General features: G+C 43.8%; 39 protein-coding genes and 1 tRNA gene (1 of these 40 running past the window's edge). 20 read left to right on the forward strand and 20 right to left on the reverse strand.

Annotated elements, in window-relative coordinates:
* From RDO37_RS00380 to RDO37_RS00440, 13 genes are all read right to left on the reverse strand, one after another.
* On the reverse strand, positions 1-495 hold a 495-nt coding region (locus tag RDO37_RS00380), incomplete at its 3' end, for an ABC transporter substrate-binding protein (protein ID WP_308497726.1).
* Between the two features lie 887 nt (positions 496-1382).
* The gene (locus RDO37_RS00385; protein WP_308497727.1) at positions 1383-2933 is read right to left on the reverse strand and encodes an ABC transporter substrate-binding protein; all 1551 of its coding nucleotides are present in this window, start codon (positions 2931-2933) and stop codon (positions 1383-1385) included.
* An 839-nt stretch (positions 2934-3772) separates the two neighbouring features.
* Positions 3773-4987, reverse strand: a complete 1215-nt coding sequence (gene ispC / locus RDO37_RS00390) for a 1-deoxy-D-xylulose-5-phosphate reductoisomerase (RefSeq protein WP_308497728.1) — start codon at positions 4985-4987, stop codon at positions 3773-3775.
* A complete protein-coding gene (locus RDO37_RS00395) occupies positions 4974-5846 on the reverse strand; it encodes a phosphatidate cytidylyltransferase (protein ID WP_308497729.1) in 873 nt (290 codons plus the stop codon). Before RDO37_RS00395 ends, ispC begins: the two co-directional genes overlap by 14 nt.
* A gap of 710 nt (positions 5847-6556) precedes the next feature.
* Positions 6557-7300, reverse strand: coding sequence for a polyprenyl diphosphate synthase (uppS, locus tag RDO37_RS00400; RefSeq protein ID WP_273326921.1), 744 nt, complete (start codon positions 7298-7300; stop codon positions 6557-6559).
* A gap of 10 nt (positions 7301-7310) precedes the next feature.
* Positions 7311-7868 carry a ribosome recycling factor gene (gene frr, locus RDO37_RS00405; protein ID WP_027939231.1) on the reverse strand — a complete coding sequence of 186 codons (558 nt, stop codon included), beginning with the start codon at positions 7866-7868 and terminating at the stop codon, positions 7311-7313.
* Between the two features lie 13 nt (positions 7869-7881).
* Complete coding sequence (gene pyrH, locus RDO37_RS00410; protein WP_273326920.1) at positions 7882-8601, reverse strand: UMP kinase; 720 nt, start codon at positions 8599-8601, stop codon at positions 7882-7884.
* Between the two features lie 14 nt (positions 8602-8615).
* Positions 8616-9500 (reverse strand): translation elongation factor Ts, encoded by an 885-nt coding sequence (tsf, locus tag RDO37_RS00415; protein ID WP_303074062.1) that lies wholly within the window; start codon positions 9498-9500, stop codon positions 8616-8618.
* 240 nt (positions 9501-9740) lie between these two features.
* Complete coding sequence (gene rpsB / locus RDO37_RS00420) at positions 9741-10487, reverse strand: 30S ribosomal protein S2 (protein ID WP_027939228.1); 747 nt, start codon at positions 10485-10487, stop codon at positions 9741-9743.
* Between the two features lie 1333 nt (positions 10488-11820).
* Complete coding sequence (locus RDO37_RS00425) at positions 11821-13929, reverse strand: LTA synthase family protein (RefSeq protein ID WP_308497730.1); 2109 nt, start codon at positions 13927-13929, stop codon at positions 11821-11823.
* Between the two features lie 256 nt (positions 13930-14185).
* Positions 14186-15814, reverse strand: coding sequence for a HAMP domain-containing methyl-accepting chemotaxis protein (locus RDO37_RS00430; RefSeq protein WP_308497731.1), 1629 nt, complete (start codon positions 15812-15814; stop codon positions 14186-14188).
* A gap of 691 nt (positions 15815-16505) precedes the next feature.
* A complete protein-coding gene (locus tag RDO37_RS00435) occupies positions 16506-17345 on the reverse strand; it encodes a transporter substrate-binding domain-containing protein (protein ID WP_308497732.1) in 840 nt (279 codons plus the stop codon).
* A 1977-nt stretch (positions 17346-19322) separates the two neighbouring features.
* Positions 19323-19490 carry a transporter substrate-binding domain-containing protein gene (locus RDO37_RS00440; protein WP_308497733.1) on the reverse strand — a complete coding sequence of 56 codons (168 nt, stop codon included), beginning with the start codon at positions 19488-19490 and terminating at the stop codon, positions 19323-19325.
* A 709-nt stretch (positions 19491-20199) separates the two neighbouring features.
* On the opposite strand from RDO37_RS00440, the gene map reads away from it, so the two are divergent.
* From map to RDO37_RS00525, 17 genes are all read left to right on the forward strand, one after another.
* Positions 20200-21003, forward strand: a complete 804-nt coding sequence (map, locus tag RDO37_RS00445) for a type I methionyl aminopeptidase (protein WP_308497734.1) — start codon at positions 20200-20202, stop codon at positions 21001-21003.
* A gap of 1105 nt (positions 21004-22108) precedes the next feature.
* The gene (locus RDO37_RS00450) at positions 22109-22720 is read left to right on the forward strand and encodes a fumarylacetoacetate hydrolase family protein (protein ID WP_281709833.1); all 612 of its coding nucleotides are present in this window, start codon (positions 22109-22111) and stop codon (positions 22718-22720) included.
* Positions 22721-22733: 13 nt separating this feature from the next.
* Positions 22734-23507 (forward strand): fumarylacetoacetate hydrolase family protein, encoded by a 774-nt coding sequence (locus RDO37_RS00455; RefSeq protein WP_308497735.1) that lies wholly within the window; start codon positions 22734-22736, stop codon positions 23505-23507.
* Positions 23507-24970: a 5-carboxymethyl-2-hydroxymuconate semialdehyde dehydrogenase gene (gene hpaE, locus RDO37_RS00460; protein ID WP_308497736.1), complete on the forward strand. Its 1464-nt coding sequence runs from the start codon at positions 23507-23509 to the stop codon at positions 24968-24970. The genes RDO37_RS00455 and hpaE overlap by 1 nt, the downstream gene beginning before the upstream one ends.
* A 465-nt stretch (positions 24971-25435) precedes the next feature.
* Positions 25436-26317 carry a 3,4-dihydroxyphenylacetate 2,3-dioxygenase gene (hpaD, locus tag RDO37_RS00465; protein ID WP_308497737.1) on the forward strand — a complete coding sequence of 294 codons (882 nt, stop codon included), beginning with the start codon at positions 25436-25438 and terminating at the stop codon, positions 26315-26317.
* A gap of 9 nt (positions 26318-26326) precedes the next feature.
* Positions 26327-26722: a hypothetical protein gene (locus RDO37_RS00470; protein WP_027939219.1), complete on the forward strand. Its 396-nt coding sequence runs from the start codon at positions 26327-26329 to the stop codon at positions 26720-26722.
* Positions 26723-27064: 342 nt separating this feature from the next.
* Positions 27065-28270 (forward strand): Bcr/CflA family multidrug efflux MFS transporter, encoded by a 1206-nt coding sequence (locus RDO37_RS00475; protein WP_308497738.1) that lies wholly within the window; start codon positions 27065-27067, stop codon positions 28268-28270.
* A 288-nt stretch (positions 28271-28558) separates the two neighbouring features.
* Positions 28559-30025, forward strand: a complete 1467-nt coding sequence (locus tag RDO37_RS00480) for an NAD-dependent succinate-semialdehyde dehydrogenase (protein WP_308497739.1) — start codon at positions 28559-28561, stop codon at positions 30023-30025.
* Positions 30026-30034: 9 nt separating this feature from the next.
* Entirely contained in the window at positions 30035-30841 is an 807-nt protein-coding gene (gene hpaH / locus RDO37_RS00485; RefSeq protein WP_027939216.1) for a 2-oxo-hept-4-ene-1,7-dioate hydratase, read from the forward strand.
* 499 nt (positions 30842-31340) lie between these two features.
* On the forward strand, positions 31341-32141 hold the full coding sequence (gene hpaI, locus RDO37_RS00490) for a 4-hydroxy-2-oxoheptanedioate aldolase (protein WP_308497740.1): 801 nt from the start codon (positions 31341-31343) through the stop codon (positions 32139-32141).
* Between the two features lie 441 nt (positions 32142-32582).
* Entirely contained in the window at positions 32583-33944 is a 1362-nt protein-coding gene (gene hpaX, locus RDO37_RS00495; RefSeq protein ID WP_308497741.1) for a 4-hydroxyphenylacetate permease, read from the forward strand.
* A gap of 953 nt (positions 33945-34897) precedes the next feature.
* Positions 34898-35950 (forward strand): helix-turn-helix domain-containing protein, encoded by a 1053-nt coding sequence (locus RDO37_RS00500; RefSeq protein WP_308497742.1) that lies wholly within the window; start codon positions 34898-34900, stop codon positions 35948-35950.
* Positions 35951-36828: 878 nt separating this feature from the next.
* Positions 36829-38391, forward strand: coding sequence for a 4-hydroxyphenylacetate 3-monooxygenase, oxygenase component (hpaB, locus tag RDO37_RS00505; protein ID WP_027939213.1), 1563 nt, complete (start codon positions 36829-36831; stop codon positions 38389-38391).
* A 13-nt stretch (positions 38392-38404) separates the two neighbouring features.
* Entirely contained in the window at positions 38405-38905 is a 501-nt protein-coding gene (gene hpaC, locus RDO37_RS00510; protein ID WP_281709501.1) for a 4-hydroxyphenylacetate 3-monooxygenase, reductase component, read from the forward strand.
* Between the two features lie 855 nt (positions 38906-39760).
* Positions 39761-42409 (forward strand): [protein-PII] uridylyltransferase, encoded by a 2649-nt coding sequence (glnD, locus tag RDO37_RS00515; protein WP_308497743.1) that lies wholly within the window; start codon positions 39761-39763, stop codon positions 42407-42409.
* Positions 42410-43047: 638 nt separating this feature from the next.
* Complete coding sequence (dapD, locus tag RDO37_RS00520; protein WP_027939211.1) at positions 43048-43884, forward strand: 2,3,4,5-tetrahydropyridine-2,6-dicarboxylate N-succinyltransferase; 837 nt, start codon at positions 43048-43050, stop codon at positions 43882-43884.
* Positions 43885-45149: 1265 nt separating this feature from the next.
* Entirely contained in the window at positions 45150-45620 is a 471-nt protein-coding gene (locus tag RDO37_RS00525; RefSeq protein WP_027939210.1) for a hypothetical protein, read from the forward strand.
* A 495-nt stretch (positions 45621-46115) separates the two neighbouring features.
* Here RDO37_RS00525 and RDO37_RS00530 read toward each other — a convergent pair.
* From RDO37_RS00530 to mltG, 6 genes are all read right to left on the reverse strand, one after another.
* Positions 46116-46202 (reverse strand) — tRNA-Leu (locus RDO37_RS00530).
* Between the two features lie 284 nt (positions 46203-46486).
* The gene (lptG, locus tag RDO37_RS00535; protein WP_308497744.1) at positions 46487-47557 is read right to left on the reverse strand and encodes an LPS export ABC transporter permease LptG; all 1071 of its coding nucleotides are present in this window, start codon (positions 47555-47557) and stop codon (positions 46487-46489) included.
* Between the two features lie 2 nt (positions 47558-47559).
* Complete coding sequence (gene lptF / locus RDO37_RS00540) at positions 47560-48720, reverse strand: LPS export ABC transporter permease LptF (protein WP_308497745.1); 1161 nt, start codon at positions 48718-48720, stop codon at positions 47560-47562.
* 206 nt (positions 48721-48926) lie between these two features.
* Positions 48927-50084 (reverse strand): hypothetical protein, encoded by a 1158-nt coding sequence (locus RDO37_RS00545; RefSeq protein WP_308497746.1) that lies wholly within the window; start codon positions 50082-50084, stop codon positions 48927-48929.
* A gap of 65 nt (positions 50085-50149) precedes the next feature.
* Positions 50150-50821 (reverse strand): dTMP kinase, encoded by a 672-nt coding sequence (gene tmk, locus RDO37_RS00550; RefSeq protein WP_308497747.1) that lies wholly within the window; start codon positions 50819-50821, stop codon positions 50150-50152.
* A 309-nt stretch (positions 50822-51130) separates the two neighbouring features.
* On the reverse strand, positions 51131-52420 hold the full coding sequence (gene mltG / locus RDO37_RS00555; protein WP_308497748.1) for an endolytic transglycosylase MltG: 1290 nt from the start codon (positions 52418-52420) through the stop codon (positions 51131-51133).
* A 919-nt stretch (positions 52421-53339) separates the two neighbouring features.
* On the opposite strand from mltG, the gene RDO37_RS00560 reads away from it, so the two are divergent.
* The 3 genes from RDO37_RS00560 to RDO37_RS00570 all read left to right on the forward strand — a co-directional run bounded on the left by RDO37_RS00560 (position 53340) and on the right by RDO37_RS00570 (position 57158).
* Positions 53340-56204 carry a valine--tRNA ligase gene (locus tag RDO37_RS00560; protein ID WP_308497786.1) on the forward strand — a complete coding sequence of 955 codons (2865 nt, stop codon included), beginning with the start codon at positions 53340-53342 and terminating at the stop codon, positions 56202-56204.
* A gap of 298 nt (positions 56205-56502) precedes the next feature.
* The gene (locus tag RDO37_RS00565) at positions 56503-56778 is read left to right on the forward strand and encodes a hypothetical protein (protein WP_303074713.1); all 276 of its coding nucleotides are present in this window, start codon (positions 56503-56505) and stop codon (positions 56776-56778) included.
* 104 nt (positions 56779-56882) lie between these two features.
* The gene (locus RDO37_RS00570) at positions 56883-57158 is read left to right on the forward strand and encodes a hypothetical protein (RefSeq protein ID WP_308497749.1); all 276 of its coding nucleotides are present in this window, start codon (positions 56883-56885) and stop codon (positions 57156-57158) included.
* Positions 57159-57317: 159 nt separating this feature from the next.
* Here RDO37_RS00570 and RDO37_RS00575 read toward each other — a convergent pair whose 3' ends face one another.
* Positions 57318-57671 carry the 3' portion of a hypothetical protein gene (locus RDO37_RS00575; RefSeq protein ID WP_273325660.1) on the reverse strand. 45 nt of this gene lie beyond the right edge of the window, so the window shows 354 of its 399 coding nt (coding positions 46-399); its start codon lies off the right edge, out of view — the gene reads right to left on this strand; it ends in the stop codon at positions 57318-57320.

The following is a 57671-nucleotide window of genomic DNA, read 5'->3' on the forward strand; positions in this document are numbered from 1 at the left end:
ATTTAAGAATGGAGTTAATGGCTTTTTGAGAGTGATTCGTAAGGTGTACTCGTCAACTACCTCAGTCTTTGCAATGCCGTCTAATACGAGAGGGGCATAAGACATCTTCTCAACGCGGTTCTCAGGGCTCTGACGATCAAAGTTAAACTTTACAGCCTCAGCATTAAATGGGGTACCGTCATGGAACTTAACGCCCTTGCGTAAGTTAAAAGTGTAAACAAGACCATCATCTGAAATAGTCCAGCTTTCAGCTAAAGCAGGCTCAACCTCTACAGTTCCTTTCTTAAAACGCAGTAATGACTCGTAGATGTTGATATTCATATTAGCTGAATCCATATCGTCAGCTAAAGCTGGATCGATACCTAATGGTTCAGTTGAGGTAGCAAAGAAAATGTTATCCTGCGGAGCGCGGGAAATTGGAGCTGCAGATACTGCGCCGGCGGTAACTGAAACCGCTACTGCTGCGGCGAGCAGGGACTTGAGTAATGCCTTCATATTAATAGCAATCCTAAATGACTCATGATCAAATAAGCAATTAGTGTTAGCTTTAGCAATCGATCATGGTAGTTAATCTCTCTGCCGCCTAATACTCTCTGAAAAGCTGTGCATGATTCTGGTCGGCAGGACGGAACACCGTCTTTTGTCAGGACGGAAATCCGTCTTACTGTGCATACATTCTTATTTAAGGCTTTATCACAAGCAAGACACTCACAATATTAGTGCATCATATATTTTAAATGCACCACAATAAAACATTTAACAAACAAACTCATGATTTTGTACGTTTTAAAATAAGTACACCTAGCAGCGTCACCCAATTCAAAGCTTACCTCTCATTGTATAGCCACGTATGTATCGCATATATAAGCGCTTGCTAACTTAAGAGATCACGCAATTAATCTAGAGTTGCTACCACCAATATGAGCTAGCCTAACTAACGCTAAAAGAACACCCCTACTCAAATTTATGTAGCAAGCTACCTACATTAAGCCCTGATAAACATTAAAAAACATAAATTTTGCCATCAAACAGTGCACGGTTTCACACTCACCTCACCCAACAGCTCAGTGCTATAGCTAAGTGGACTCACTTAACGACCATGCATCTTTTAACTGTTAATTGCCACTAGATCATTTGACTTTTGATGTAGGCCGCTGCTTTATCTATGTAGCGATAAATGCAAAAAGTCCACAAATTCCTAGGCAACATATACCCTGCTCCTCAAATGCCCAGGCTCACATCTACCATGCTCCACAAATGCCTAGGCTCACATATGCCCAGCTCCACAAAAGCAAAAGCCCCGCACAAGGTAGCTTTACCTGGCGGGGCTTTTTGAAGTTCTACTCTAAAGTGTTCTGAGTTTAGTTAGCTTTTAGAGAGCACTACTCTTTTTTAACATAACGGAAGTAGATAACACTTAAGGTGTTTAAAGGACCGCTGATGTTTGGACGGTAAGCAAGTAAATCCTTTGGATGAGATAAAGGCAGCACACCTACGTCTTCAGCAAGAATGCGATCTGCCTGCTTGTACATCTCAACACGCTTTGGACCTTCTGGAGTACGTGCAGCCTCTACAACGAGCTTACGGAACTCATCGTTCTTCCACAGACCGTTATTAGCAACTGGGTCATCGTTAGCGAAGATGTTGATGAAGTTATCAGGATCGCCGTTATCACCAGCCCAACCTAAGAAGCTTAAGTCCCAGCTGTCGGTTAAGAGCTTGCCACGATAAGTGTTGTAGTCGTAAACGATGATATCAGCCTTAACGCCTACCTGAGCTAAGTATGACTGAATAGCCTCAGCTAATACCTGACCACCTGCAGTGTTAGATGGACGTGCATTTGAGTAGGTCATGATCTTGAGTGACTTGATGCCCTTTTGCTCAAAGAACTTCTTGGCTGCCTCAGGATCGTACTGTACTGGCTTGGTGTTTGGATCATAGCCATCCATGAAAGAAGGGAACCAAGTTGGAGCATACAGTGAGTAGCCCTGATAGAGAGACTCAACTAATGAAGGAACGTCGATTGCCTGTGCAATAGCCTTACGAACCTCACGATCCGCACACATAAAACCATCACGTGTGTTGAAGAGCATGTAGTTGGTGGATGGGCCTTCTTCAGCGTAGATCTTACCGCCGTTCTTCTCGATCTCAGGAATTACGTTAGGATCGATAGCGGTGATAATGTCAACCTCACCGTTCTTTAAAGCAACTACACGAGCAGAAGTATCCTTCATAACGCGGTAGATAACGTTCTGAATTGATGGCTTCTCACCCCAGTAGTCTTCATTGGTGGTTAAGATAATCTGCTGACCACGATCCCAAGCAAATAACTTGTATGGACCGGTACCAACTGGCTTATCCATAACGCTGTTGTTACCAGCCTTAAGAGCAGTTGGGGATACGATAGGAGCAGCAAACACCATTGCCATGTTACGCAGGAATGGAGTTGATGGGTTCTTTAACTTAACTGCAACAGTGTACTCATCTACTACAGTAGTGGACTCAACGTCGCCAAACACAAATGGAGCATAGGACATCTTTGGAACAAGATTCTCTGGGCTCTGGCGATCGAAGTTGAACTTAACAGCTTCTGCGTTAAATGGAGTGCCATCGTGGAACTTAACACCCTGACGGAGCTTGAAGGTGTAAGTTAAGCCATCTTCTGAGATAGTCCAGCTTTCAGCTAATGAAGGCTCAACTTCAGTGCTAGCAGGCTTAAAGCGCAGTAATGACTCGTAGATGTTGCACAGGATATTGCCTGAATCATTATCATCTACTAATGCTGGATCTAAACCAGCAGGCTCGGTACCAGTAGCGAAGAAGATGTTGTCTTGTGGCTTGCGTGACATGGCTGCATCAGCGCTGACAGCTGAGAAGCTGAACATCAGAGCCATAGCAGAGGCCAGCAAGGTCTTGCGTGAAATAAACTTCATAGCAAAATCCTAAATCCAAATAACACATAAACCGTGGTCTATAACCACTAAGAGATACTTGCGATCTTGTCGATCGCAGCGATCTTTGGCAGTAAAGTTTTACCACCGTAAAAAAAACATTGTGACTTGCCAATCTAAATAGCATTGCATGGCAACACCACTCGTATCGAGCATGGATAAAATCAACATGCTAGTTATAGATAATACGCAGAGGAGAAGTTAATCCCACTCTAAAAGTGCGCCAGATTGCAAATCAATAGCAAGCCATTTTCGTGGACGTAAATACAAAAAGCAAGCCAAATTAAAGGCAAATGAGATACTCTACATAAAATTGATTAAAAGCATAAACATCAAAGCCATCATAGCTAATTAATAGCAACTATATGCCTTACACCAGCCCAAAAACGCCATAACAAGCAATAACAAATTTGCCATGACCTACTCTTTTTTGCCATAAGAGCACTCTGTTTTAGCTTGCTAACAGAACGATCGCGCAACCTCTCTTTTCTTTGATTTAAGAGCCACAAGGGAAAGCTGCACCAAGTACAAAACAATCGCAAGGAAATGCGGACCTTGGTAAGGTAACCGTCAATGAATGAAAGATGCGCATGGGAAGTTAAGCGCAAAGGAAACGCGCATCTTGGTAAGGCAATCGCAAAGGAATGATCCCTTGGTAAGGCAATCGCAAAGGAATGATCCCTTGGTAAGGCAATCGCAAAGGAATGATCCCTTGGTAAGGATGTAATTGTGGCCATGGTCAGGGCCAATGAAAAAGCCAGCATAAGCTGGCTTTCAAAGTGACAGGCATCTAGCCTCAAGGGCGTGAATTTTAGGCTAGATTATTTGTTGATGAAAGCGTTGGCGATCGCTCTTGCCTTACTATCAATTGCCATGATCTCTTCAAGCTCGTAAGCATCAGTTCCTGAAATGCTTGAAAGAACATGATCAACTGTATGCGCAATAGCCTTGAAACTAATACGCTTAGCTAAGAAAGCAGCTACAGCAACCTCATTAGCTGCATTTAATGCAGTGGTCATTGCCTGACCTTGCTTAGATGCCTCGATGCCCATGAACAGACATGGATAGCGCTCTTTTTCAGGCTGCTTGAAAGTGAGCTGACTTATCTTAGTAAAGTCTATTGATTGAACAGAGGTAGTCATGCGGTTTGGATAAGCCATAGCAAGACCGATTGGGGTCTTCATATCCGGCTGACCAAGCTGCGCAAGTACTGCACCATCCTCATAGGAAACCATGGAGTGGATTACTGACTGAGGGTGAATAATGACCTTTACCTGATCGCTTGAGGCGTTAAACAGATAACGTGCCTCAATGTACTCTAAAGCCTTATTCATCATCGTGGCAGAGTCTACTGAGATCTTAGGCCCCATAGACCATACTGGGTGATTAACGGCTTTTTCAGGAGTTACATTATCTAGCTCAGCAAGATCGCAATTTAAAAATGGACCACCTGATCCTGTAAGCAAGATCTCTTTAACGCCTACACTTGCAAGATCGCAAGTACCCATTCTAGATTGCTCTGATGGTGGCAGGCACTGGAAGATAGCTGAGTGCTCACTATCAACTGGCAGTACTTGAGATCCATGCTTGGCAGCCATATCAAAGAACAGCTGGCCACTCATGACCAAGGCTTCTTTATTGGCAAGACAAATACGACAACCTGTCTTAATGGCATTTAACAGTGGCTTAAGACCGGCAGCACCGACAATAGCGCCGACCACCATATCAGCACCACCATCGCCAGAGAGCTCAGTTACACCTTCACTACCAACTAAGATATCTGTAGTGGCAGCAAGATCTGGACATTGTGCAGTTAACCTTTCCATGAGCTTGTTGGCAGCCATAGCATCAGACATTGCTACGCGAGCTGGTTTGAACTTTTTGATAAGCTCAAACATACGATCGCAATTGCCACCAGCGGCTAAGCCGTGAACCTCAAACTCATCAGAGTGCAACTCCAGGAGATCGCAAGTAGCATCACCAATGGAACCTGTAGCTCCAAGTAGTGTTACTTTTTGTCTCTTACATTGCGACATTAAACAACTCTCCGCTTACTAACCAGTAAACACCCAAGAAGACTGGCACAGCAGCGGTTTGCGAATCTAAACGATCAAGCATACCACCATGTCCTGGCAAGATCTTTCCAGAGTCTTTAATTCCAACTAGACGCTTGAGCATGCTTTCCATTAAATCGCCAAAAGTAGAGAGCACAATGGCACCAAAGGCTGCAGCAAGGAAGGCAAGCTCGTCTTTACCGAATACTGAGTAGTAATTGTAATACTTAGCAATGTACATAACTACGATCGCAAGCACGATACCGCCATAGAGTCCTTCATAAGTTTTCTTAGGACTAACCTCTGGCATAAGTTTAGTCTTGCCAAGAGCACGGCCAGTGAAATAAGCACCACTATCTGCAGCCCAAACTAAGGCCATTACAGAAAGTAATAAATAGGCACCTTCGTTGTAATCTTGAGCATAGTTAGTAGCACGTAAGATAAGCAGGCCTTGTAAGAAAGGAACGAGAGTGAATAAGCCAACTACGCAGTTAATGACCTTATTCTCATGCCACTTAACATTAGCTGGATAGCTCTTCACTAAGAAGATAGCTAAAGCCCAAAATGGCAGCGCAATGACCACCACATACTTCATGTATGCAGGGACACCGCTTTCAATGTACTCACCTGGAGGAGCAATAGCGAACATGGCAGTTGCAGCTACAGCTGCAAGTACCACAAAAGGAATACGGCTCTTGAATTTAAGCAGTGGGCCCATTTCATAGGCACATACCATGTAGATAAACAATGCACCCATGGTAAAGATGGCAAAGTCAGTAAAGAAGAGCCACACAACGGCCAGAGCAATAAGAACAACGCCGGTTGCAATACGAACGCCCATACATCTCCCTCAAGTGAATCCAAGCCTAACGATGAAACAACACACTATAAAAGCACTCAAGAGCAGATGTCTAAAGAAACTATCAAGTGCGCTCATAACCTAATCTTGACTAAGTTATATGAACATTAGGCTGCAATGACAGCTAACAATCCTCAAAGATAAAACGGATATAACGCGATGCCATCAAAGAAAAACTTCGTGCATTGTAACATCACGCAATGAGAATTTCTCTTTACCAACACGTTCAAGTACAACAAAGCTAAATATCAACAGCGCCATCTACAAGAATGATATGAGCTATTGGTGTGGTCTATAAAGAAATTAACAGCTACTTGCTTGTTTTGGCGTATAGATAAACGAAATGAAATAAAGCCAATTAAGGCTTTGCTTGAGAGGGGATTGGGCTAGTAGCTTATGGCTGATAATTAGCCTATAAGAGTGCTCAAAGCCAGCATGTTAATCGTATAGCAGCGACAACACTAGCATGGCTTCATGAGGCTAAGTAGAAATTAGCTTGGATAGTAGCAACAGCGCTAAAAGTAAAGGCATTGGCTAACGCACAAGCAAGGCATTAGATAATGCAATAGCGAGGCATTGGCAAAGGCATGGACTTACGTACAAGCAAGGCATGGGCTAAAGCAATAGAAAGGCATTGGATAATGCACAAGTAAATGCATAGGCTATGCATTGGCAATGCTTAGTTGGAGTTCTTAGGCTTTAGCAGCTACTTGCTCGGAGGTCATACCAAAGCGACGCTCGCGACCATTGAAGTAGTTAAGAGCTTTATCAAACTCTTTTTCATCAAAGTCTGGCCATAAGGTATCAGTGACATAAAACTCACTATAGGCGCATTGAAAAAGTAAGAAGTTTGAGATACGACATTCACCACCAGTACGAATGAGCAAATCGACATCTTGTGCGACGCACAGACGCTCTTGCATTGCCTCTTCGGTGATATCTTGCTCTGAAATCTTGCCGTTTTTAAGATCGATAGCTAATGACTTGGCAGCTTGCATCAATTCCCAACGACCGCCATAGTTAATAGCGATATTAAGAACCATTCTTTGATTATTGCAAGTGAGGCTAACAAGCTCATCAATAGCTTCATTAAGGCGGGATGAAAACTTACTAAGATCACCGATGAATTGAACTTTGATACCGTTGTCATGCAGCCTATCGCGCTCAGACTTGAGTACCTTGGCAAAGAGGTCCATAAGACCACTTACTTCATCTTGAGGTCTACGCCAGTTTTCTGATGAGAAAGCGAATAAGGTAAGAGTTTGGACACCTTTTGCGACAGCTGTCTCTACAGCACGCGTGACAGCCTGAGCGCCTCGACGATGACCCATTAACCTGATCATCCCGCGCTTCTTGGCCCAGCGTCCATTGCCGTCCATGATAATTGCAAGATGGCGAGGCACCTTTGCCTCGCCATGATTATTTGAACTGTGCATGAGGAGTTAACTAGATTTCCATTAACTCTTTTTCTTTAGCAGCTAAGATGTCCTCGCACTGCTTGATAGCAGCGTCGGTTAACTTCTGAATCTGCTCTTCTCCGGACTTGAGCTCATCTTCAGAGATAGCCTTGTCCTTCTGCATGTTCTTTAAGCTCTGGTTAGCATCGCGACGTACGTTACGAATCTCAACACGAGACTGCTCAACTTCGCCACGAACAACCTTAACTAAGTCCTTACGGCGCTCTTCAGTTAAAGGAGGAAGCGGAACACGGATGTCTACGCCTGCAACAACTGGGTTTAAGCCAAGCTCGGACTTTTGAATTGCCTTCTCAACGTCCTTGATAGCATTACGATCAAATACGGTGAGCTTTAAGGTACGGGCATCTTCAACGTTGATCTGAGCGACCTGACGCAGTGGAGTTGCGCTACCGTAGTAGTCAACCATAATGCCGTCTAAGATACCAGGCTGAGCACGGCCAGTACGAACTTTGTTCAGTCGTGAGGATAAAGACTCAACAGCCTTCTTCATGCGCTCCTGAGCATCATTCTTAACGTCATTAACCATAAATAATCTCCTGTTAAGAGATGAGGGTACCCTCATCTCCTCCGGCGGCAGCATTTAACAGAGCACCTTCCTTTGTCATGTTGAACACACGGATATTCATACCGTGGTCACGAGCAAGAGCAAAGGCGGTCAGATCCATAACCTCAAGTTCCTTTTGCAGAACTTCTTTGTAAGTTAAGGTCTTGTAGAGGGTGGCGTTTGGATCCTTGAAAGGATCGGCACTGTACACACCGTCTACCTTGGTGCCCTTTAAAACTTCGTCACAGTGCAATTCTACAGCACGTAACACCGCTGCAGTATCGGTGGTAAAGAATGGAGAGCCTGTACCACCTGCACAAATGAGCACTGCACCGCGCTCTAAAATCTCACGTCCTGCTTGGGCTTGGTACTGAGTAGTAATGGAATCAATGCCTTGAGCAGACATGAGTACACACTCACTACCTTGACGAATCAGCTCATCACGCATAGCTAAACCGTTAATTACGGTAGCTAGCATACCCATATGATCGCCTACAGTACGATCCATACCTGCTTTTTGCAGGGCTGCACCACGGAAGATGTTACCACCACCGATTACTAAGGCAACTTGGACATTGCGATTCTTAATATCAATGATATTACGAGCCATAGCTGACAGAATTTCAGGCTCAATGCCAAACTGAGTAGCACCACCTAAAGCTTCACCTGACAGCTTGATTAAGATACGACGTTGAGATTTAAGTGACGAAGTCATCTGCTTTGCCTCTATTACTTCTTGGCAGCAGCTGCGATCTGAGCCTGAACCTCAGCAGCGAAGTCGTCTTCCTTCTTCTCGATGCCTTCGCCTACTTCTACACGGATGAATGACTTAGCAGTAGCACCGTGCTGCTTGAGCATTTCGCCAACAGATACAGAAGGATCCATTACGAATGGCTGACCGGTTAAGGAAACTTCACCGGTGAACTTCTTCATGCGGCCCTCAACCATCTTCTCGGCGATCTCTTTTGGCTTGCCAGAGTTAACTGCGATCTCGATCTGGATCTGACGCTCTTTCTCAACAACCTCAGCAGATACGTCTTCTGGGTTAACGAAATCTGGCTTGGAAGCGCAAACGTGCATAGCAACGTTCTTAGCAAGATCAGCGTCACCGCCTTCTAATACGGTAACAACGCCGATGCGCTTGTTGGAGTGAACGTAGATACCTAATACGTCACCGGTAACGCGGAAGATACGACGGATGCCTAAGTTCTCACCGATCTTAGCAATTAAAGCGGTTAAAGCCTCACCAACGGTCTGCTTGTCGTCGTACTTAGCAGCCTTTAAGGTCTCAACGCACTCGCCTTCGGTCTTTAATGCGATCTGAGCAACCTTCTCAGCGAACTCTACGAACTCTGCATTCTTAGCAGCAAAGTCGGTCTCAGAGTTAACCTCAACTAAAACAACCTGATTGCCTTCGTGAGCGGAAACGATGATACCTTCAGCAGCAGTACGAGTTGCCTTCTTAGCAGCCTTTAAAGCGCCAGACTTACGCATCTCTTCGATTGCGGCCTCGATGTTACCGTCGGTAGCAACTAAAGCCTTCTTACAATCCATCATGCCTGCGCCAGTAATGTCGCGTAACTCTTTAACGAGGGCAGCGGTTACGTTAGCCATTGTTCATTCCTTGTGTAGTTTTGAAAAAGGCAGGGGGTAACCTGCCTTTGTTTAGAAATCTGACCTCGGGCCGTATGTACGAGCAGCTACGAAATAATATGTAGTCATGATCATCGTTTTAAGCCCAGTCATATGACACAAGCAAGGACACTGTTAGGAGCAAATATTCATAACAGCGTCGCTTGCTTGAAGGTGTAATTCTCTATTGCTAAAGATAGTCAACAACTACCTTCAGTAAGATTAAGCCTGAGCTTCCTCAGCCTTAACCTCAGCCTCAACTGGCATCTCAGCCTCAGCACGAGCCATAGAAGCACGAGCAGCGTTGATTGCCTCAACAGCGCCCTTTAAGTAGAGGTCGATAGCGCGGATAGCATCGTCGTTACCTGGGATTACGTACTGAACGCCATCTGGGGAAGAGTTGGTGTCAACTACAGCAACAACGTCGATACCGAGGTTGTTAGCTTCCTTAATAGCGATGTGCTCTACTTCAGCATCGATAACGAATAATGCATCTGGAAGGCCGCCCATGTCCTTGATACCGCCTAATGAACGGTTGAGCTTCTCGAGCTCACGGGTACGTAATAAAGCTTCCTTCTTGGTCAGCTTATCAAAGGTGCCGTCAGCAGACTGGATCTCAAGCTCCTTTAAGCGCTTGATTGACTGACGAACAGTCTTCCAGTTGGTGAGCATGCCACCTAACCAGCGGTGATCAACGTAGTACTGATCGCAAGCCTGAGCAGCTGGACCTACCTTGTCAGAGGCAGCGCGCTTGGTACCAACGAATAAGATCTTGCCCTTCTTAGCAACAGTTGAACCTAAGAAGTTAAGAGCGTCTTCGTAGCACTTAACAGTCTTCTCGAGGTTGATGATATGTACGCCATTACGAGCACCGAAGATGTACTGCTTCATCTTTGGGTTCCAGTAACGGGTCTGGTGACCGAAGTGAACACCGGCCTGTAACATATCACGCATCGAAATATTTGACATTTAAGTATACCTATCTTGTAGTAGTGGGTTATGCCTCCACTGCTCCGCCTAACAAACCGTACGCTTAAAGACTATCGTTTATCCCATCCTTTATACCGCTATTGCTAAAGAGTGGTATCAGCGTCGACATCTTAGCGCCGACGCTTAAATCATCCCACTGCCCTCTACATCATGGTAACCATGACCTTGTAATGCAATGCGAAATAACTCTAGGTGAGATTAAAGCCTGCTATCCCTCCGCCGTAGACAGATTAAAAAGATTAGCTAACACTCCACGTCAGTTTACTCTTTAAACAAGACTAGCTTGCTCTATCAGTACGGTCTTACACTCGATAGCTTGTCTTTAATGGAAGAAGTGTGGTCTCCTAAGATAAAGCCTAAGGCAGAAATGACGGTCAATGGACAAGAAACAGCATTCTTGAACACAGGCTCCAATCGTAGGGCAGCTGCGGTATCCGCAGTGGCTCTACCTGCAAGAACTTAAGGCTTTTCTGCTGCTACCCAGACTCAAACTTTGAAGAGTAAGGGTTACTTTCAGCCGGAGTTTGCAGCGCTACAAGGGCAAGTAAACTAGCTTATATAGCGCATGACCAACTTTAAAAAACGTTCGGCACCCTGTTTTGGCGTTAATGAACAGTGTGTGTTTTTAAACTTGGAGGTTAAAAAAATCTTCCGCCTCTTACATACAGCCACTCTTTGCTTTTTGCATCTCAAAGAGCTTTTGTATCGAATCTCGTATGAATAGCATTTAGGAGCTATTTCATAGCAAAAGGCACATCATTTTAGCATATAGATTTGTGATTTTGTTAACGCTTTTGTAACTTTTCAGCAACTATAAATTAAGTCATACAAGCATGCCATCACAAGCCTAGATAGATCGCCAGTTGTAGCCTCTTGCTATCTTTTCTTACCACAAATTCAACCAACCAAATCTAGCTAAAAAGCATGCACAAGCTACAAAGAAACTTCACAAACTGAAAATGATCTTAAATATTTTAGGCTGTGCCTTTAGCTCGAATAAAAAAAACATCTTCATAGCCCATGTTAACTTTCTAGCTGCAGCTAAGAACTTGATTGTACCTACTCATGATCCTAGGCACTTCTAACTGCAGCTAAGAACTTGATTGTACCTACTCATGATCCTTAGTAACTTTTAGCTGCAGCTTAGACTTGGCTGTACCGTCTTATGATCCTTAGTTACTTTTAGCTGCAGATGGGAACTTAACTGCTCCTACCTATGCTCCTTAGGCCTTTCTAGCTGCAGCTAAGAGTTTAGTTGTGCCAACTTATGATCCTTAGTAACTTTTAGCAGCAGCTGATGATGTTAATGTGTCTACTTTTGAGCATGAGGAACTTTTAAGCGAAGGCAGCGTTTGGACATTGACTCTGTTCTAAACATGAAAGGTCCAATGTTGTTGATGCGCTCTGCATGATACAGGAGTTCATCGTCATCCTCTTTTTGTGCTGAAGAACGTTTAGAATTGTCCTTTGTCGCGATTATATGGCCATCTTGATACTCAACATTGTAAAAAACTGGCTTAGTGTTAGGACTCAGCTCAATCATACGATCACCAATAAGCAGTGCAAAGGTGTTGTTAAGCTGCATGATCGCACGCTCTTTAATGTTGTAGTTCGTGAGATCTTGACCAACGTTTGGAACTGATCCCTTGATGCCATTTAAAGCAAGCAAAGTCATACCCATATCAATCTGACTTACTTGGCGGTGATCTACATGAGGCATGACATTAGGAGCAATGATCACAGCCGGGATGGTAAAGTCATCAACAGGAAATTCCATACCTGGTTTTACCGAAGATACGTGGTTAGCGATCACCAAGAAAATAGTATCTTGGTAATAGCCATCACTAGCAGCTTGCTCTAAGAACTTGCCTAGAGCATAGTCTGCATACTTAGCTGCAAGATCACGATCCTCATTAGTTGTCTCAATGCCATCTAAGCTGACCTTATCGTCAGGAATATCATAAGGATCACGCAGAGAAGTAGTAAGTATTACTGAGAAGAAGTGCTTTGATTGTTTGTGCAAGTCACTATAGTACTGATGAGCTTTGTTAAAGAGATCTTCATCGGACACACCCCACGATCCTACATACTGTGGATCTTCAAAGTCTCTTTCATCGATAACTTTGGCAGTGCCATTATGCTCAAAGAATGTTTTCATGTTGTACAGCTGACTATCACCACCATAGATGAATGAGGTGTCAAAGCCATGCTGACTGAAGATCTCAGCTAAAGTGGCATAAGGTGTTTCAGGCTGTACGTGTTGCACGATACTAAGTTGCGAAGACGGAGTGAAAGAGGCTGCGACTGCCTCAATACCACGCGTGGTTCTATGGCCGGTTGCATACATATTTTCAAACCACCAGCCTTTATCACGTAACGCCTCTAAATTTGGGGTTACACCAATACCACCTTGAGACTTTAAGAACTCGTCGCCTAATGATTCTTCAATAATAATCACTACATTGTATGGATCTTTACGTGGCTTTTTACCTGCCTTAAGCGCGTCATCACGCAGTATAGGACGACGTGTCCCATTGTTAAGGTAGCCATTGTAGATACCATCAACTGGATTAATAAACTGATTGATACGACAAACGAGTCTGCTAGTGTCAGGATCTTGTGCACGTTTAGATAAGCTAAGCACGCCCTCAAAAGCCTGAGCATCTGACATAATCTTATATGTAGAGTCCGCGCCTGCTGTCAGATCTCTTAAGTGGAATGCATCATAGACAATGGTATAGCTTGAATTAAGCGGCAATGCATTGACTAACGGATTATTTGTAAAGGCAACCATTGATGGGTTAAATGGCTTGCTTTCAAAAGAGGAGCGAACACCTAAAGGTATGGTGCACAGTGCGATTAATAGACAAATTACGTTGTACTTAAAACGGCCCTGATGATAGCCACGTAACAATCTTTCGCTAAGCTTAAAGGAAATAAACAACGAAACGATAACGATGATAAAGATCGTTAGCAGCTTAAGCTTATGTCCAGACCAAAGGAGAATGACCAGGTCATCCCATGTGAACATGTATTGGACGAAAATGTAGTTAGGGCGTGTACCAAAGACTTTAATAAACTCAGGAGTCGCTGCCTCATTTAGGATTAAGAATGCAATGGCAAGGCTGCAGTAAACATTTATGCCTACTAAAACCATACGCGGCATTCTCAGATACGGCACTAAAGACAGAAAGATTAGTACCAAAACAGGTAAACCAAATAGAGCGCATACTGAGGCAAAGTCAACTCTAATACCTTGTAGCAAGATCGTAGCAAAGCCGCCATCGGGAATACTTTCCCACTGCAATAGCGAAAGAATGAAACGGGACAAACTAAGAATAATCATTGCCGCAAAAGCAATGATAAGCACCGGATTGATGCCATAACGTCTTAGCCTTCTTAGAGTTTTAAGTGCATCCATAACTACTTCCTTGCCACAAGAATAGTGTCCTTAACTTATAAGTTTACACATTCTAATTAGAGCTAAAACGCTATGCCCTATCGACGTGCACAAATAGCTACAAGAGATGCTTTTGCAAGGATTGTCTTTAAGACAAAAAAAGAGCACAGCCTTTTTAGGGACTGTGCTCTATGTTAGTTAGCTATTGTCAGGAACTTAAGCTGGAGCTGCCTGACAATATCGCAAGTTTACGATTCTTATTTGCTTCACTAATAAATTAGTGATTCTCGTGAAGCTTGAAACGTGCGAGGTTCTTAACCAGATCGCCGATGGAGTCAACAGACTCGTCACAACGAGCTACTGAGTCCTCAGCAGAGTGTACGATTTCCTCGGTGTCAGAGGTAATCTTCTGCATGTTTGCAGAAATCTCAGAGGTAGCAGTAGTCTGCTGCTCTGCAGCGGTCGCAATCATACGAATCTGATCATTAACCTGAGCAACGAAGTTGATGATACTATTGAGGGTATCCTCAATTCGTGCAGCACGGTCAGCAACAGCATTGATCTTCTCTACAGATGCGCTCATAGAGCTGGTTGCCTCAGAAGCATCCTTCTGAACCTGGCTAACCATTGAGGAAATCTCTTGAGTAGATGCAGAGGTACGAGATGCCAGAGCACGAACTTCATCAGCAACCACGGCAAATCCACGGCCAGCCTCACCAGCACGAGCAGCCTCAATTGCAGCGTTAAGAGCAAGTAAGTTAGTCTGAGCAGCAATCTCATCAATGGTGCCAACAATAGAACCAATCTTCTGAGTCTGGTCAGCTAAAGCCTGAACCTTAGCAGCATCATTGGTGGTGTAGCTAGACTGATCACGAATGTCCTTAATGGTGGTACGGATCAGCTTTACACTCTCTTGAGTTACGTTGCTTGACTGGTCGGCAAGTACTGCAGCACGCTCACAGTTAGCAGCAATTTCCTGAGTAGTAGCAACCATTTCGTTGGATGCTGCAGCAACAGAGATAGCCTGCTGCTCAGCCTCACGGGAGGCATCCATAATAGAGTTGGCTGCGATCTTGGTGTCCCTTAACTCCTGGTTGAGCTCCTGAGCCTTCTTACGAACTAAAGCAATAGAATCGCTCAGATCGTTACGCATGAAGCGAAGAGCCTCGCCTAAATCACCAAACTCATCCTTGCTACGAACATCGACATTAACGTTGAGGTTGTTCTTAGCAATTTCATTGGCAGTCTTAACAGCAGCCTGAAGATTACGAGTAATACCGTTAGAAACCAGTGCAGCAATGATGACAGCAATTAAGATAACAACCGCTGACATACCAATTACTAAGTATGCAGAGGTAGTATCCTGAAGACCCTCAACCTCCTCTTTAATTTTCTTAACCACAACACCATTCATTTTGTGGGTAATAACAACCATCTCTTGACAGATTGGGTGCATCTCAGAGAGGAAGAATGCTAAAGCATCATATGGCTTGCCGGCCTCAACAAGATTTGAAACAACCAGCTCATATAACTCGTTGTACTTGTGGCCCATCTGAGTTAACTGATCGATCTGCGCACGTGCTGTAACGTTCTGTTGATTAGTTAAATCATCAAGAGTCTTTACGATAACCTTAAGATTATTCTCAGACTCAATACGACGAGCATCATCTAAGTTGCCTGGGGTCAGATACTCAAAGAGGGCGTTATTTGCTGCAACAATGTCAGCATTGATCTTAACAGCACGCTCAAATCGTGTATCGATAAGGAAGCGTACATGATCTGCTACATCTGTACTTGCAAACAATGCACGTACGGCAATTGCAGAAATACAGCATGTTAAGAACAAAATGACACCGAAGCCAAGCATCAGCTTGGTTCTGATTTTAACGTTATCTAAAAATGACATGGATTACTCTCCAGCTCCAGCATAATGTGAGTACTCGTCAACTACTAAGACAAGTCAGCAGATCATAAGCATTTGTTCTAATGGTCCACCGAAGGTCAAGGTGAAAGACATGCAGCCTGACTCGTAAACTGAGGTTACGAAAGACGCAAGATGAACTTTAATAGTAAAGCAGCATAATGCATCAATAAAGCCAATCTAAAGAATGACTTACTGCGCAACCTTTGATATCTGACCTTGTGGATATCTCACGGCTACATGCTAACTCTAACTACTAAGCAAAACTCTAAAAGGAAGGTTAATACTCAGCAGCTCGCAATAATCTTCAGCTAAAGCATTTAGCCTTACTCTTAATTTGAGTAAAAGCTAAAAAGATAGCTATTCTAGTTTACGCCGTATGGATGACATAGCAAGTGCTAAATCATATACAACGCAAGCATTTGTGTCCTTGCTCTCCTTTCTAAACGAAATGGCAAGAACCTATATGAATGAGCTTAGTGCTACCAAACTGGTGCAAAAGCGCTCAAAATAGCGATATTTTATCAATTTTAAATCTTGACTAGGATGTGAAACGGTTACATAACCATTACTCATCTTGCTTAACGATTAAAATTATGTACTGTGCACAATATTGGGAATTGTACACAAGCATCATTACAGTCAAGACAAAAAACTGACTTTAATAAGTGCAATCTTAATAGTTTTCAGAATTGAAAACTGACATCTCAGCAGAATGCCACTTCAAAAGAATCTTATCGATTGTACCATCGCTAATCATCTCTGAAATTTCATTGCTAATAACGTCTTTATACTTTGATCCCTTTGGCATCATAATCGCGTACTTACAGGACTCACGACCTAAAGCTGCCTCAGGAGTTACAGCAAACTCATCCCTCTTCATGTCATGGGCAAAACCAGCAAGTGGTGGACGGTCAAAGAGCACGCCATCAAGATCACCAGTAAAGACATGGAAGTAAGCTTGAATTGCATTGGTAAATGGCACAGGCGTAGCACCGAGCATTTCAACATACTTAGCAGATGTTGATCCAGATGATGCACCAATGCGCAAACCCTTGATATCAGTAACATTCTTGATATCTGGATGGCGCTTAGGATTGAACATCACACCCATACTAGAAGCATAGTACACAGGGGTAAAATCAAATGTCTTCATACGCTCAGTAGTGCGAGATACACCACCAGCAAAAAGATCAGCGCTACCTTCACGTAATCTCTTTTGTGATGAAGGGCGATCAAGAACAAAGATGCGATTCTCAGCCAGCTTAAAACCTAAACGACGCTGCAGCTCATAAATGACATCAACATCAATGCCATATGGTCGCTGAAAATCATCCTTTAAAAATGCCTGCGGCGCACCGAGAGGATTAACCAATACGGTAAGGGTCACGTGTTCAAGTTCTCCATCAGCCTGAGCTGCAGAAGATGCAAACAAAGCACTAACCGCCATAAAGCTTGCAAGAACACTCTTTTTTAAACGAGAACTCTTGTTCTTAAATATACATCTAAACTTCATAACAAGCCCAATCCATATTAGAGCGCTTTGTAATTTCAACTACAGTATTAATAATCACAAACAAGCGATGTTGTAGCTCACAAGTACAAGCGCTTAATTGCACAGCTGACTAACGGTGCTTGAAAATGCCGCAACCATGCATAACTCGCACGAAGCATGGTTTACAAATCCAAAGGAAAGGTTCACAACATTCAAAATGCACTATAACAGCGCCATAAATGCAACAGACGTAAAAAAAGCCCTGATCCCATAAATGGAGAAAGAGCTCCTTATTGCATTGTTCTGTAGCTACTAATCTAACACACTAGCAACATGATAATTACTTTCACTTTTTGAAAAGTTTTAAATCTGTGCACGAGCACACATAAACAAATATAGATGGAAATTAAGCTTGCGCATTATTTTCGTGCTCAAAGTGCACGATCACGATCTTGTCTGACATCTTATTTTTAGGACATAAACTAAGAAAAGTTATTTAAACATAATACTGCTATCGCCAAGCCAACTCACCATCAGTTTGCCCTTGTTTTAAGCCATTTTAATGATGACAAAGTCATGATAATTGATGTTACAAATACCATATAAATCAGCGTATATGCATTGATGGTTCCAGATAATCATCTTACCAAATAATAATTACACAAACTCTAATAAGCTAGCGCTACATACTGTAACCCTTGTCTAATAAGGTTTTTTGAGCTATCAGACTGGGATTTTAGAGCCACTATATGAAAAAAATTTGCTATTAATGCACACCTATTGCACAGCATCTAGATACACATGCATATTCAGCCATTTATCAGGGTATATAGCCTATAAATATGCCCTTTCTACATATGACATATTCTCAATACTTAAACCTACCAACTGTGCACTGCCACTAAATACACCTAAAAGCACGGTCATAACCATAGCCGCATACAACACATTAAGCTAAAAGATCACTTTAAGATTATTAGCATTTATCAATTAACCTGTTATTTAAGCCTTTTGGGACAATTGCAATTTCTTAATCTAGATAGCTTATCGCTAAATGCTGCTCTATATTTATGCCCAGACATCAGACTAAAGCTCACTACACCGGCGCTTTATTGGGTATTAGCTTTATCTTGCAAACACTAAAAATAGTATGCATGCCATGATCTTAAGATCATAACCAACGAAATAGGCTCAATTACATTGTGACGATGTCAAGCAATGAAATTAGATCTGCTCAAGCCTACGACTTAACCACCCCAATCGCTGACTGTTCAAAACTTGCTATCTTGAGAGTTATTCACTTGCTCAGATGGTTGCTTTTATTCTTTAAACCACTGGTTATGAAAGATCAGAGACTGAGATCTTTAACCTCTACAGTCAACAAGCCTAAACGCAAGGCTCACGATCTTTTAAGTTATTTTGGCAAGGAATCAGAGAGCTGACTGCGATCTTTTAAAGTGTATTTTGGTGGGCGTGAGATCAGAATAATAGGACTGCGGTCTTTTAAGCCATCTAAAGGAGAGATCAAAACGGCAGCGCCTCGATCTTTTTTATTTACTTAAGGAGAGATCAGCACGATGGCACCAAGATCTTTTTTAGTTGATTTCAGGAAAGATCAGAACGATATAGCCGCGATCTTTGTTAATTACTTAAGAAAAGATCAGAACGATTAAGCCTCGATCTTTTTTAGTTGCTTGAGGAGAGATCAGCACGATAAAGCCGCGATCTTTTTAGTTACTTGAAGAAAGATCAGAACGATTGAGCCACGATCTTTTTAGTTACTTAAGAAGAGATCATAACAATGGGCTTCGATCTTTTGGGTTTCTTGGGGAGATATCAGAGCGATGGAGCTGCGATCTTTTAAGTTGTTTTGGGAATGTGATTTGAAATTTAGTCTGAGATGATAGTTAAGATCGTACGGTAGTTAGAGGAGGTATTTAGTGGCAGAAAGTGTGGTTCTGCCACTGAAAGTGAGTTGTGTTTACTATTTGTTTGTGGTTAAAAGTCGAGGTTCCACTTCTTTGTGAGCCGATAGATAGTTCCGTCTGCTTGCATATCCTTTAGAGCTTTATTGATGACATCCTTGTACTCAAAGTGCTTGGATAAGTAAAAGACGAACTGACCACTTTGTACATCAAAGATTGACTCAGATCTTTGTATAAGCATGTGAGAACGCTTTCAGAGAAAGTGCATAACTATAAGTTAGTCTCTGAAGCATGAAATCTTATCTTGTATGTTAGTTTAATTCAGGTTGCACCATCATGGTGACTTCTTATGATCTTTAATGTATTTTAGTGATCCACATCCAACTATCGTTAGCTTTTGTAACAAAGTTTCATTTTTTTGTAAGTCACTATCGCATGAAGTACCAGATAATGATTTGAAAACCAGTGCTAACGTTGTGCACTTTGACATTAGCACAATCGTTCTTGTAGATCTTCAAATTTCAGGCAATCATATTGTCAAAAGGGCACATATTACGTTTATCTAACATAGCATGCGCACAGCGGCGTCTGTCTTTACGTCAGTAGTAGGCAATCGGTGGTTATGCATTTTTTTGCTTTTGTTTCAGCTCATTTCACTTAACTACTAAGATCTAAATACCCACTAGATAAGTTGCTGCACAACTTCTCTACTCTGCCAATATCACCTTTATATTGATGTTAAAACGCTAAAAGAATATGGATGCGACAAACTAAACGTGCATAGAAAAGGGATTTGGCATACAATAGCGGTGACGTTTTTATGTTAGCTAACGCTAACAGTAGCTAGTGTTCTGAGTATTAAGCGCTTGCGTGATGTTCTATGAGTCACATGTTGCTTGGTATAAGGTAGCTAGCAATAACTAAATAGACACCTTTTAATGGAAGTTGAGATGATTAACCTGAAGAGCCCAAGTGAAATCGAACTGATGCGCGTTGCTGGCAAGTTAGCTGCCGATGTGCTGATTATGATTGAGCCTTATATTAAAGAAGGTGTGACTACTGGTGAGCTCGATGACATCTGCATGGACTATATTACTAATGAGCAGAAAGCCATCTCAGCATGCTTAGGCTACCACGGCTATCCAAAATGCACCTGTATCTCCGTAAATGAAGTTGTATGCCATGGTATCCCTGGCCACTACAAGCTAAAGCAAGGCGATATTGTGAACATCGATGTTACCGTTATTAAAGACAAGTATTATGGTGACACCTCAAAGATGTTCATCGTGGGCGGCAAAACAACTCCGCTTAACCATCGTTTAGTTGAGACCACCCAAAAGTGTTTGTATGAAGCGCTAAAGACTGTTCACCATGGCTCTAATCTTATGGACATTGGTGATGTCATTCAGAAGATCGCTGATAAAGAGAGCTTCTCGATTGTGCGTGACTACTGCGGCCATGGCATTGGCAATACCTTCCATGACGAGCCAAGCGTAGTTCACTATCGCAACAAAAACTCTGTCATCTTAGCTGCAGGCATGACCTTTACTATCGAGCCTATGATTAATGCCGGCACCTGGAAGTGCAAGGTTAACAAGAAGGATGGTTGGACTGTTACCACAGCAGATAAGTCTCCCTCAGCTCAGTTTGAGCACACTATCTTAGTTACTGAAGATGGCTGCGAGATCTTCACCATCCGTCCCGAGGAAGAAGAGGCAGGTATCATCTCTCGTATCATGCACAACCGCAAATAGTTACTAAGAACAACGCGATTGTTGTTCCTTTATATTACAAAGCCCGTGTTCTTTTTTAAGATCACGGGCTTTGTCATTTTGGGCGAATGTAGTTTCCCAACTTTTGATGCACTGCTTGCATTTACCGCTTATAAATTTGTGTTTGCTGCAAGTGAGATGATTGTTAGTTAAGTAAAAATCGATTACGGCTGATAGATAACAGCTTAGCTGTATCCCTTTGGTGTGTATATCTGCTATTGGTTCTTAGATTGGCAATTTTTGATTTTGCTACCGGTACTTTTCGTTAGTCAGTAGGTACTTATAGTTTTGCATCAAATGGCTAGGAGGCCAATGAGCAAGAGGATTTTAGTAAACTTCATTGTGATTCGGTTGGTACTTTTGGGTTTAGTGGGCTAGCTACCGTTGACGCATAAATGGCGTATTTATGGGGTTTATGATTTTTTAGGTGGGACAAACATTAAAAATCACTGGTACTTTTAGCAAGAGAAATGGTTATTCAGTACTTACTTGTCTTTTTTTGTCATTTTCTGGCTTTACAAAGGTAAAAAGCTGTTTATTTTTCATCCCAATATGGTGCAAAATTTGTTAACCCCCTGCACAAAGCGCATATTTATCTGATTTATACGTATTTTATGCACACAAGTATCTTCTCTTGATAAAAGTTGCACATGACTTAGATCACAAATAGCCATTTATACGCACTTGTACGGCAAACAAATCCCTTATTTATCGTCTTTATTCGTAGTGACATCGAGGCACTTTGTGCAACTTGGCATATCAACTGATGCTAAGAATCAACTGACAACTTTTAATCAACTAGTAATCTGCCTTGTGCGTTGAAGATCACAAACCTATCTTTAACAGCCCCTTAACTACCTAAGATGCAAATTAGCTAATCTAGCCCCAAATATCTGGCATTAGCGGCATAAATAGCGTCTTTTTCAATTTGTTGTAGATCCCACTTTCAATGCAAAACATTATCAAAAACATCTCAAATAGACGCCGCTAAGAAATTGAATTGAGTGGGATAGCCGTCACATTTCTTATTCCAATGCTATGCAATGTTGCAACAAACGAATTAATTCCCGCTCGAGGTTTCCATCTAATGTATCCGACAGTTTTTGCAATAGCACTAAATCACAAGAGCCAGACTGAACACTGGCACGACACATTTCTGGAGGCTCCTTACAAAGCTCTGCCTAAAAAAGCCGTTTGGTTTATCAAGCCACGCAACACTTATAACACCGATGGTCAGATCACTTTAGATCAGGGCGAGCAGTATTTCTCAGGCGGAACCATCGCAATTGTCATTGGCAAGACCGCTACCCGTATTAATGCATCTGATGCAGCTCAATACATTAAGGGCTTTGCACTTGCCAACGAAATCTCTTTAGCAGAGAGCTCTTTCTACCGTCCAGCTGTTAAGGCCAAGTGCCGTGACAAGTCTTGCCCTGTTGGTTCAATGGCCACCAATGTTGATGCTGATAACGTGACCATCGAAACCTACATTAATGGTGAGCTAAAGGACAGTTACTCAACTGCTGACTATGTACGTAATGCTGGTCAGATTTTAGAAGCTCTGACTGACTTTGCGACCTTACAAGAAGGTGACATGGTTCTTATGGGCACTCCTCAAACTCGTGTAGCCATTCAAGCAGGCGACACAGTAGAGATCAAAGCAAGCGGCTTTGAAACCTTAGTAACTAAGGTCAACTAATTAGGAGAGCACAATGAGAAAGGCCAAGATTGCATACCAAGGACGCGAGTTTGTAGGTTATATCGATAACGACGATGTGCTCACTGATGAGAGCACTGGTCAGAAGATTTCACTTAATGATGACGGCGTAAAGTTCCTGCCTCCATGTGAAGGCACCATGTTCGCTTTAGGTCTGAACTACGCTGACCACGCTGCTGAACTCGAGTTCAAAGCCCCAGAAGAACCATTAGTGTTCTTAAAGGCACGTAATACCTTAACTGGTCACAAGAGCGTTACCGTACGCCCTGACAACGTTGATTACATGCACTACGAGTGCGAGCTTGTCGTAGTTATTGGCAAGTCTGGTAAGAACATCAAAGAGTCAGAGGCCATGGACTACGTTGCTGGTTACACCGTTTGCAACGACTACGCAATCCGTGACTATCTTGAGAACTACTACCGACCAAACCTAAAGGTAAAGTGCCGCGATACCTGCACTCCAATAGGCCCTTGGATTGTGGATCGCGATGACATCAAGGATCCACACAACCTTACAATCAGAACTTTTGTTAATGGTGAGTTGCGCCAAGAAGGCACTACCAAAGACATCATCTTCTCAATTCCGTTTTTGATCTCTTATCTGTCTGAGTTTATGACTCTCAATGAGGGCGACATGATCGCTACAGGCACTCCAAAGGGTCTGTCAGATGTTAAACACGGCGATCTAGTTGAGGTTGAAGTCGAGGGCGTGGGAAGACTCGCCAACACCATCATTACCCAAAAACAATACGAGGAGAGCCTTGCATAATGATGAAGGTAAATCATTGGATCAACGGTGAGAACGTTGCATCAAACGAGTACTTTGAGGACTTAAATCCAGCCACTGGTGAGGTTATCGCTGAGGTAGCATCAGGTGGTGCTAAGGAAGTTGATGCTGCAGTAGCTGCTGCAAAAGAGGCTTTCCCTAAGTGGGCTGCCACCCCAATGAAAGAGCGCGCTCGCATTATGCGTCGCCTCGGTGAACTCATCGATCAGAACGTTTCAAAGATCGCCGAGCTTGAGACCATGGATACTGGTCTGCCAATCCATCAGACCAAGAACGTACTCATTCCACGTGCATCCCACAACTTCGAGTTCTTCGCTGAAGTTTGTCAGCAGATGAACGGTCGTACCTATCCTGTTGATAACAAGATGATGAACTACACCTTACTGCAGCCAGTTGGTGTATGTGCATTAGTATCACCTTGGAACGTACCATTCATGACCGGCACCTGGAAGACTGCTCCTTGCCTTGCATTAGGTAACACTGCAGTTTTAAAGATGTCTGAGTTATCTCCATTAACTGCTGACTTCTTAGGTCAGCTCGTAAATGAGGCTGGTGTTCCTAAGGGTGTATTCAACATCGTTCAGGGTTACGGTGCTACTGCCGGTGACGCTTTAGTACGTCACAAGGATGTACGCGCAGTTTCATTCACTGGTGGTACCAAGACTGGTCGCGCCATTATGCAGAATGCCGGCATTAAGAAGTACTCCATGGAGCTTGGTGGCAAGTCTCCTGTACTCATCTTTGATGATACTGACATCGATCGCGCAATGGATGCTGCTTTATTCACCATCTTCTCAATCAATGGTGAGCGCTGCACCGCTGGCTCTCGTATCTTCATTCAAGAGAGCATTTACGATGAGTTTGTAGCAAAGTTTGCTGAGCGTGCTAAGCGCTTAATCGTTGGCGATCCTACCGACTTTAACACTCAGGTTGGTTGCATGATCTCCAAGCAGCACTATGACAAGGTTACCGGCTACATCAAGATCGGTATGGAAGAGGGTGCAACCTTAATGGCTGGTGGTTTAGATCGTCCTGATCTCCCAGAGCACCTCAAGAACGGTAACTTCATCCGTCCAACCGTATTTGCCAACGTCAACAACAAGATGCGTATCGCCCAAGAAGAAATCTTCGGCCCTGTTGTTTGCTTAATTCCATTTAAGGACGAGGCAGAAGGCCTGGCTATGGCTAACGACGTTGAGTACGGTCTGGCTTCATACGTATGGACTCAGGACATCTCCAAGATCTTACGTCTGTCCTCATCAATTGAGGCAGGTATGGTCTTCGTCAATACTCAGAACGTACGTGACCTCCGTCAGCCATTTGGTGGCGTTAAGGCCTCTGGTGTTGGCCGTGAGGGCGGTGAGTACTCCTTTGAGGTATTTGCTGAAGTTAAGAACGTATGTATCTCCTTTGGCGATCACCCAATCCCACGTTGGGGCGTTTAGTTAAACCAAAGGTTTAACTCCCAAAGCACAATAAAGCCTAGGTAGAGGCGCTAACAAGCCAGTTCGGCACGATGCTAAAGCAAGTACCCTCAATGGCAAGGTGCTAAGCAAGTGGCCTCAATGGCAAGGCGCTAAGCAAGTAGCCTCAATGGCACATGGAGAAAGCAAACAGACTTAAAAGCACTCACAGAGATCACCACAAACATCTTAAACTTGTTGATCTCCGTGCTTTTAAGTCTTTGTTACACAAGGTGTTGTTTTTGAAACTTAACGCCTAATTTAAGTTGCACTACCTAGGTTTTAGCAAAAAGTTACTTTAAAAACTCTCTGATCTCCCATCAGAAAGTTTCTTATAGATGCTCTTACTAGTCGCACTTTTTACTGCTAGCTAATAGAGCTCAGTTAATAGATTTCTTGCACTCAGACACTACGTTGTTATGAGGGCATCACAAGGACTTGTTCACAATGGGAAAGCTTGTATTCGCTTGTAAGGCAACTCACGTTCCTTCTTTATATCTGTCTGAATTACCAGGCAAGCATCACGGCTGCCGTCAAGCAGCAATCGACGGCTTGCACGAAATTGCTCGCCGTATGATGGATCGTGGCGTTGATACTGTAGTTGTCTTTGATACTCACTGGCTGGTTAACTCTGCTTACCACATCAACTGTGGCAGCCACTTTAAGGGTACCTACACCTCCAACGAATTACCTCACTTCATCCATGACATGCCATTTGAGCACACTGGCAACCCTGTTTTAGGTCAGTTAATCGCTGAAGAGGCACGTAAGCTCGGTGTTCGCGCCATGGGCCATGAAATAGACTCCCTTGAGCTTGAATACGCTACCTTAGTGCCAATGCGTTACATGGGTCAGGTTGAAGGCTGCAACTTTAAGGTTGTTTCAATCGCAGCATTCTTAACCTCTCACCTGCACAGCGATTCTCGCAAGATGGGTGAAGCACTGTTAACTGCTATTGAGCGTTATGACGGCAACGTTGGTGTAATCGCATCAGGCTCTTTATCCCATTACTTTATTCCAGATCACCGTGCTGAAGAGGGCTTAAATGCTTTCACCAACGAGTTCAATCGTCAGGTTGATGAGCATGTTATGAAGCTCTGGACCGAGGGTCGTTTTGAAGAGTTCTGCAAGATGCTTCCTGAGTATGCAGTAGCTTGCCAGGGTGAAGGCGCAATGCATGACACCGTAATGCTCTTAGGCCTGTTAGGCTGGGATCAGTACAAAGAGAAGGTTGATGTTATCTGCCCTCTGTTCCCATCATCAGGTACTGGTCAGGTGATCTGTGAGTTCCCAATTCCTGAGTCAATCAAACAGCGTCAAAGCGCTTAAGAGGAAACTATGCCGCATTTTATTGCCGAGTGCACTGCCAACATCAAACAAGAAGCAAAGCTCGATGAGCTCTTTGCAAAGGTCAATGACTGCTTAGCCTCAACTGGTGTTTTCCCATTAGGTGGTATTCGTTCACGCGCAATTTTCCTGGACACCTATCGCATGGCAGATGGCGCACACGATTATGCCTTCGTGCACATGACTTTAAAAATCGGTTCAGGACGTGATCTTGAAACACGTAAGGCCGCAGGCGAAAAACTTTTTGCAGTAATTACTGATCATTTTGCAGAACTGCAATCAAAGCGTCTGCTTGCTCTCTCCTTTGAAATGCAAGAGCTCGATCCTGTGCTCAATTTCAAGAAGAACAACGTACACGCATTCCTTAAAACACAGCAACCATCGTAGTAGTCGGATATCAAGCTGTAGCGACACACAGTTTTTTATAAGTCTACGACGCGCCAGATACACACGCACTAATCTGGCGCGTGTTTAACTAACGCACGACGTAAGCATGATGCTGCACAGGCACTGCACAGGCATCCACTGCTAGGCAAATGATGGTTTAAAATTATCAGAGCTAATAGCAGAAAGTTTCCAAAATCCAAGCAGAGCAATAGAGCGTGAGCAAGACTCAAGTTTAAGAACACTGCTTGGTATCTTAGTGAACTAGAACCTAAGTTTTAGGCATGGTTCATAAGTTTTAAACGTTTGATTGTTAGGTAAACATTGCACAGACAAGGAGTCTATATGCCCAAAGCTTTTAATGGAGAACCCGGGAAGTTCTTTATCCCACTGCTAGGATCTCTCGTGGCATTTGGACCAATGTCCATTGACATGTACTTACCTGCGCTCCCAACCATTACGCAAGATTTAGGAGCCACTCAAGCGCAGATTCAGCATTCTCTCTCTGCATTCTTCTCTGGCTTCTGCCTGTCCATGCTCATCTACGGTCCACTTTCAGATGTAATTGGCAGACGCAAGCTGTTGATTGTAGGACTGATGATCTTCGTTATTTCATCAGTTTTCTTAGCTTTTGCTCCTAACGCTGAGCTGTTCATTTTCCTCCGCTTTACCCAGGCGTTCGGATCTGCAGCAGCCATTGTTATGGCACGAGCGATCGCCAGAGACGCGTATCACCCATCGACGTTGCCAAAAGTAATGTCGCTCATGACCTTAGTCACGATGATAGCGCCTCTACTTGCACCAGTGTTAGGTGGCTATCTACTGTATTTCTTTGGCTGGCGCTCCATTTTCTATGCGCTCTCGATTATAGGATTCATAGCTTTTACCATCATCATCTTCGTTCTTCCTGAGACTGTAAAAGAGCAAGATGGTAATGCATCGATCTTCAAGACGTCGATTAAGAATTACGCAACCTTGCTAACCTCCCCAGATGCCATGGGCATCATTGGTGTGTTTGCTTTCTCATTCGGCGCGATGTTCGCGTTTATCGCGGGCTCCCCGTTCGTTTACATTGAGTACTTTGGTATCCCAGATCACTACTACGGATTCTTATTTTTGCTCAATGTCGTCGGCATGATTGTGATGCTCCTTATCAACATGCGATTAATCAATCGCTTTAGTTTAAGGCAGATCATATTTTTCCAAACTACATTCCAGCTAGTAGCTGGAGCAGCATTGTTCATCTTGAATGAAACTAATGTCTACATCGTGGTTACTTGCGTAGTGCTGTTTATTTCGATGACCAATGCATTAGGCGCTAACTCCTTATCATTGTTGCTTGAACAACGCGGCAACATGGCTGGCAGTGCATCAGCACTGGCGATCTCGTCTCAATTTGCTGCTGGATGTTTATCGTCATATTTGGTTTCAGTATTCCAAGATGACAGCCCTTGGGCCATGACGCTCATGATGCTCATCTTCGCATCCCTGTCCTTTGGTCATCAATTCATGATTAAAAAGACCAAGACTAACGAAGAGGCATCAAGTTAACGCTGGTACACAAAGTTATCTTTGTTGGTCTGATTTAACGCAGGTACACAAAGTTATCTTTGTTGGTCTGATTTAACGCAGGTACACAAAGTTATCTTTGTTGGTCTGATTTGACGCAGGTACACAAAGTTATCTTTGTTGGTCTGATTTGACGCAGGTACACACAGTTAACGCGACACAAAGATTTAAAGACCGATGAGCCTAATAAGCTCAATCGTTACATGTAAAAGATTAATTAGCTTGTTTCTTAGCTGTAGTAAGTAAGCTCCCTTGAGGATTGATATCAAAATGGAAAAACTGTTAAAGAACCCTGCTTTACTGCAAAAGCAAGGCTTTATCAATGGTCAGTTTGTGGACTCATCTTCTAAAGCAGTTTTTGCTGTAACCGACCCTTCTAGCGGCAACGTTGTAGCTGAAGTTGCAGACATGACTGTTGAAGATACCTACAAAGCTATTGCCGATGCGCAAGTTGCATTTGAGTCCTGGAAGACCACCACAGCTAAGAGCCGTGCCCAGATCTTAAGAAAGTGGTTTGAGCTCATTAACGAGAACATCGACGATCTGGCAACCATATTATCTGTTGAACAAGGTAAGGGTCATACTGAGGCTAAAGGCGAGATCGCTTATGGTAATTCATTCATTGAATGGTTTGCTGAAGAAGGCAAGCGCATCAATGGCATTACCATGCAGTCTCCGCTTAGCACTACCCGTATGAGCTCCATTAAGCAGCCAATCGGTGTAGTTGCTGCTATTACTCCATGGAACTTTCCTAATGCCATGATTACCCGCAAGGTGGCCCCAGCATTAGCAGCTGGTTGCACCATCGTGCTTAAGCCTGCTGATGAAACCCCATTATCTGCACTAGCTTTAGCATATTTAGGTAAGCAAGCTGGTATTCCTGACGGTGTCTTTAGCGTCATTCCATCTAAAGATGCAGTTGGCACTGGCAAGGCCATGTGCGAAAGCCCAATTGTTAAGAAACTTACCTTCACTGGCTCCACTCGTGTTGGCAAGATCTTAATGCAGCAATGTGCTGACACGGTTAAGAAGCTCTCCTTAGAACTCGGTGGTAATGCTCCATTTATCGTCTTTGATGATGCTGATTTAGACGATGCAATTGATGGCTTAATGATCGCTAAGTACCGTAACGCTGGTCAGACTTGCGTATGCGCTAACCGTATCTTCGTACAAGAGGGTGTATATGACGCTTTTGCCAAGAAACTATCTGAACGTGTAGCTACCTTAAAGATCGGCGCATGGAACGAGCCAGGCGTACAGATTGGCCCGCTCATTAACGCCAATGCTCTGTCTAAGGTTGAAGATCACGTAAGCAATGCTAAAGACAACGGTGGTTGTGTTTTAACTGGTGGTAAGGGCCATGAAAAGGGTGCTCTTTTCTATGAGCCAACCGTAATCACCGGCGTCACCAAGGACATGAAGGTCTTCTCAGAGGAAACCTTTGGCCCATTAGCCCCACTGTTCAAGTTTAAAGATGAAAAAGAAGCCATTGCTCTGGCAAATGACACCGAGTTTGGCTTAGCTGCTTACTTCTACAGCCGCGATATCGGTCGTATCGTACGCGTATCTGAGGCTTTAGAGAGCGGCATGGTTGGTGTAAACACCGGCCTTATCTCAAATGAGGTCGCACCTTTTGGCGGTATTAAGCAGTCTGGTTTAGGCCGTGAAGGTTCAGCTTATGGTATCGAAGAGTACTTAGAGATTAAGTACATATGCTTAGGTGCCATTGATAAGTAGGAGATTGTAATGCTTGACACTTCTGTCATTAATCAAATAGCCCGAGATCTGAACCAGGCCGAAAAGACCCGTGTCCAGATTCGCCAGATTTCAGCTCAGTACCCAGAGATCACCATTGAAGATGCTTATAGCATCCAGCGTGAATGGGTGCGTATCAAGACCGAAGAAGAAGGTCGCAAGATCATCGGCCACAAGATCGGTCTTACTTCTAAGGCAATGCAGCGCAGCTCCAACATTACTGAACCAGATTATGGTGCTCTGCTTTGCGACATGCTCTTTCACGATGGCGATACCATTCCAACTGATCGCTTCATCGTACCTCGCATCGAGGTAGAGCTGGCCTTTATTTTAGGCAAAGACTTAGAAGGCCCAAATTGCTCAATTTACGACGTTTACCGCGCCACTGAGTTTGTTCAGCCAGCTTTAGAGTTAATCGATGCTCGTTGTCCAAACACTGATCCAGAGACTGGTCGTACTCGTAAGGTATTCGACACCATCTCTGATAACGCTGCCAATGCCGGCGTAATCACAGGCGGTCGTTTAATTCGTCCAGAGGACTTAGACCTACGTTGGGTAAGTGCTCTGCTATATCGTAACGGTTCTATTGAAGAGTCAGGTGTTGCAGCAGCGGTTTTAAACCACCCTGCAACAGGTGTAGCTTGGCTTGCTAACAAACTTCACCCATATGGTGAGAAGTTAAAGGCTGGCGAGATCATTTTATCTGGCTCCTTCACTATCCCTATCCCTGCTAAGAAAGGCGATACCTTCTTCGTTGATTACGGCAACATGGGTACTGTTAAGTGCTACTTCGGCTAAGCCTCAGCACAAGCTAAAAGCAAAAGCTTAAAGCACAAAGCAAAAGCTTTAAGCGCTAGGCAAATGCAAAAGCATGAGGCACAAGCTCTCACTGCTTAGAGCAAAAGCTTAACGCACAAAGCAACAGCGCACACTGCTTGCAGCTCTAGCTTGAGGCTTGATTGAAACTTAGCTTAAGAGCAACAAGGCTGATGCATTTATCCGCAGCATTGGCCTTGGCTTAAAAGATCACATGGGCCCTAAGATACGAAGAGGCACACCAAGGCATTTGAATCAAAGTCAAATGCTCTAAGAGTGCTTTAGATGCGTCATATGAGCCAATGGGACGCATCAAAGTAGCAAAGGCAACTTTGCTATTGATTGAACAGACGCAAACTTAAGTTTGCATAGTACTCCACACCACAAGCGTTGCGGGTAGCAAAGACCGGCTTTGAGAGCTTTTAAACAAGATTAGTTGCAAAGCATCCTGCTAACCTTCCGCCCACTTTTCGGTGAAAACATGGAACTTTTCAAAAACACTTTTAAACACAACTTACAGCAGGGAAAGCTGCAGTTAGGCATGTGGCTAGGTTTAGCTAATTCCTATACTGCTGAGCTGCTTGCATGTACTGGCTATGACTTCCTGCTTATCGACGGCGAACATGCTCCTAATGATGTGCGTTCAGTTCTGCCGCAGTTACAGGCCATAGCACCATACAGCAGTGCTCCTGTGGTAAGACCAAATTACAACGATCCTGTACTTCTCAAGATGTACTTAGATATCGGTGCTCAGTCTTTCCTGATTCCGATGATTCAAAACAAAGAGCAAGCCATTGCTGCAGTAAGAGCCACTCGCTATCCACCTGATGGTATCCGTGGCGTAGGTTCAGCCCTAGCACGTGCCTCACGTTGGAATAACGTAGAGGGTTACTTACATAAAGCTAATGAAGAGATCTGCGTTTTAGTACAAGTTGAGACCAAAGAGGCTGTCGACAATCTAGATGAAATCTTATCAGTAGAAGGCGTAGACGGTGTTTTCATCGGACCTGCAGATCTCTCTGCTGACATGGGTTACATGGGTAATCCAAACCACGAACAAGTGGTTAAGACCATCGAAGAATGCGTCAAAAAGATTAAAAACGCAGGCAAGGCTCCAGGCATCTTAATGGCCAACGAGCAAATGGCTAAGCACTATATCGAACTTGGCGCTCTATTCGTAGCTGTTGGTGTTGATACCACTTTGTTATCAACAGCAGCCAAATCACTACTCTCTAAGTACAAGGATATTGAGCTTAAGACCGATAAAAACTCGGTTTACTAAGCAATACCATTAAATAGCAAATCGTAGCTAATACTTTCACATATAGAACAAGCTAAGCACATGGCAGCTAACACTGATATGTGCCTTACTCTTAAGTATCCCTCACTTTGCAATCTTGATATTTAAGAGCAGTACTCAAGCGCCATCTTTGCAGGCACTTAAGTTTAGCTTGTTGCTAAGAGGTTATCTTTGCTCGCCTTCTTAGCTAAGTTCACTTGTGAAAAGACCGTTCCTTTTAGTTTCTATCATCTGATGTCTGATGTTTGCTCCATCAGGCAACAGGAGAGATCTGCACTTTAAAAAAGTGATCTTCTTGGATTGTCTCGATCACTAAATGGCATTTATAAGCCATTGGGCAACGGTTTAAGCAGCAACTGGAACGACTGTGTTAGTACTTGGTTATTGAGATGCAAGTGCAACATTGAAAAGGCCCTACTAACAATGAGTTTAACAAAAGAAAATCCAGCTCAACAACATGAGCAATATAACGACGAGCAGAAGGCGGTTATCAAGAAGCTCTTTACCAGACTTATCTTGTTCTTATTCATCCTCTTCGTGTTCTCATTCTTAGACCGTATTAACATTGGCTTTGCGGCCTTAACCATGGGTGAAGACATTGGTATCGATGCAACTGCATTCGGTATGGCAATGACACTCTTCTATGTGACCTACCTTATCGGTGGTATCCCATCTAACGTTATTCTGTCCATCATGGGTGCAAGAAAATGGATTGCAATCATCATGGTGGCGTGGGGTTTTGCCTCTACAGCAACTATGTTTGCTCAAGGTCCAACCTCTCTGTACATCATTCGTATGATTGTGGGTATTACCGAAGCAGGCTTCTTACCTGGTATTCTTTTATACTTAACCTACTGGTTCCCATCATTCTTCCGCGCACGTGCTAATGCACTGTTCATTATCGCTATGCCATTTACTGCAGCTATTGGTTCTGCTGTCTCTGGCTTCTTACTGCAGATGGATGGTATCTGGGGATTAGCTGGTTGGCAGTGGCTCTTCTTCCTTGAAGGCTTCCCAGCTGTGATCTTAGGTGTCTTTGTATGGTACTACCTGTGCGATTCTCCAGATAAGGCTCAGTGGCTTAACGATCGCGAAAAGGAAGTGTTAAAGGACATGATCGAAAAAGATCGTCTGTCCTTAGTTCAGCCAGAAGGTCCAAAGTCTCACACTGCACTGCAGCATGAGAGCCGTTGGAAAGGTATCTTCACCGCTCCAGTTATTTTATACACTATTGCTTACTTCTGTCTGTGTAACTCTCTGTCAGCATCCAACGTTTGGGCTCCAATGATCATTAAGAACGTTGCTGGCGCAGACACCTCTAACACTATCATTGGTATACTGGCTGGTATTCCTCACCTTGCCACTATCTTGCTGATGTTAGTCTGGTCACGTAGTTCAGATAGTATGCAAGAGCGTAAATGGCATACATTCATCCCATATCTCATTGCGATGTCTGGATGGTTAATGTGTGCGGTGATGAATGACCCAACGTACCAATACGTCGGTATTATCATCGCAACTGCAGGCTCATTCACAGCGATGGTGCTCTTCTGGACTACCCCAGATCAGAACATCTCTGACAACGCCCGCGCAGTAGCAATTGCTATCATTAACTCTGTAGGTAATATTGGCTCTGGTATCGGCCCTCTTATCATCGGTATTCTCTTTGATAAGACTGGCACCTTCGAGTCAGGACTCATCTACATCTCAGCCTTGCTAATCATTGGTTCTATACTGATCTTATTCATCCCAATGACCCGCTCACGCCCACGTGCTACCCCATAGTAGCGACGTTTAGATAAGTACATGCCTAACGCATAATTTGGTAGGAGCAACAACTATGTAGCTCCTGCCAAATAAAAAGCAAGCGCCTTAAAATCATTGATGTTTATACAGCGCTTGCTAAAACGCGAGGAAGTACAGAGCAATTCCTTTCACCAAATAAGACTGTACTTAATACTACTCTAAACTGCCCTGTGCAGTTACTTATGCCAAGGTCTAAGCCTTGGCATAAGCTCATCACCAAATCAAAGATCTCCACCTCACCTCCTAATCGTAACGATCTGAATCTGTTAATTGCTCACGCTCCTCTTCTACACAAGCTCACATTAATACGAGCCGTCTAAAAAAGTTTAGAGCACAGCCTGATTGCCAGATACCAAAGATCACAAGCCACTACTTAGCAATTGAGTCTTAATGAAGATAGTTACATCAAGTAGCTGCTAATGTAAGCAAACATGCCACTCTTTGTGCTTTATAAAACAGTCGTACTTCACCTAAAAAGTGCAAAGAAGTAAAAGAGCAGTCATAACCTGATTAAGCTCGCATTTAGAGCATCTCAAACGGCTAAATTCCACGCAAATTTGTCGGCCTATATGCCTGCTTGATCACAAAAGCGTAAAGCAAATAGGCTATTGATAAATTTTCACCTCAAACCACTTAAATAAGGCTCTATGCTTATGTCTCACTAGCAAACATAAGGCATTTTGCTTGTTTATGGCAGCTCATTGAGCAATAGATAAGTACTCTTGCTATGTTTGTCTCATGCAAAGCTTAAATAACTTAGTTAGCTCTAATTTCTTAACAGCTAAGAAAGTTTGCCAAGAGAACTGCGACGAGCTTTGTAATAAAGCTTTAGCATCTGCTGCTCATGTAACTAGTTGCATGCTTATATGAATTGAGAGCAGTGATTAATAACGATTGATAACAAGAATAAGCCGTATCAAAAGGATGGAATCATGCGTAATATTGATGTTGCCAAGGACAAATTAACCGTCGGCACACTTGATGATATTAGCTATCAGACTTTCTCCCATATGGCTTCGTTCTACGGCCGCTTTATGGAGCCGCATCGTCATGAGGGCTACTATCAGCTCCACTATATCGATCATGGCTATATCAATCTCAACCTTGATGCGACCTTGAACTTAACTCCTAAAGTTCCTCTCATCATTCTTACACCGCCTTCATGCCCGCACGCCTTCTTCTCTACTAATGTAACTACTGGTCATGTGCTTACTGTTCGTGAAGGCATTCTCAACCCAATGATTGAGAATCTGTGTACCACTAACCCGCACTTAGTTAATCTCAAGGCCATGTGTCTGTCTTTTCCTGAAGGCGGTGAGGTCAATCAAAACCTCGACCATTTCTTCGATATCATCAAGACAGCTGCAGATAAGTCTAAAAAGTGCCAAGACATTGTACTTGCTCATGTAGTTCAGGCTATGTTTGCCTATATCTTTACTCATGACTCTTTTAAAGATGAGTTCACTGGCAATGGTTCTACCTGTGGTGATCTTTCATTATTCCAACAGTACGTACGCTTAATTGAGACTAACTACGCTAAGCAACTTACCGTATCAGACTATGCCAAGCTCATGGCCGTAACTGAGTCACGCCTTAAAGAAGTATGTCGTCGCTTCTCTTCAATTTCACCAAAGCGCATGATCTTTGAGCGTGTCTCTTTAGAGGCAAAACGTCGCTTAGTATATTCTGATACCCCAGTAACTAAGATCGCAGCAGAGCTGGGCTTTGATGACCCATCATACTTTGCTCGCTTCTTTGTTCGTTGCGTTGGCCAATCTCCAACTCAGTGGCGTAAACGCTCTCACAACATCCAACAGATGTATAGCGATATCTCCACGATAAATGATCCTGCTTTATCTGGCGAGCTAATCCCTGCCCCAGAAGGTCTTGCTCAGATCGCCACCCCTGCTCCCAAGCAAAAGACTCGCAAACCAAGATCAAGCAATACCAAGGCAGCTAAAAACGCCGCAGAAGATCCTGCCTAAAAACTCATAACATCCCCATCAAATAGAGCGCCATTGGAAAATAACTGCGCTCTATTTGCCTATCATCAGTGACATCCACACGACCAAGCGACACTTGATCCCACAAAGCCTCATTCTATATCTCGATTTCAATTGAGCACTTTGCAAAGTCGCTGCACTTGCCCTCCTTTAACAACCTATCTTTTTATGCTCAGCTTCTGAAAGAGAGCCTAGCTAAGCAATTAGTTGTAGCCATGATCTTGTATGCAATTACTGCAGCTGCGGTCGTCATCTACTAATAGTTTGGACGCTCTGTTAATTACAGTTAATTACTGATAATCACTGATAATTACTCCTGCCAAAAGTATCCACCCAGTGGCTAAGGACTTTTTTAGCATGTAAGATGATGCCGTCTGAAGTGCGGTTAATTGGCTTAAATATGTACTTTATCAGCAGATAGGAGCGCTTTTCTTAGCTTTAGGTGGTTCATTCAATTTCAACTTGAGATTTCTTGCGCTGTAAAGTGTAAAAAAGTGAATCCAGGCAAATTAGATGCGATAGAACTGGTACTTTTAGTCAAATTTGTACTTGCGGATAGTTGTAGATCACACTTTTTATTGAGGTGATAGTCAGAATAGTTGATGGAGTTTTTCAACAGGATGAAAAGTTGCGACAAGTTGCATGCCATGTTCAAAAATGGACATAACAAGTGATAAGAAATTATCGTCTTGTCATGTGGTTTTGTGACTTGGAATAAGCTTTTTTATGAGCTTTATGAGGGCCGATATTAGCTAACGAAAAGTACCGGTTGAAATGTCCATTTGTTAATTAAAAAGCCATGCCTCAGTTAATAGAATGACATCAACACGATAACCTTATTTCTAACGAGGCTCCATCTAATGGCTAAGTACGAAGATTTCCGCAAAGATACCAAGCGCCCTTTTAACAAAGAAGAACTGTTCGCATCTTTCAGAGATGGTCGTGAGATTTACGCTTACGGCAAGCGCGTAGACGACGTTACCACTCACCCAGCTTTCCGTAACTCCGCTGCTTCTATCGGCAAGATTTACGACGCCCTGCACGACCCAGCTCTCCATGACAAGCTCTGCTGGGAAACTGACACTGGTTCTGGTGGTTACACCCACAAGTTCTTCCGTTTTGCCCGCTCCTCACAAGAGTTAAAAGAGCAGCGCGATGCTATCGCTGAGTGGTCACGCTTATCCTATGGTTGGATGGGCCGTACCCCTGATTACAAGGCTGCATTCGGCAACGTATTAGGTGCATACCCTGAGTTCTACGGCCGTTTCGAGCAGAACGCACGTGACTGGTACAAGCGCATCCAAGAGAGCGTAATGTACTTCAACCACGCTATCGTTAACCCACCAATTGACCGTAACAAGCCAGTTAACGAGGTTAAGGATGTTTACATCAAGCTCGTCAAAGAGACTGATTCAGGCATCATTGTTTCCGGCGCTAAGGTAGTTGCTACCAACTCCGCCTTAACCCACTTCAACTTCATCGGCTTCGGTTCTGCCCAGGTTATGGGTGATGATCCTAACTTCGCTCTGATGTTCGTAGCTCCAATGGACGCAGAGGGTGTAAAGCTCATCTCACGTGCATCTTATGAGCTCGTAGCAGGTGTAACTGGTTCTCCATTTGACTACCCACTCTCATCACGTTTTGATGAGAACGACGCCATCTTAGTTCTTGATAACGTATTCATCCCATGGGAGAACGTGCTCATTTACAAGGACTTCGACCGTGCTCGTTCATGGACCATGGAAGGCGGTTTCGCTCGTCTGTTCCCATTCCAGGCTTGTACTCGTTTTGCAGTTAAGCTCGACTTCTTAGCTGGTCTTCTCCAGAAGTCCTTAGAGTGCACCGGTGTTGCAGACTTCCGTGGTGTACAGGCTGACTTAGGTGAAGTAGTTACCTGGCGTCACCTCTTCTGGGCCTTAACTGACGCAATGTGCGCTGAGGCTACTGAGTGGCGTGGTGGCTGCTGGATGCCAGACACTAAGTCCATCATGACTTACCGTGTAATGGCCCCAATGGCTTACTCCAAGATCAAGAACATCGTTGAGCGTAACTTAACCTCTGGTCTGGTTTACCTCCCATCATCTATCCGCGATATGGAGAACCCAGAGATCGAGAAGTACTTAGCTAAGTACGTACGTGGCTCTAACGGTATGGACTTCGAGGAGCGTATCAAGATCCTGAAGTTAATGTGGGATGCTATCGGTTCAGAGTTTGGCGGTCGTCATGAGCTCTATGAGATCAACTACACCGGCTCACAAGACGAAATCCGTATGCAGACTCTCCGTCAGGCTAAGGCCTCTGGCTGCATGAAGGAGATGACCGACCTCGTAGATCGTTGCTTAGCTGATTACGATCGCAAGGGCTGGACAACCCCAATCTACCACAACAACTGCGATCTCGTAAAAATCGGCGACCTCGTATAATTAGGGAAGAACTATGACTAACGACACCGAGAGCATGCGTCTTGAGTTTAGAAATGCAATGGCCAACCTGGCCGCTGCAGTAAACGTGGTCACCACCGATGGTGAAGCAGGTAAGTGCGGCATCACTGCAACTGCAGTAATGTCCATTACCGACACCCCTCCAACTGTATTAGTAGCTGTTAACAAGAAGTCTGAGATGAACTCAGCCTTCCAGGGCAATGGCAAGATGTGTATTAACGTCCTGTCTGACTCTCAAGAAGAAGTTGCAGCCCACTTTGCAGGCATGAAGGGCTCCACCATGGAAGAGCGTTTTGCCGACCCATCATGGGAAAGTGGCAAGCTTGGTCTGCCAGTTAACACCGGCGCGATCTCATCATTAGAAGGCGAGATCTGCAAGAGAGACGAGCTCGGTACCCACAATCTGTACTTTGTTGAGCTTAAGAACATCGTTGTCCGTGAAAAGGATGCTCTGATGTACTTTGCTCGCAAATTCAAGACTCTCTCTCGCGAGTAATTAGTCAAGATTGTCATCAAGAGTCAAGGATCGTCTTCAAGAGCCAAGGATCGCCATTAAGCGCTCAAACTCTTAGATGACGGACACCAACTATCAAGCAGTCGTTTTGCGGCTGCTTTGTTAGGTCTAGCATGAATACATGCAAATAGATCTAGTTTTAGATCAAGATTTGTTCTAACTATAAGATGCACTATGCCTAGATTGGCGACAGTTTTAATTTGCCATAGTTGCTGTTGCTCAGATGTGCATAGTGCACTTGTTTTAACTACCTCATTGGCCTTTTGCACTGGTGAAGACCAACACAGGTTCTCTAGCACCTGAATAACTCCATGGGACATCCATGCTAAAGGCCTTTTTCTCATCTAAAATAAGCTCCCTCTTATCAAGTAACGCCATCTTGCTACCCACAAAAAGACAAAGCCCTACTCTCTAATCCAAGTAATTTGCACGCTTATCCAAGAAATTGCCTAACTTACCCAAGCAATTGACTCACTAACCAAAGATAATTGCGCCAAGCGCCCGCCCCATAGATTGTGTTACTTAGCATTGCTATGCTCTTGATCCATTTTGGGCTGTCGTACTTATCGCTGTACGTGTATTAACGAAAGCAAGGCAGTGTGCTAATCTAAACTTGTTGCTCCAACACTATTAGTGCACACCAAGATGCAGCCTAGCCGAGCCATTAAGTTAAGCTAGAGTGCGCAAAGACTGTGGCTTTTTAGAAAACTTAGTTACTAGCCCAAAAGATTGAGGCTTGTTAGAAAACTTAGTTACAAGCAAAACAGTGTTTTAATAGCAGAGGATCGTCGGGGGATTAGGATGTATACACCCATCAGCATGCCGCGCAAACAAACCGTGGCGAATCTGGTTTTAGAACAGCCGTTCAAAAGCGATCTGGACTTTACCGATGTCAAACAAGGTAGAGAGTATCTTAATGCCTTAGACGAGCAGCTTGTTTCGTTCTTCAAGCAAGGCTTTGCTGTTGCCTCTTTGCTTGAATACCGCACTTTCTACATCGATCAGATGCTCATGCAGCTCTTTAAGCACTTTAAGCTTGATAAGGCTCATGACGTCACATTGATAGCTGTGGGTGGCTATGGCCGTGCCGAATTATTCTTAAGATCCGATATCGACTTACTCGTTGCTTCTGTAGAGCAGCCGACTGAAGAAATACAAGAGAACATCTCATCCTTCATCTCCCACTTGTGGGATCTGAAATTAGATATTGGCTCCTCTGTTCGTACTATTGAACAGACACTGCAAAACGTTAATGCAGATCTCACCATCTGCACCAACATGCTTGAGACACGTTTTCTGTGTGGCAATATCCATGTCTACAATGATCTGCTCACTACCATTAAGAACGACAGTACTTGGAACACCAAGCGCTTCTTCCACGCTAAAGTAGCCGAAGAGCTTGATCGTCACCACGCCTACAAAGACACCTCATATGCTCTAGAGCCGGATATTAAACACAATCCAGGTGGTATTCGTGATATCCATGTCATGCAATGGATCGCCAACTTCCACTTCCAGGCCAAAACTCCTGAGGATATGTTAGTCCTCGATTTTCTAAGCAAAGAAGAATACGAGGAGCTCATTGAGTCTCGTGAAGTTCTATATCAAGTACGTTATGCCCTGCATATCACACGCTTTAAAGATGACAATCGTTTAAGCCTTGATTGCCAGCCAAGCGTAGCCGAGTTATTAAACTACACTGGCACAAGCAATGAGCAAGTTGAGACTATGATGCGCGATCTATACCGTTCGCTGCGTCGTATTCGAGAGCTCAACTCTATGACCTTGCAGCTTGAGGTGCTGCGTATTACAGGTCATTTAGGTGATGACGAAACTCAATTTTTAAACAACGACTTTGTCCGTCGCGGCCCGCTTATTGATGTCACCGCACAAGATGTGTTTGAAAATGACAAGAGCAAGATGATTGAAGTGTTCTACCTCATGTATAAACATCCTGAGGTTGTCGGCTTACACGTCAATTGCTTACGTCTTTTAAGAAAAGCGCGTCGCTCTTTAACTAACTACTTAGTTGAAGTTCCAGAGTGCAGAGCGATCTTTAAAACGATTTTGCAGACTCCACAAGCTGCCGTTATCGCTTTTCCTTTGATGCATGAGCATCGTGTCTTATCTGCCTATATGCCATCTTGGGAAAAGATTGAAGGCCTCTGTCAGTTTGACATGTTCCACATGTACACCGTCGATGAGCACACTATTCGCGTGATTAAGAGCATCGACGCGATGAACAAGTCAGATGATCCGGCGCATGCTCTGTTTAAACATGTCTATGCACAGCTGAGCAATCCTGAGATCTTAGTAGTAGCAGCTTTAATGCACGACATCGCCAAAGGCCAAGGTGGTCACCATGCTCAGCTTGGTGCTGGAGAGTCCTTGTACTTCTGTCAGCTGCACCGCTATACACTCTATCAAACTCGTTTAGTCTCATGGCTCGTTTATAACCATCTGTTAATGTCGGCAACCGCACAGCGTCGCGACATCAATGATCCTCAGGTAGTTAATGAATTCACTAAGCGTGTACAAGATGAAGAGCACTTAAATCTCTTGTACTGCTTAACTGCAACCGATATCAGTGCCACTAACGATCGTGCCTGGAACTCATGGAAAGATCAGGTACTCAAGCAGCTGTACTTCTCTACCCGTCAGGCATTACGTCACGGTTTAGAAATGCCACATGACATTAAGCTGCATGCTGGCGAAAACCAACAGCTAGCGCTTAAGTACATGCGAGATCTGAACGAGCAAGATATCCGCACTTACTGGTCTTATTACAAGCACAGCTACTTTATCTACTACACTCCATTTGAACTTGCTTGGCATACACGCAACATTCTGCAGTTCGATGGTGAAAATAAACCGCTGATCCTTTTTGCTCAGCACGATAGTATGGGTACTGAAATACTTATCCATACTAAGGAAATGACTAAGCATTTTAACTTTGGCTATCTAGCGTATATTCTGGCTAAGAAAAAGCTCAATATTCAGGCGGCGCAGTTCATTCGCAACAAGCTCAATCATTCCTTGTGCACAGTTAAATTCCTGTCACAAAAAGGTGGTTGCATTGATAACGAACGCTTGCACTCCATTAGAAAGGCTCTGCTTGATGGTATTGGTGAAGAGCCTAATATCGATCAGCTTAATGCTCAGCAAAATAAGAATGCCAAGATCTTCAAACTCCCAACTCAGGTTAACTACATTGAAGATCATACTAATGAGGCTACTAACCTTGAGATCACCACGCTTGATCAGCCAGGTCTGCTAGCAAAAATTGGTATTACCTTTGGCCGCTTTGAGCTGTATGTTCGCTCTGCGCGAATTACCACTACAGGCGAGAGAGCCGACGACTTCTTCTCTGTTACCGATAGACAAGGTCGTCCTCTTAGCGAGCGCACAAAAGAAAAGCTTGCTAATGCTATTTGCGATGTTCTTGACCCTAAGCCTCTTGAAGAGGCTAAAGAGTCATCCAAATAATAGCTGCAGCACTAGCAGCCTCAGCAAAAGCACTAGCAGTAGTATCAATAGCTGCCGTAGCAAAGCTGTAGCCGCATCAGAAACCGTAGCAGCATCAGCAGCCCTATTAGCTTCACCGCCACGAAGCTCAAAACTCTTAGCCATCTTCAAACCTCAAGATCTTCTAGCTAGCAATCATGCTAGCTAGGGGATAAGACCAGTCCAACGCCAACTACACCAGCTTTTGCACTATGCAGGTGCAAAAATCATGTTTTTTGCACGCACTCATCAAACAATGCACCTTTGCAATGCACTTAGCACAATTTTGCCCTAACTTGATCCATAAATAACCGCAAAAGAGCTTTTTCCTGATAAATATGTATCGCTTTGGACATGTTTTCTTGACTGTTGTAGGCATTGGGCTAATATTGAGCCTCGATCGCAGCATCAAAAACTATCTAAAAGATGTTTGTTCACTATTAGCAAAACAATCTAGTAGCTTGTTGATTAATAACAGCAAAATTACCTTAGATAGCTCTTATTTTGATGCGGCATGATCTAAAGATATGGCAGCACCCCCTTGATCACTTCGTTTTAGCTTCCATGAAATCATGCTCAAGCGTGACCTGAAATCGAATTAAACTCTTGAGGAACCGAAGATGTCACAGCAACTTCAGACCATTATCGATAACGCTTTTGAAAACCGCGCCTCTATTACTATGGCTAATTGCGACGCTAACGTACGTGCAGCCGTAAACGACGTAATCGCTGGCCTTGACGATGGCTCATTACGCGTTGCAGAGAAGATCGATGGAGAGTGGGTAACCAATCAGTGGATCAAAAAGGCTGTGCTCTTATCTTTCAAACTCCAGGACAACGAGCTCACTCAGATTCCTGGCGGTGCATACTACGATAAGGTTCCTTTAAAGTTTGACGGTTACACCGCTGAGCGTTTTGCCGCTGAGCAGACCCGTGCTGTTCCTGGTGCTGTGGTTCGTCGTGGCGCTTTCTTAGAGCCAAACGTTGTGCTCATGCCTTCTTTTGTAAACATCGGTGCTCGCGTAGGTTCAGGCACCATGGTTGATACCTGGGCAACTGTAGGTTCATGCGCTCAGATCGGTAAGGGCGTTCACTTATCTGGTGGCGTAGGCATCGGTGGCGTTTTAGAGCCAGTTCAGGCTGGTCCTACCATCATTGAAGACAACTGCTTCATCGGCGCTCGTTCTGAGGTTGTTGAGGGCGTAGTTATCGGTGAGGGTTCCGTAATTTCTATGGGTGTATTCATTGGTCAGTCCACCCGTATTTACGACCGTACCACCGGCGAGATCATGTACGGTAAGGTTCCTCCATACTCAGTTGTAGTATCCGGTAGCCTCCCATCTAAGGATGGCAAGTACTCCTTATACGCAGCCGTTATCGTAAAGCGCGTAGACGAGAAGACCCGCTCTAAGATCGGTCTTAACGAGTTATTACGTGAGGCTGAGGCTGAGAAGTAATCAGCTACACACTCACTAAAGCTAGCACATGAACCTAAACTCATGTGCCCACTGCAGGCTAAGTACTTGTACTTAGCCTGCAGTGCTTTTAGCCCCAACCAAATAGCTGCCGCCACACCAAACCGCCACCACCTCCAAATCATGCACTACATTCCGTGCGCTTTGAAAAGCAGCACTCACTAAGCTGTCTTGGGTACGCTTAATGATTCGTAAGTGATCAGGATTAGAGATTAATCTTTGTTTGTGATCAACTTTAGATCAAAATGCCATTATTGAACTGCAAACTCAGCAAAACGACCCTATTTTGCTCAAGTCTCGATCATAATTGCCTTAAACTGGTTGTTATTAATGCCATCACAATCTGCGACAGTTAGCAGCATCTACTCAGTAACCTAAGTTGTAATTTGCGTAAGTCTTTGATGAAAAATGGGTTTATCATTATCTTGACAAATCGCAAATGCATGGGATTTAGCCATTAAATCAGGCTTTTAGATGCATATTAGGGACATTTCACAAACACAAAGGATGTTTAGCAACTTACTTGTCATTCAACTTGTGTTTTGACAAGCCTATTTACATCCTAGATATTACAACTTACTCTCATCACCGAGGCCATGTATAAGCCCTCTATTCGAGAAACTGTAGCTCAAATTCTTCAAAAGACTTGAGTATAGTCAAAGATAAAGCCCTTAAAAAAGCGATCCAACTGGTTTAAAATACGCCACAGTATTCAAATGCGCATTATTTGCGAGTAGAATATGAGGCGCTATGCGCCACGTGCGTATTAAACTTTGTTGCCTAAATAAGGTTTTCATACAATCAGAGCAGAGAGTCTGTCACATTGCTTTTAATGAGCTTTTGTCATAGCAGTATGTGATAACGACTAAGTATCAAGAGAGAATGTTTACGTGCCAGACTTTATCTATAAGTCATATAGCACTTCTTTTGTGCCATGCTCTAACTTACTAACTTAAACCAAAGTGCAACACCTACCGACCTGATGCTTAAAAAGCATAGGTGATAACAGTTTCGTATCTTGAAGCCTACTAGGCTACGTTAAACTCACTTAACTTCAGTGAGAAACGATAGAATCAAGCAACCATATAGTAATGCTTGGACCCATTAATTAGCTTCGGCCTCAGATTTAGGTAGAAAACATCAGTTTTTAATAAGCAATCTTTGCTAGCCTTTTCAAGGATCAAAGACCGAAGATGCACTAGGCAAGAGCCTTTCCTACTGCATTACTACTAGGAGCAATTATCATTATGGCCATTAGCAAAGCCAACTTAGGTGCAAAATCAGCTGCAACAGTTCGTAAATCAGCAGCTCCTGATGCTGGTAAGGCAGCACCAAGCACTGGCACTGGACGTTTGCCATCAATGCGCGAAATCCAAGAGCAAAAGCTTAAAGAGCGCCGCGACAAGCTCCAGGCTGCAACCGACAAGGTATTAGAGCAGCGTAAGCTTAAGGCTGAGCGTCAGGCAAAGCTTAAACAAGAGGCAGAGGCACGTCAGCGTCGCTCCATGATTACTTTCGTAATCGGTCTGTTCATCATGCTGACCTTGCTCATCTACTTCTTCCAGAACACTACTATGATCATCTTCAGCACACTGTTGATGTTCACTTTCTTCTTCTTAGGTATTGCCTATCAGCGTATGGTAATGCAGCTACTTGTGGTAGCTATTGCCTGTGTAGGCATTACGGCGGCTTTCTACACCATTATGAGCTCAATGTAAAAAGCCCCAAGCACCCTCTTTAGATGCCGCGCTCTGCGCGGCATCGTCGTTTTTGCTCCGACAAAAGCAACAAGCCACCTAGCTAAAGCACAAGCGCCTTCCACTGAACCATACGCTAAACAGCTTCCAAAGCCCCACAAAAGTTCACTCGCTCTCATAGATTTGTGCAGCTTAGCTTTGCTCAGTTTTGCAATGCTCAGATTCGCTTTTGCCTAGCCACAAATGCCCATGCCCTGCTCTTATCTTATGCCAACCATTTCATAGAGATAGATTTGTATCTCCTTTACTGCAGCACAATATGAATAGCGCTAGAGAGCTTGCTTAGTATTGATAGAGTATTTGGTTGAACATGCGGTGAGAGTTCTTGGATAGCTCTTGCTGTTTGATTGAGCGCCCTGAGTTAGAGCTTGAGAAAATGCGGCTTTGGTGGTTTTGCTAGATACAACATGCAGGCATAAAAAAAGCTCCTGAGGAGCTCTTCTTAATCTTGTGAAGTGGTGCCAAAGATGGGACTCGAACCCATACACTATCACTAGCGGCGGATTTTGAATCCGCTGCGTCTACCAATTCCGCCACTTTGGCTTCACGGGTGCTAATTATATTGATGTTAGTGAGTCTTTGCAAGCACTTTAACCGTCTCACTTGGGCGCTAGTGCTTAAAAACATAGCAGCAAAGCACGTATTTTTACGATACTCTGCTGCGCTTATTAACTTAAAGCATAGCTTAGCCTTCATAAACTTATCTTAGCTTGCAACTGCTTATAAGCATAGATTGACTTTCCTTCTCTAGACTTAGCTTTGCTATGCCTAGAGTGACGTGCCTTTTATCTACTTAGTTTTTGAAAGCTTAGTGTGAGCTTTTTGTCTTAGACCTTGCGATTTAAGAGGTAAAAAGCCAGTCCAATAAAGAATATGGATGGCAGGAGCACGCCAATTATAGGCGGTATACCAATGCTAACAATGAACGTCGGTAGCACCTGATTGGCAATGTAGTATGAAAAGCCTAAGGCCATGCCTAATAGAGCTCTTGCAGACAGAGCTACAGAGCGTAACGGGCCAAATACTGCTGAGGCTCCTAAAAGCATCATCACAATGACTATGACAGGCATCAAAAAGAGCATGTACATGGAGATGCGATAGCGGCTTGAATCAATATGATTATCATCTAGGTACTTAATATAGTCATAAAGCTCAATGACATTAAGCTCACCTTGTCTTAGATTAAACACCTCAAGACGCTCTGGATTAATGTACAGAGCCCACTTTTGCATAGTATCGTGTTGCTTTAATACACGCTTATCTTCGTAGTTAAAAACCTTAACGTCAAAAATATCCCAAGTGCCTTCTGAGGCATTGTAGATACCAGTTTTAGCTGTGGAGTAACGAGTAAGCTTGGTGCCCTCAAAGTCATAGCGTGAGAGCTGATGGATCGAACCATCGGACATAACGCGAGTGATAAATACAAAGCTATCACCCTCACGAATCCAAGTACCCCAACCAGTACGTGACAAACGACCCTCGGAACGAGCGCTATTAAAAGTGTTCTGCGCATATTGCTCAGCCTCAGGAATGACGGTCTGACTCATGCCACAGACTAACAGCACCAGAGGAATTACCATCTTGCCGGCTGAATGAACAATATCAATTCGAGATTTGCCCATGTTTTGTACGATCACAAGCTCTGAGCTTTTAGCCAGCATGCCAAGGCCAATAACCGTGCCTAGCAGCACCGATACGGGGAACATCATGACGAGCATGTTTGGCATTAAGAGCACGACGTACCACATTAAAAATACAAAATCGATATCGCCAGTACCAATATAACGTGACTTATCAATAAAAGTAATCAGAGCAGTTAAGATCATCAGCACCGTTAAGCACAAGAAGATCATCTGCAACACTGTCTTTCCAATGTAACGATCAATTGTGGTAAACATGCTTATTTGTCCTCACCATCTTTATCGCTACTCTTCTTAAAGGACATGCCTAAAACTGATCCTTTAATCTTGCTCTGATGGATATGCTTAAGATACGTCTTTGGCATATTGAGCGGCAGAGCTACACATATCATGAAAAGTACCGGTACTAAATATAAGCCAGGATACAGACCTAGATTCTCAGTCTTAATAAAGTTACGTACCGACAATAACAGTAAGTAGTAGGCTAAATAGATTAAGATTGCTGGCGCTAATCGAGCAAAACGCCCCTGTCTTGGGTTAACCATAGAAAGCGGTACAGCAATCAGGCACACAACTAAGGTGGTTAAGATTGGTGAAATACGCCACTGTGCCTCAAGATTAGCAATGCGTGAGTCACTGTTTAAAAGCTCAGTGGTGCTCATCATCGTAATCGCACGATACATCTTCACATCTTCAGTGACATTAGCTGAAACTGGAGCTTTAAACTCTTCAAAACGAGCTCTACGCATAGTGCCATCAGGCATATACTCGTAGCGTCTACCATTTTTAAGCTCTAGCCAGCGTACGCCATCTTCATCAAGCGCAATATGGCCCTCGTCGGCGGCAGTGATACTAGTAGTTGGACCACCCGCTCCTGCCATCTCAATGACATAGATGTTAGAGACATCTTTATCATCACGACCATTGTTATTTACGTCTTCTACATAGACGTTATATTTACCAAAGTTAACAAAGCGCCCGCTCTCAATTGGCAAAAACTCTGGATCAGTTAAAGCTTGTTTTTCAAGCGCATAAGCTGCAGTACTGGCTTGTGCTGATAATGTCAGCGAAATATAGCCTACAGCGCTAGCAGAGAGCACACCTAATAACAGCACCACCATCATAATGCGCTTTGATGAATAGCCTACGGCTTTCATTACTACCATTTCTGAGTCAGAGCAGATACGGCCTAAGGTAATAATCACAGCTGTATAGAGTGTCAGCGGGAACAAATAGGTCAAAAACTGTGGCATGGAATAAAACATGAACAGAGCAATGAGCCTTGGAGGGAGGGCTCCTACGGCTACTTCTGTCATCAGCTTTACTGCAGTCTGACCTGCAAAAGCCACGACGAGGACTAATAAAACCACAAACTGTGATTTTAAAATCTCCTTGAAGAGGTACTTGTCTAACTTATTCACGGTTCAATCCACAGAAAAATTCTTATTTAGAGTCACAGCAAGGGCTTAACACCGTTGCTTGCTCTGTTAAATTGTTTAGCTCATAGCCTAAGCCACTATGCTTAATTGCACTTTAAGCACTTTGGCAGGCTGTATAACAGTTTGCTTAATTACCTGGCCCTTGCTTGATTGACCACGTGGTGGCCTAAAGCATATTAGCGTCAGCTTTAAATCATATTAGCGTCAGCTTTAAAGCCCTTAAGCCATGATCTTATGAGAGCCTTTGGAGCTCGAGCTGGGATAAGAGGAGGACGATCCTCAATGTGTTTTAACAGCTCCATAGCCTCAAAGAGCCTATCAAGCTGCAGACGTTCTAAAACTGTTGCGCCACAGTAGTTAACTAATGGCAATTGCTCTACAGGAACATATGCCTTGTACTTGAGCACTTCTAAAATCAAAGTGCGCAAGAGTGACACTTGCTGCTGATTACTTAGTGCCTTAAGTGCACTCATAACCTCAACTTCATAAGCATCACCGCGAGTGACTGATTGCACTAAGGCGTTTACCACCTCAGTTGCCTTAAGATCGTCACCACTTAAGAGCATCTTCATTGCCGAAAGTGGAGCATTAGCGCTTAAAGCTAAGGCAATTGCCGCACGCTGCTGTGTAATTGGTGTATTTAAACCTGCGCACTGCTCTTTAGCTGCTTGCAATTGTGCATTGTACTCAGCCTCATCTCCATCAACACGGCGGATGATTGGAGGCACTTGATTAGATGGATTCATAAGGTAGGCAAAAGCCTGCTCAACAGGAACATCCTTAATCACCATCTTAGAGGCGCGAGAGAGAATGGTTGGCAATAAGACCTCAAGTGACTTAGTCAGCATGATGATGAGGCTATTCTTACTTGGCTCTTCAAAGGTCTTCAAGATAGCGTTAGCAGCACCCTCGCTCATCAGCTCAGCACCAGCAATAATTACTACCTTGTAATGAGAACCACCAACTGCAGACTCATTTAAAAAGCCTGTGATTTTACGCATGGTGTCAATGCGCATGGTACGGGCTTGTTTAATCTCAGGTCTTACAATCAAGCCAGACAGATCATGCGTAAAGTCATAGCCACTTGATTCTTCATCAGTGCTTGAGGTGTATGCCACCTTACAGTCCATATTAGTAAGACGTGCAAAGTTAGAGCACGATGGACAGCTATTACATGGGCCATGTTCAGATGGATGATGGCATAGGACGTATTTAGCCATTTCAAGAGCTAAAAGTTTGCCGCCAAGGCCCTCGTGACCAGCAATAATCACTGAGGATGGCATACGTCCAGCGCGAACTGAAGAGACAAACTGCCTGTAGTATGGTTCTAGCCATTCAAGAAGCATGTACTATCCTCATCTATTGAGTCAACGAAATCGAATGTCTATTAAAGTGGTGTTTGTTTTTTTGCCTACTTTGCTTTTATAAGATGGGCAAACTTCTTATCTAAAGCAGCGCGTACGGCATTAGCTACACTCGCCTCATCAGATGAGCCGTCGATAAGGTAAACCTCATCTGTATGCTTAGCAGCATAATCTCTAAAGCCCTGACGAATGCGAGTAAAGAACTCTTCGGCCTCTTGTTCAAAGCGATCGCGAGCAGAACGGCGTAATACGCGTTCCATGCCTAACTTAACGTCAACGTCCAAGAGTAAAGTTAAATCAGGCTTGAAGTTGCCAATGGCAATCTCTCTAAGCTTAGAGATAGTCTCTAAATCAAAGCCACGACCAGCGCCCTGATAGGCAACAGTTGATAAGTCAAAGCGATCAGAGATAACAATCTTGCCTTGCTCGAGCATTGGTTTAATCAAGGTGTTAACCAGCTGTGCACGGGAGGCATACATTAAGAGCAGTTCTGAGATAGAGCAGAGATCTTCTTCGTGCTCTTTAGTCAAAAGGATGGAGCGAATACGTTCAGCTATCTTAGTGCCACCAGGCTCTCTAGTACACACTACATCATAGCCAGCAGCTTGGAAGTACTCTTTGACCGTTGCTATTTGTGTGGTCTTACCTGACCCCTCGCCGCCTTCTAATGTAATAAACAGACCGCGCTGTACCTTGTTATCCAAACCAGACGAACTCATTACAACTACCTAAAATGTTGCCTTAAAGTCTTTATGAGTTAATAAAAGCCAAGCTAATCTAACTCATAACACCCACAAAATCACACATTTTACCTTGTTGTGAGACAACATTACAGCTAAGTGCAATCTAATTGTTAACTTATAGCAACTGCAATTGCCAAAACAGTGGAGAGGCTATAGAGAAAAGGCATTGATAAGAGCTATAGATGCAAGGATTCCATGCTCATTACTCTATGTAATTTGATAAATACAAAACAGCCTAGCGTATAGCTAGGCTGCTCAATTAACAATCAATGGTTACTTTAGTTACTATTGTGTAGCACCATTGCCAAGTTCAGCTGCAGCTTGTGCATCTGCCTCAGCCTGAGCTGCCTTTTCCTTGTAGTTTTTGACAGCTTTACGATACTGCGCCACAGCTCGATTGTGCTCTTGTAAGGTGGCAGAGAAGATATGACCTTCCTTTGGATCAGGACCACGTGCCACAAAGTACAGAGCATTGGTATTAGCTGGATTTAAGACCGCCTCAATTGATGCTGCTGAAGGCATAGCAATTGGGGTTGGAGGAAGACCCGCGCGAGTGTAAGTGTTATAAGGAGTGTCCTTGCGCAATTGAGATAAGCGCAATGGGCCTCTAAAGTCAGGACTTACGCCATACATAACCGCTGGATCAGTTTGCAGACGAATACCCTTTTTAAGACGGTTGACAAAAACACCTGCGATTAATGGCAGCTCGCTTTCAATGGAGCTCTCTCTTTCGACTAATGAAGCTAAAATAAGTACATGGTATGGAGTAGGAGCAATGCTATCGATCTCCATATTGCGCTCGATATAGCGGTCACGCATGTACTCAGCCATCTTAACTAATGACTTAGCCACTAATTGCACTGAGGTAGTTTTGCCTGGCTCATACTCATAAGTTGCTGGCATCAAAAGACCCTCTAAAGAGTCATGAGTGCCACCAATTGCCTGCAGCAAGGTTTCATCAGATGCGCTTCTAACTAAGATTACTTTGATAAATTCAGATGGCTTGTTAAGGATCAAATCTAACTCAGGATCTTGAGCAACATCCTCACGTGCTTGAAGACGGCGCTTAATCATGGACAGATTCATGCCCTCAATCATAGACAGAGTTGGCAGCTGTACCTTGATGACATTGCCATCGCGCATATCAGCAAGCAGCTGTGGCAGAGTTTTAACACCATCAACGGCGTACTCACCGCGCTGTATTACTGGATAGCTAAAGCGATTAATCTTGACCCAAGCGTTCAGGATATATGGATTAAAATCTTTACCAGCAAGCTCACGCACTACAGAGTTTAAAGTAGCTCCCTCTTTGAGCACATACGGCTCAGCCATTGCAGCAACTTGATAGGAGTTAACCTTAGTAACCTGATCATAGGCCCAATAAGCAGCACCTGCAGCTGCTGCAATGAGCATTAAAAAGACAATTAGAAGCTTACTAAGAATGCCCATGCCTTGTTTCTTTCCTTGAGGGATGTGAGGGCTTTGATCGCGCTCTCTTGCTTTGAGTCTTCTGTACTCTTGCACGGCCTGTTCGCGTGCTTTAAGCATAGCCTCACGCTGCTCTCTTTGATCCATTCAATCCACCGTTGAGGTAAGTGTTGTTTTAGTCAACGCATCAAGTAAAAACTTAGATGCTGCACTCACTACCTTAGCTCTAAGAAAAAGCTCGATACATACAATAAGCAACTACATCTTGCTAAGTTACTCATCGACGCTAAGCAATAGAAACGCAAAATTAACCACTTAGACAGAGTTTGTCAATTTTATGCGCCAAAATTTGCGTATTGCCCCCTAAATTAAGCCCTCTTTCCACGAGTGAGTTACCGCAGCTAAACACTGTGCCTGTATCAAGCCATTAGCTAAAGGCACAAGCACCATCATAATAACTCACTTAAGCTAATGCAGCTTTGCAAAAAACTAAGGTGCATTTATCATCACATAACTTTACATAAAGCTGATATATATCACACTTGCAGGCCAAATAACTAACTGTTCAATTCGGCAAATCATGGTGCATGAATCTTAACCTAGCGGCCTTTTAGGTGCACTTGAAGATGTTTTGCATGCTTTGTGTGCACAAAAACGCCGCACGAAAGCACTTTTAGGGTAAAATCCTAGACCATATTTTTTGTGTTTGGCTCTAGGCATACAATCAGCCGCATTTTGAGTAGCAGCAAAGCATTAGACCCTACCAAGGGCCCTTGAGCACCATGCTCTTTCAAACTCACACTCACTTTCGTGACATAACATTACCCATGTTAGTGATTTGATAAGGCCTTTAGTTTAATGCTTATGCTTGGTTGCTCTGATATTCACGCTCGCTTACGGGCCAAGCCATGCCCAAGGATGTTAGTTACTTAACCTCACATCATTGGGCATGGCCTGCAGTCAGATAGAACGATCAAGTGTCGAACTGCTGGAGTCTGAAGGCTCGCTCATAGTCAAACACAAAGTTTGTATTTCCCTATTCCGACGAGATCCTGTATTTATGGAAATGGACAAGACATACCAACCGGAAAATTTTGAAAGCAAAATTTACCAGAACTGGGAAGAGCGCGGCTTCTTCAAGCCAAGCTTAGACGCTACTAAGAAAGCTTTCTCCATTGCACTTCCTCCTCCAAATGTGACTGGCTCTTTACACATGGGCCACGCATTCCAGCAGACCATCATGGATACCATGATCCGTTACCACCGTATGAAGGGTGATAACACTTTATGGCAGTGCGGTACTGACCATGCTGGTATTGCTACTCAGATGGTGGTTGAGCGTAAGCTTGCAGCTGAAGAAGGTCTTACCCGTCATGATCTCGGTCGTGAAGAGTTCATCAACCGTATTTGGCAGTGGAAAGAGCAATCTGGCGGTACCATTACCTCTCAGATGCGTCGTTTAGGTGATTCTGTTGATTGGACCACCGAGCGTTTCACCATGGACGAAGGTCTGTCCAAGGCTGTTTTAGAAGTATTCGTTCGCTTATACGACGACGATCTTATCTACAGAGGCAAGCGCTTAGTTAACTGGGATCCTAAGCTGCGCACTGCGATCTCTGATCTTGAAGTTGAGAACAAAGAAGTTAAGGGCTCAATGTGGTACATCCGTTACCCATTAGCTGACGGTGCTAAGACTCAAGATGGTAAGGACTACCTCTTAGTTGCTACTACCCGTCCTGAGACCTTACTTGGTGATACTGCAGTTGCAGTTAACCCAGAAGATGAGCGCTTTAAGGATCTCATCGGCAAGTACATCGTTCTGCCATTAGTTGGCCGTCGTATCCCAATCGTTGGCGATGAGCACGCTAACATGGAAACCGGTACTGGCTGCGTTAAGATCACCCCAGCTCACGACTTTAACGACTATGCTGTGGGCAAGCGTCACAATCTGCCAATGGTTAACATCTTCACTGAAGATGCTGTTGTGCGTGATCTCTCTGAGGTCTTTGACACCAATGGCGAGCCATCTACTGAGACTACCGACTATATCCCTGAGGCCTATCGCGGCGTTGAGCGTTTTGAAGCTCGTAAGCTCGTGCTTAAGGATCTTGAGGAGCAAGGTCTGCTCGACCACATCGAAGATCACACCTTATCCCAGCCTTTTGGCGATCGTGGTGGCGTACCTATCGAGCCTATGCTCACCGATCAGTGGTATGTACGCGCTAAGATCTTAGGCAAGGAAGCTCTTGAGGCTGTTGAAGATGGCCGCATCAAGTTTGTTCCTGCTCAGTACACCAACATGTACTACTCTTGGATGCGTGATCTGCAAGACTGGTGTATTTCTCGTCAGCTGTGGTGGGGTCACCGTATTCCTGCTTGGTACGATGAGAATGGCAAGGTCTACGTTGCTCGCGATGAGGACGAAGTTCGCTCTAAGTACGGCTTAAGCGCTGATGTTAAGCTCACTCAGGACGAGGATGTATTAGATACTTGGTTCTCCTCAGCTTTATGGACCTTCTCTACATTAGGTTGGCCAGACAATACCGAAGCTATGAAGATGTTCCACCCAACATCTGTTTTAGTTACCGGTTTTGACATCATCTTCTTCTGGATTGCTCGCATGATCATGATGACCATGCACTTCATCAAGAACGAAGACGGCACCTCACAGGTTCCATTCCACACCGTATACGTAACTGGCCTGATTCGTGATGAGGAAGGTCAGAAGATGTCTAAGTCAAAGGGTAACGTACTCGATCCTATCGACATGATCGACGGTATCTCTGTTGACGATCTCGTTGCTAAGCGTACTGCTAACATGATGCAGCCTCAGATTGCTGAGAAGATCGCTAAGCGTACTCGCAAGCAGTTTAAGGACGGCATTGCTCCACACGGTACCGACGCTCTGCGCTTTACCTTAGCAGCCTTAGCCTCCAACGGTCGTGATATTAACTGGGACATGAAGCGTCTTGAGGGTTACAGAAACTTCTGTAACAAGCTGTGGAATGCTTCTCGTTTCGTACTCATGAACGTAACTCAAGACAAGTTAGTTGCTCCAAGCGAGTCTGACTTAAGCCTTGCAGATCGTTACATTCTCTCTAAGCTCTCTGAGTGCATCGAGAATGTTGAGAACTACATGAACTCCTATCGTTTCGATCAGGTTGCTGCAACCATTTACGAGTTCATTTGGAATGAGTACTGCGACTGGTACCTTGAGTTCACTAAGGCTATCTTAAAGGACGACAACGCCACCCTGGCTCAAAAGGATGCTACCGCCTACACCTTAGTAAATGTCCTCGAGACCATTTTACGTATGGCACACCCTGTCATCCCATTCATCACTGAGACCATTTGGCAGCAAACCGCTCCAATGCTCGGCCGCATGAACGATGACAAGAGCATCATGACTGCCCCATATCCTTGTGCTTGCGACTACAAGCGCGACGAAGAGGCTGAAAAGTCCATTGCATGGATTAAGGACTTCATTACCTGCGTACGTAACTTACGTGCTGAGATGAAGGCATCCCCTGCTCTTACCTTACAGGTTATGCTCCGTGGTGCTGGCGATCTTGAGAAGAACTGCGTTGAGAACCACACTAGCTACTTAACCTTACTGAGCAACATTGAAAAGCCAACCTTCGTAGGTTCCGATGATGCTCTGCCTCCATGCGTATCTAAGCCATTAGCTACTGCCGAAGTTTTAATTCCTATGAAGGATCTCATCAACAAGGAAGAGGAACTCAAGCGTCTTGGCGATATGGCTGCAAAGCTCGAGAACATGATTAAGGGCGGTGAGGCTAAGCTTCAGAACGAAGCTTTCGTATCTAAGGCTCCTGCTAACATCATCGAAGGTGCTAAGGCTCAGGTTGCTTTAAACAAGGAGCAACTTGCTAAGCTGCACGCTCAGATGGAAGAGCTCAAGAAGCTCTAATCATAATTAGTAAGGGTAAGCCTTATCCTTAATGTCATCAGATCAGCATCACTGATCTGAGCTCTCAAAAAACGCCGCACTCATAAGAGTAGCGGCGTTTTTTTATCCCCATAATCATCAAGAGAAACACGCATATACTTTAGCTCGATGCGTGACAAACCGCATACTTTAAGCATCCTATGCAAATATTTGCCACCACAACTAGTACAATCATCTAAAAACTAGCTTAGATAAGTGGCACTCAATTGCCAAGGGCATGAATACCTAGCATAGCCCATATTTTTAGGAGGGTAGCATTATGATTAACGGCGATCCTAAAGATTTTATTGAAGTCGTTTACAGTGGCCAAGACATACCTTTCTTGTTTCGCGGACAAAAGTTCTGGTTTCAGGGCTACAACAAGAATGGCGGATGCCATATGGAAGTGATGGAATGCTTTCCACCGTATAACCTTCGTTGGGAACACGATGATGTTAACTATCAAGTCTGTGGTGATGCTTTTCAGAAAGCTCCTATGTTTGATGGCAAAACATTCTGGGAAGTCGAACATGAAATTGAATGGTTAGATGAATAGCTGCTATTAGCAACTTACCATTCAAGCCTCTATCCACAAGAACGCGCCTAGTATCTTAGATGCAGCGTACAAAACTTAGCAAACAATTTTAGGAGGGTAGCATTATGATTAACGGCGATCCTAACGATTTCATTGAAATCGTCTACAGTGGTCAAGACATACCTTTCTTGTTTCGAGGACAAAAGTTCTGGTATCAAGGCTATGTTAAGAACGATAAATGGCACATGGAAATAATGGAGTGTTTTCCACCTTGCAACTATCGCTGGGAATGCGATGTTATTACTTGTGATGAGGGTGTAGATGCTTTTCTAAAAGCACCTATCTTTGATGGCAAAACATTCTGGGAAGTCGAACATGAAATTGAATGGTTAGATGAATAGCTCTTGCATAGCTACTTACCATTCAAGCCTCTATCCACAAGAACATGTGTAGCATCTTTGATGCAGCAACTATGTTCTGAAGCCCAAGATCATGACCTTAAGTTCAAGCACTTCTCAAGGTCATGATCTTTAATTTTAGTTCTTTACAAGATCTTGAGATTAACGCGGAATCTGCACTGACATTCCGTCAGATAATGAGCCAGATTGAACCTCAAAGTAGCCTGCATCAATGCCAAGAGATCGCAGATCGTATGAGGAAAGCTCACCTACCTGCTCGCGACCACACTGAATCGGTCTGCTGTCGTTCTTTAAGCGTGATACATCCATGCCGTTAAGGCTTACATTGACGCGCTTAGGCAAGCCTAAGATCATCACTCCTGCCACACCATTTTGCACGCCTAGTACTTGAACCTTGACTACATCATATGAGGCATCTTTCTTTAGGCTGTAGAACAAAGCACAAGGATCTACAGCGGCACTTGCCATAGTTGGCAGTGTAGCAGCAAGAGCCAT

The organism is uncultured Anaerobiospirillum sp. (assembly GCF_902485895.1).
Taxonomy (GTDB): domain Bacteria; phylum Pseudomonadota; class Gammaproteobacteria; order Enterobacterales; family Succinivibrionaceae; genus Anaerobiospirillum; species Anaerobiospirillum succiniciproducens.

Coding starts and splice junctions, on each gene's coding strand:
- map (WP_308497734.1), top strand. CDS start 20,200: ATGATTAACCTGAAGAGCCCAAGTGAAATCGAACTGATGCGCGTTGCT.
- hpaH (WP_027939216.1), top strand. CDS start 30,035: ATGCTTGACACTTCTGTCATTAATCAAATAGCCCGAGATCTGAACCAG.
- RDO37_RS00545 (WP_308497746.1), bottom strand. CDS start 50,084: ATGCTTCTTGAATGGCTAGAACCATACTACAGGCAGTTTGTCTCTTCA.
- hpaX (WP_308497741.1), top strand. CDS start 32,583: ATGAGTTTAACAAAAGAAAATCCAGCTCAACAACATGAGCAATATAAC.
- tsf (WP_303074062.1), bottom strand. CDS start 9,500: ATGGCTAACGTAACCGCTGCCCTCGTTAAAGAGTTACGCGACATTACT.
- pyrH (WP_273326920.1), bottom strand. CDS start 8,601: ATGACTTCGTCACTTAAATCTCAACGTCGTATCTTAATCAAGCTGTCA.
- uppS (WP_273326921.1), bottom strand. CDS start 7,300: ATGCACAGTTCAAATAATCATGGCGAGGCAAAGGTGCCTCGCCATCTT.
- RDO37_RS00480 (WP_308497739.1), top strand. CDS start 28,559: ATGGAAAAACTGTTAAAGAACCCTGCTTTACTGCAAAAGCAAGGCTTT.
- mltG (WP_308497748.1), bottom strand. CDS start 52,420: ATGGATCAAAGAGAGCAGCGTGAGGCTATGCTTAAAGCACGCGAACAG.
- hpaI (WP_308497740.1), top strand. CDS start 31,341: ATGGAACTTTTCAAAAACACTTTTAAACACAACTTACAGCAGGGAAAG.
- RDO37_RS00455 (WP_308497735.1), top strand. CDS start 22,734: ATGAGAAAGGCCAAGATTGCATACCAAGGACGCGAGTTTGTAGGTTAT.
- RDO37_RS00525 (WP_027939210.1), top strand. CDS start 45,150: ATGGCCATTAGCAAAGCCAACTTAGGTGCAAAATCAGCTGCAACAGTT.
- RDO37_RS00565 (WP_303074713.1), top strand. CDS start 56,503: ATGATTAACGGCGATCCTAAAGATTTTATTGAAGTCGTTTACAGTGGC.
- hpaC (WP_281709501.1), top strand. CDS start 38,405: ATGACTAACGACACCGAGAGCATGCGTCTTGAGTTTAGAAATGCAATG.
- dapD (WP_027939211.1), top strand. CDS start 43,048: ATGTCACAGCAACTTCAGACCATTATCGATAACGCTTTTGAAAACCGC.
- frr (WP_027939231.1), bottom strand. CDS start 7,868: ATGGTTAATGACGTTAAGAATGATGCTCAGGAGCGCATGAAGAAGGCT.
- RDO37_RS00385 (WP_308497727.1), bottom strand. CDS start 2,933: ATGAAGTTTATTTCACGCAAGACCTTGCTGGCCTCTGCTATGGCTCTG.
- hpaB (WP_027939213.1), top strand. CDS start 36,829: ATGGCTAAGTACGAAGATTTCCGCAAAGATACCAAGCGCCCTTTTAAC.
- RDO37_RS00450 (WP_281709833.1), top strand. CDS start 22,109: ATGTATCCGACAGTTTTTGCAATAGCACTAAATCACAAGAGCCAGACT.
- tmk (WP_308497747.1), bottom strand. CDS start 50,821: ATGAGTTCGTCTGGTTTGGATAACAAGGTACAGCGCGGTCTGTTTATT.
- RDO37_RS00500 (WP_308497742.1), top strand. CDS start 34,898: ATGCGTAATATTGATGTTGCCAAGGACAAATTAACCGTCGGCACACTT.
- ispC (WP_308497728.1), bottom strand. CDS start 4,987: ATGTCGCAATGTAAGAGACAAAAAGTAACACTACTTGGAGCTACAGGT.
- lptG (WP_308497744.1), bottom strand. CDS start 47,557: ATGTTTACCACAATTGATCGTTACATTGGAAAGACAGTGTTGCAGATG.
- RDO37_RS00570 (WP_308497749.1), top strand. CDS start 56,883: ATGATTAACGGCGATCCTAACGATTTCATTGAAATCGTCTACAGTGGT.
- hpaE (WP_308497736.1), top strand. CDS start 23,507: ATGATGAAGGTAAATCATTGGATCAACGGTGAGAACGTTGCATCAAAC.
- RDO37_RS00475 (WP_308497738.1), top strand. CDS start 27,065: ATGCCCAAAGCTTTTAATGGAGAACCCGGGAAGTTCTTTATCCCACTG.
- RDO37_RS00430 (WP_308497731.1), bottom strand. CDS start 15,814: ATGTCATTTTTAGATAACGTTAAAATCAGAACCAAGCTGATGCTTGGC.
- RDO37_RS00435 (WP_308497732.1), bottom strand. CDS start 17,345: ATGAAGTTTAGATGTATATTTAAGAACAAGAGTTCTCGTTTAAAAAAG.
- RDO37_RS00395 (WP_308497729.1), bottom strand. CDS start 5,846: ATGGGCGTTCGTATTGCAACCGGCGTTGTTCTTATTGCTCTGGCCGTT.
- RDO37_RS00440 (WP_308497733.1), bottom strand. CDS start 19,490: ATGCTTATACAAAGATCTGAGTCAATCTTTGATGTACAAAGTGGTCAG.
- RDO37_RS00425 (WP_308497730.1), bottom strand. CDS start 13,929: ATGGATGCACTTAAAACTCTAAGAAGGCTAAGACGTTATGGCATCAAT.
- RDO37_RS00470 (WP_027939219.1), top strand. CDS start 26,327: ATGCCGCATTTTATTGCCGAGTGCACTGCCAACATCAAACAAGAAGCA.
- rpsB (WP_027939228.1), bottom strand. CDS start 10,487: ATGTCAAATATTTCGATGCGTGATATGTTACAGGCCGGTGTTCACTTC.
- RDO37_RS00560 (WP_308497786.1), top strand. CDS start 53,340: ATGGACAAGACATACCAACCGGAAAATTTTGAAAGCAAAATTTACCAG.
- hpaD (WP_308497737.1), top strand. CDS start 25,436: ATGGGAAAGCTTGTATTCGCTTGTAAGGCAACTCACGTTCCTTCTTTA.